We start from the raw sequence: 57671 nt of genomic DNA on the forward strand, positions 1-57671 counted from the left end.
ATCAATGGGGGTTCCATAGCGAAATCAAATCAAATCAAAATTAACCACGTGGGGAGTGAACCACGCATCCTGTTTATGAAAAATCTAAACGGCAAAAAAGCAGTCGTTATTGGCGGTAGCCGGGGCACCGGTCTGGCCATTGTCGAAGCCCTTCAATTGGAAGGTGCTGAGGTACTTGTGGTCGCGAGAAATCCCGAATCGCTTGCTGAACTTGTCAGCAAATGGCCCAACGCACGCACGCTACAGGCCGATATGACGGATGCCGCTACGATCGAAACCGTTTTTCGGGAGGCCCCCGATCTGGTGATCCTGGCGGGTGGGGCAATGCCACCTTCACAACCGGTCGTTGAACTGGATTGGGAAACCTTCAGCACGAACTGGAATACCGATGTGAAAGCGTCGTATATGCTTACACAGTATGCCCTCACCAGGCCAGCCAAAGCCGGCACCCTAATTGTGTTCCTATCCAGTGGGGCAGCCATCGGTGGGTCACCCATTTCGGGCGGATATGCGGGTTCCAAGCGGATGCAGATGTTTCTGGCCAACTACGCCCAGCTAGCCTCGAATCGACTGGGGCTTGGTCTGCGCTTCCTGACGTTGGCCCCCTGGCGACTCATGAAGAACACCGGCGTTGGCGATGTTGTGGTGCCTAAATATGCCGCCTTCCTGGGCGTTTCGGAAGACGATTTCGTGGCCGGAATGACCCAGGCACAGACGAAAGAAGACGTTGCCGACGCTGTTGTGTCAGTTGCCAAACAATGGCCAGCTGTGCAGGAAGGTAACGTGTTTGTGGTGTCAAGCGAAGGTATAGCGACTGAATCAGATATGTTAAAAGGGGCACCCTTCTGGGCAAAACGCTGACCAGCAACGAACCTGAGCATGAACGACGACCTGAAATCTGCCGAACGACCGATTGTTGTTCTGAGTGCATCTGGCCGGGTGGGTACTGTTGTGGCCCATCAGCTTCTAAGAGCCAATATCGGCATACGGGCGGTAGCCCGGCATACCCATACGCTGAAGGATCTGGCCGAGCAGGGAGCCGAACTATGGAAAGGCTCTCTGCTCGATCAGGCGTTTATGAATCGCGTATTTGCGGGTGCCAAAGCCGCCTTTGTGCTGACGCCCGGCGATACGATGACGCCCGATCTGCATGAAGAACAGCGTCATAACAACGAGCATATTGTGGAAGCAATCCGAGTGGCTGGTCTTACCCATGTGGTGTTTCTGAGCAGTTGGGGAGCTGAACTATCCGACAAGAAAGGCACCATTTACGGCTGTTATCTGATGGAGACCCTGCTTAATAGCCTACCCGACCTCAACGTGGTGCATCTGCGCGCCGTGTGGTTCATGGACAATTTTATCTACAGTATCGGTCTTATAAAAATGGCCGGTATCAACGGCCTTTCCATCGACCCGGACTTTGCCTTTCCCTGTATCGATAGCCGGGACATCTGGATGGTAGCGGCAGCGTACCTGAAGCAATTAGATTTTTCCGGGAAGACCATCCATTATCTCCAGGGGCCACGTGACTATACGATGAACGAAGTGACCACCATCCTGGGGACTTCTATTGGTAGGCCTTCTTTGCGCTACCTGAAGATTCCGAAAGTCGTTATGATCAACGGTCTGAAAAACACGGGAATCATATCGGCCAATGTGGCGCAGTTGCTTGCCGAGACAAACGAGCGTATTGATTCCGCCAGCGTTCATGGCGAGCCACGTACCCCGCATAACACAACACCAACGACGCTGGATAAATTTGCCCGCCAAAAATTTGCGCCTGCGTATATTGAGACTCCGTCAGCATCGTTGCTCCAGAAAATTCAGGGTGCTTTTCTGCGGATTTATCTGTCTATTTCCTAAGACTGCTCTGTAACTGACATGATGCATTACCACGTGGCCGAGATCAACATTGCCAAAATGAAGGGAGTAACAATAGACGACCCCGTTATAAACGAGTTTGCCGACAATCTGGACCGGGTGAATGCCCTGGCTGAAAACAGCGCGGGTTTTGTGTGGCGGCTCAAAGACGAATCGAACAATGCCACGTCAGCCCGTTTGATGATGAGCAGGTCATCATCAAACGGGCTGTCTGGGAGAACCTGGAAAGCCTTGAAACCTTTACGTACAAAACGTTTCATACTGATTTTTGAAACGTCGAAACGAGCGGTTTCACCGGTTCGGCAAGGTGTATCTGGCCATGTGGTGGGTGCCCGCCGGGCATCTGCCCACTGTGCAGGAAGCGGTTAATAAACTAGCGTATCTCCAGGAAAATGGAGCGAACGAACTGGCTTTTGATTTCAAAAAGACATATGCCCCACCTGGCCAGTAGCACCTCTATTCGTAATCCTTGCGGCTGTTCGTTTTTTTAACTTCACGTTTGCGTAGTGTACACCTTACTTTGCAACTACGTTAAATTCATAATACCGGCATTTTGGTGAGGTCATGGCCTTAAATTATTCGGAGGTTTAAATGAACGGTTTTGGCCATTTATGACGGCTCGTTCAATTGATAATGATAACTGCCCTTTTTGTGATCGTTCACAAATGAACTAGTTTATACAAATCAGTTAATGTAAGTTACATTTTATATCCACTTCCATTTGACCACGTAAAGCTCATAGGAGAGGAGGTAGTATACAGTAGGGGGTATCCCTTTTGGTTCCACCGCCCCCAAACAGCCGTGCCCCTTCGGTAGCCAATGGTTCATGGGCGTATTTTGCTTTGACGGTTCGGTAAACGGTTAACATAAACAGAGCAGGATAACTAGCCGACAATGCCATGTTCGATGCGGCCCAGCACATCCCCCACGAGTCCAAACCCAGTCGTTGTGTCGAGTAGAGCCAAAGGGGACTGGGTCCACAGTCGAGGGGATTCGTCAAGATGAAGTGCTGGAACGAGCCAAGAGGTTCGTTGTGGATAGATAGCCCTCCGACAGTGGGTGCATCATTATAAACTTACATGAATTAGACATGTGCTATATTCAACTAGGTCTAAGCTATTTTCTGATAGAAGAGCCGAAAATGCTTCTCAATAAATGCCCTATTAATGCAATAGAAATATGGATATTTCTTCGTATCAAGCTGGGAGGGTTTCATGAAATCCTCTTTTAGTTGGATTGAGGGAGTTTTTTCTAATGATGGCAAAACCTGGGAAGCCGAGTCAGCCCAGACCTTTACACGCATCAAGTAATAAAGATAGCTAATTCTGGAAGAACAGGTATCACGGGATGGACAGTCGCCAGCACGATACGTAGGGGGTGTTTGCCGTTTCGTACGGCAGCGGCCGACCGTAAAATCTGTCACTTGACCGATTTAGGGGGGTGGTCAACATTCGTACAAAATGTTCCATGATGAACGTATCATACTGATAAGTGTTCTGATAATCAGATAATTGTAAATAAATCTTGCTTTTACATTAGTTGAAAGACTGCCTAAACTTCAAGGGTGATTGTTTGGTCTTTGTTTTAAACAAAGTACTGAAGGATTGGGGATGTTCAAAACCCAATTGATAGGCTACTTCGCTGATGGATAAGTTAGTGGTGGATAATTTTTCTTTTGCTTTGTCAATTAGCTTCAGGTGGATATGCTGCTGCGCATTTAAGCCAGTCAGGGACCTAAGCATATCGCTTAAATAGTGGGGAGAGAGATGAAGCCGATCTGCCAGCAACTGTACGCTCGGAATGCCTTGATTAAAGGACACATCAGTATTGAAATATTCATCCAGTATATCTTCCAGCTTTTGTAGCAGATCATGGTTAACCGCTTTGCGGGTCAGGAACTGGCGTTTATAAAAGCGGTCGGCATAAGTTAGCAGCAATTCGATCTGTGAAATAATAACGTCTTGGCTAAGTGCATCAATCCTGCTATTCAATTCTACGTCAATAAGTTTTGCGATAGCAAGGATAGTTACCTTTTCCTGGTCGGATAAATGTAGCACCTCATTCGCCGAATAGGAAAAAAAATCATATTGCCTGATCTTTTTTGCCAAAGGATAGTTCAGTAGCAGATCGGGATGAACGAACAGGGTGAAGCCGCTAAAGTCCAGGTTTTGTTCACTCGTTCCAGTGAGTTGGTTCGGCGCCAGGAAAAACAGGCCTCCCTCGTCAAAATCATAATAATGCTGCCCGTATTTAAATTTACCTTTCAGGTTGGGTTTATAGGATATTTTGTAAAAGGACAGCGTGAATTGTTTGCAGGTTATATCAGGCGAAGTGAGTTTGCCGTCGGTGTTATAGACCAAGCTTATCAGCGGGTGCACAGGCTTAGGTAAGCCCAGCACCCGCTGAAATTCAGACAGCGATTCAAATTTATAGGGAGCCTCTGTTTCTTTTTTCATTTTTTTAATGCTAAGATAGCCATTAGGTCACCACGGTATAACTGTATTTTCCCAACGGGTAAATGTACCGCTCGGTCCGTCCGGGCCAAGTAGGGCAATGCGCACCACTTCGCGAGAACCATCTTCAACAGATTGCGTGCCCTCATAGCCATTAAGGTTTGTGCTGGTAAACTCAGGAGACACCAAATTGACCTTGATGTTGGTCGCTTCCAATTCAACCATGATAGCCAGCGTGATGGCATTGAGCGCTGTCTTGGACGCGGGATAAACAGGACTGAAAAATTTATGGTAAGGATAATTAGGATCAGCATTAGCAGTTAGAGAGCCAACACCACTCGATACGTTGACTATACGAGCATCTGATGATTCGCGCAGTAAGGGCAACATAGCCTGGTAAACGGCTAGCGGGCCGAATACGTTAGTTTCCCAGACGTCACGAATTTCATCAAGGGAGACCGTGCTTGCATTACTGATCTTGGCGTATTCCAGAAGCGATAGATCGCCTTTGCGGGTATTAGAGATAGCTGCATTATTGACAAGCAGATCAAGACGGCCAAACTCCTTTTCAATTCGTTCTGCCGCAGCTTGGATCGAAGCCTGGTTCGTTACATCGATCTGGATGGGGATTGCACCAGTCCCAATTTCTTTAGCCGCTGTTTCACCACGTCCGAAATCACGTGAGCCGAGCAGTACAGTAATTCCATTTGCCACCAATTCTTTTGCTACCTGAAGTCCTACTCCCTGGTTGGCCCCGGTGATTAGGGCAATACGTTTGTGTTGATTTTCCATAACACAAAGGTCAAGTACCCCCACTTATTATTTATAAGCTAACTGCGGATTTTCGTAGGCTATTTGGGAACGGAGATCTCCTTTAAAATATACACGTCAAAAATACCTCATTGGCTGGCAGGGCCTATTGTCACGCAACTTGAATTATTACTATGCTTACCGCTTATCCGTAAGTGGCCAAATGTCGTACGCTTATGAACCATGTCAGTCGAACTATTAGCCGCGTAAGAGCTACAGCCTACATAAAGAAAAGGACGATGGCTATTTACCCCGTTAAAGTACAACGTCTGGTTGATTTGCAGTAGATGATTAAGCGTTGTACTTTTTCAAATCGTTGTATAATGAGCTCAATAAAATGAAAAATAATCGCGAAACTATGTATAATGGTTATTATCTTATAATCTCCAAAAAATACAATTGTCTTTTCTGACAAATTTTGGAGTTTGAAATCAAGTGACGGATTTTACGGTCGGCCGCTGCCGTACGATTCGGCAAAACTACACTACATAAAAGCCTTTGCCAATCTTTATAGTGGCAAAGGCTTTTGTAAAACGGCTTACCCCTTGGGGGCTTACCGGCGGACTAAACCTGGGGGCGATCCCAGAAAGCTGGTGGTTCTACGCCCAGGGTGCGTAGGTAGACATAAGCCTGACCCCGGTGATGAATTTCATTATCGATCAGGTAGAAAACAAACCAGTAGATAGGGCCTTCATACAGGCCAAAAGCCTTGTCGACTTCTTGGAAACGAGCGAGGGGAATCTGCGGCCAATGGGCATTAATCGTCTCGGTCACCCGATCCCACTGGGCCAGTACCTGTATCTTCGTCGTTGCTTTGGGGGGTGCCTCCGAACCCTCGCCAAAGGAAGGCCACTGGCCCGAAATAACGCCCTGCATGCTCTGGTCGGCCATTTGCAGGACTTCATCAATCAGCGCCGAGAAAGGTCGCATGCCGCCCAGGGTATACGAAAAGAAGTGTTCGTCGGGGTAGGCTTCGATCAACCGGCGGGTGAGTCCCCGGTGTCCCTGCCAATGGGCAAGAAGTTGCTCGGATGAGAGAACGATCTGATCCATCGTTTGGCTAAGCTGCGCTGTGTTTTCCATGACCTGCTATTGATTGACGTTGTCGATTGATTAACCACACAAAGAAAAGCCAGGGGAGTGACAGCGGTATGTCAGTAGTGAACCCAGTCGACTGTAAATAATCAACCTCAGCAACACTATTTATAATGCTAGCTGGTTGAAGCGGTTGCAGGCCACAAACGCAGCCGGTACAAAGACGACGTACCCCCTCTTTTGCATTCCAATTAATGAAATTCACCGCATTACAAATTATCACCAGACGTAGCGGCAAAACGCCCTATTTATCGACAAGTAATTCTTACTCGTCTCATGTGGGAGCGATTTATGAGAATGAAAAATAAAGGTAATGAATCCGAAACGACTGGTACAGATTTGTAGCACGTGTAAACACTCGTATGTATGTGGACAAACAGGGCGGACGAAGTTCAACGAAGCCGTTAACAAGCAAAGTGAAAGCTAGACATGGACAGTTTTCTCTCCTTGTTTTCTGAATGTGCCCGGAGAAACGCCGATTACTTTGCTAAATAATCGGTTGAAGTAAGTCGCATCGTCAAAACCCAAAGAGTCAGCTATTTCTTTTAGGGATAGGTCGGAATAATATAACAATCGCTTAGCTTCCCGCATTAATTCCTGTTGAATCGAATAGGTAACCGGGAAACCTGTTACCGATCGGACGGTATCATTCAGGTGGCTTACCGTCATATTCATCTGGGCCGCAAATTCGGAAGGTCTTCTCAAGGATTTGAACTGGCGACGCACCAACTGCTTGAACGTTTTGGTGATCTCAATACTACGGGCGGGGTGTCTGATTAAGTGGAACCGTTCAGTAGATAGGTAAGTGGATGCAAGCTGATAGACCAATGCGGTTACCAACGATTGTAGTATCGTCTGCTGAAACAGCTGTGCCGGATCAGTATAAACGCTGTATACATGAGAAATGAACGAGAAAAAGCTCATGGATTGCTCAGGCGCTAACGGTACGAGAATGATTTCCGATAGGCACTGATCCAAGATGTTTTGAAGCGGTTCTTCCAATAGGGAGGGATTAAACGCTAAAAACCAGCCCCGCTCCAATTGAGCAGATATAATTCGATGAATCTGTCCAGGATAAGAAAGAAAAAGGGTTTGATCCATTAACTGAACATGCTCAAAATCCACCTCAAGTTCTATATTGCCTTTGTCCACCAACACACAGTAATAGAAATCATGGCGATGAGGCCGGGAAATTTCGTAGGCCAAAGGGGATGAGTTCTCTGCACCAAACGGCTTCATATAGACTCCCGCAAACCAATCATCCATTTGATGTACCGGTATTTTTCCTTTCTTGTTCATCGATGTGATTTTGATCAAACAAATAGGCTGTTGCTAAACAACAATGATCAATAAGTAGTCTATTGCACCTAAAGTAACATACAAAGATGGACAAATCGCGTTTGTCCATCTTTGTCAATAGAGCATCAATGCCTACTCGTGGGTTTCTAGTTGATCCCTCGCTGATATTCACTGTGTAACTGAGCTGCCGCCTTCGAGTTGAATAAATTTGCCAGACGAGCGCGTGCCGTCATTTGACGAAACGTACCATGCTGGGTGGCATCACCGGCATCATGCATCATGTCGGTCATCCAGACCGCAAAATCCTGGTAGTTCCAGATGTGAGGTAGGACTGTTTCAGAATAGTTCGTCAAGGCGGTTGTATCCTGGTCGCGCACCGCCTTCAGGATTGCCTGAGACAGAATATCGACATCGTAAAGAGCAAGGTTCATTCCCTTGGCACTGGTAGGCGGCACCAGGTGCGCGGCATCACCGACAAGAAACAGTTTTCGATACTGCATGGGGGCATACACCACGGATCGAAGCGGAACGAAGAATTTATCAAGGACCGTAGCATTCTGAATCGTTTCATCACAAAGCCGTAGCCGGATTTCATCCCAAAGTCGCTCATCTGGCCAGTTTTCGGGACCATCACTCAAGGCGCATTGCAAATAATAGCGACTCCGGTGGGGCCCTCGGGGAAGCTGAGCGACACAGCCGTGATCACTGACACCCATTATTGCATGACCGGTGAGAGGTGCTTCAACTAGCGCGGCCAGCCATGCATAACCAAACTCATAGCTATATTTGGTCAAGATGCCATCTGGGATCGATGCCCGGCTGACACCACGGTCAGCGTCGCACCCGGCAATGTAGTCGCAGGTAAGCTCGTGCGAACCGCTGGCATCTGAGTAGGTTACCTGTGGACGTTTACCTTCTTCATTATGGATCGCCACATCAGTAAGCTCAAAACGCACATCACCGGCCCTTTTGTCGATAAATTCACGCATCAGGTTGCCCACAAGCATCTGCTGAGTACAAAACCGACTCGGACTGCCGTCTTCTCCAACGACCTCAAAAACATGGCTAGAGCCGTTAAGACGATAATCAATCGTCTGGGCGAGTGGACCAAATAGGAGTTTGTCAGCCAAGTCCCATTGTTCAAACATGCGTACCGCCCGCGCATCGACAACACCCGCCCGCTGCCGCCTTTCGATGTAAGCTCGATCACGCCTTTCTACTACCACACAAGCCACACCGGACTTTTGTAAGAACGTCGCCAATGTTAGGCCCGACACGCCGGCTCCAATAATGACTACTGTAGTCTCTTCACCCCCATTCTTTTGATCTGCTTTCATCTTTATCAGTACCTATTGTCTATTTAATTTTTTTGACAAAGGTCACTGAAGGAAAAACGTGGATTGATTAACGAGTCACGGTAGTACTTGGACAAATCACGGATTTAGCCGGGATGTTATACAAACGCTCAATTACCATTTTGCTCTTGATACTCACTCGATTGATAACCCAGAAGATTAGACGTTTCTTTAATTTATTGATCTTTAATTACAACGGATTGTATACGTTTTGATTTACTATCTCACCAAACGCCCGTTTTAGGCTGCAACACATAAAGGTGGATTTGTCTCAAAAAGGAGGGTATTTTGAGAATCCTGAATTTTATAAGAGGCTAGGAAGATTCTATACATTGGCTAATAGATGACTTGATTATTCAACAACTTCAGAGCTAGTCTAATTGAATGAATGACGAAACATTACCGGAGAGGAATCGGTCTTAGTCTTAAACAACTTACTGAACGATTGGGGATGCTCGAAACCTAACCTATAAGCAATTTCACTAATAGATAAAGTAGTTGTAGATAGCATTTCTTTGGCTTTGCCAATGAGCTTGTTATGGATATGTTGTTGAGTGTTTTGCCCGGTCAGGGTTTTTAGTAAACTGCTTAAGTAAGTAGGGGACAAATTGAGTTGTTGGGCCATGTAGCCTACCGTTGGCAAGCCCGATTTTATCAATTCATCCCCCTCATAATAAGCCGCTAGTAAGGCCTCGAATCGGTCAAGAAATTGGTGGTTGACAATCTTGCGGGTAATAAACTGCCGCTGGTTAAACCGGTCAGAATAGTTGAGCAGTACCTCAAGCTGGGCAATGATAATGTTCTGACTGAACTTGTCGATGGGCGTCTGATACTCCAACTGAATCTGCTGGATGAGGCCAACGATCATTGATTCCTCCGTGTCCGACAAAAACAAGGCTTCACGAATGGAGTAATCAAAATAGTCATAGGCTCGAATCCCTTTGGCCAAAGGGGTACCCCATAGAAAATCGGGATGAATCATTAACAGCCAACCGGTATGCTCGTGTACTTCATCAGTCGTAATAGTAAGCACTTGACCGGGTGCCAGAAAGTGCATCACCCCTTCATCGAAGTCAATCGCCTGTTGGCCATATTTCATTCGGCCGTTGAAATTTCGTTTCAGCGCAATTGAGTAGAAGTTATTGACAAGGCTTTGGGGCTTTTCAATTCTTCCTGGTTTAATATCCTCAAACCGGACCACACTAACGAGTGGATGACATGGCTTGGGAAGATTAGCCAGTTGATGGTAAGCGGATATCGTATCAATCCGGTAAAGCAGCTTGGCGGGCATTATTCGACGGGTTTACGGCCCCTAATTTTCTTCTACGCAAAGCTAGGGAGTTTATATTACAGGGTATACAGCAATCGTAACCCTTCATGGAGTGTAGTAGGCTTTCGGCCCAGTAGCCTTTCCAGATCAGGGCTTACAAGATCTTCTTGTCCATTGGCAATGTCCTTAATAAACCCGGTAATACGCCGGGCCATTACAGCGGATAAACCGCGTCCTATTAGTTGGGTTTCAAACGTAGCTGGTTCTGAGGGTGAATAAACGACTGACTGGCCGGATAGGTTAGTCAGGGCAGCCGCTATGTCATAAAACGAGTAAGACTCACTACCTGTTAAGCGATAAGTTGTGCTGCCTTCATGGTTGGTAACCAGTGCATTCGCGATGGCTTCACCCATTTCGTTTCGTAGCGCCAGAGCAACTCTCGCTTGCCCAGCTGGCAGGTTAATACCGCGCTCAAAAACAGCGTCACCCCCTACAAACTGGGGAATAGCATCCATATACAGGATGTTCCGAAATAGAATATAGGGTAGTCCACTCGCTTTAATATAGTCCTCCGTCTGGAAGTGCCCTTTCATCAACTGGTTAACCAACGTTGCGGGATCTTTCAGCGCTCGGCTCGTGTAGGCAATTCGTTGAACATCCGCTTTCTTAGCTGTATTCACAACATTCTGATGTTGGCTCACTCGGTTCTCCTCGTCCGTACCCGCAATCAACAGGAGAGTCTTAATACCTTGCATCGCATGGTTAAGAGTATTGATGTCATCATAATGACCTATACGTATGGTTACCCCCTGTTTAATTAAATTAGCGGCTTTAGTTTCATCTCGCACAAAGGCAGCAATCTGACTAGGGGGTATTTTTTGCAGTAGGTGGTGGATAACGGTGGTACCTAGCTGGCCTGTGGCTCCGGTTACTAAAATCATTGTATTACTCTGTTTTGGTTGACACAAAGGTCTGCTTTAGCCAATACACGGACGTATCCAGATTTGTGGTTTTTGTAGCCAAGTTAACTATTTAGTGCATGGTGTGTTTGTGTTGTTCGTCTTTTGAAACGCCCATTTCTTGAAGCATATGTATGAAGACTCTGTCGTCTCCAGTAGGAGCCTTTGTTCAGCGAGTAAGCAAATGTGATTTGTATTCGGATTTGTTGGCGGGGTAATAGGCGGGAACCGCTCAGATACATAATAGTACCGTTGATCCGCCACTTTGTGCTGTCGATGGCCCCCTCATCCAGGTGAAGGGCACTGATTTGTACACCGCTGCTCAAGTCGGCCGTGGCGATGGGGGTATTCCGCAGCGTGCTGCCCTTATATAGGGTAGGATAGCGCTTGACTACAATCGTTTTCAAGGTATCGGGGCTATTGTTGACGTAGTCAATCGTTACCGTGCCGGAAAGCCGGCAGGAAACCGGGTCAAAAGAGACATCAATAGCCTAATCACCTTTGTTTTGCCAATAGTTTTTCCCCGGAATGCCCTGGATGCTTCTGGTGACTTTCTCCATACGGCGGTCGGTTGGCAAATACTGCGCCGTAGCTCAACAAGCTACGGCAACGAACAGCAGCATACGAATGAGAATGAATCGAGTCATATACGGGGTAAGAAGGGTACAAACGTAGCTGAGCCGTCCAACGGTTAGGCATAAATAGCGCTCAGGGCTTTATCAAGGGTAGGATAGGTATAGTGATAGGCTTGCAAAAGCCGTTCTGGTGGTACGGCCCTGGTGCTATTGAGCATAAAAGCACTGCGCTCCCCCATCATCAGCTTAAGCATAAAAGCGGGAATGGAAGGCATCCAAAGTGGTTTGTGAAAGTGCCGGGCCAGGGCTTCCATAAATTGCCGATTGGTGAGCAGACCCGGAGCGGTTTGGTTGACCACACCCACTAATGAACTGTCCCGAACCGCCAGGCCATACAGCCCCACCACGTCCTGCAGATGTATCCAGGGAACCCACTGGCGACCGCTGCCGATAGTTGCCCCAAAACCCGACTGGATCATCGGTACTAACGATGCCAACGCCCCACCCTCTTTAGTGAGGACGACCCCGGTGCGAAATATAACCACGCGCAGGCCCAGGGCTTTCCCTTCACCAACAGCAGCCTCCCATTCCTGGCAGACCGTACCCAGAAAATCGAGCGATGGCTGGCTTTGCTCGGTCAGGATTTCATCGAATCGGTCCCCGTAGAACGCGATACCCGAGGCCGAGATGACCGATTTGACGGCATGAGGCCGCTGGCCCATCAATCGGTAGAGGAGCCGTATCGATTCGGTACGGCTGCGGCTAATTTCCAGCTTGCGGGCGGGCGTCCAGGTCTCATCGGCGATGTCCGCCCCTGCCAGATGAATGATCGTATCGACCCCGTCCAGGCAACGCGCATCAATCTGTTGATCCACAACGTTCCAGCCGTAGGTCGTGACGTCAGGAATGATGGATGGGGTACGGCTCAGGTGGCTAACCCGGTGCCCTTCCCGGAGCAAGGCCTGCGTTAACGACTTGCCGACCAGGCCATTGCCGCCGGTAAGCAGAACGTGGTGCTTTTGTTGTTGGTGGTTGTTCTTCATGACATGTGGCCGTTCAGGCGTTCGGGGAATGGTTGGGAATGAGGATTACCTTGCCATATGCCGTTCGGGATTCGGCCAGTTCCATGGCCTGCCGAATGTGGTCAAGGGGAAAACGGGCGGCAATGCGGGGGGTAAGCACACCACTGGCCAGCAGGCTCATGATCTGGGCAAAATCGTCCTGTGAGCGGGTTTGAAACGCCTGACTACCCCGACCCGCCATGACGTCATAGAACAAAGCCTTGCGACCATTGGGCAGCAGGTTCCACCAGGTTAGATGGGCAATCAGGTTGATGAAGTTAAGTAGCATCGATTTTTTACTCAGCATTGCCGAGGCAATCGCGTAGCTGACCAGGATGCCACCCCGTTTGAGTAAGCGAAAGGAGTGCGTAATACCGGCACCACCCACATTGTCGAAAACGGCATCGACCCCATCAGGCGCCAGTTCCCGGATGTGCTGGGCCCAGTTTGAGTCGTTATAATCTATGGGCTCAACGCCCTGTTCTTTCAGGGTGGCGTGATGTCGACGCGAAGCCAGTCCGATGACCCGTACGCCAGCATGCAGGGCCAGTTGTACCAAGGTTGTGCCGACACCACCATTGGCTCCATGCACGACGATGGTTTGACCCGCGCGAATGTGGGCTTTCCGATGCAACATCTGCCAGGCCGTGAGCCCATTGACGACCAGGGCTTCGGCTTCGGCCGGATCAATCCCAGCCGGAACAAGCAACAACTCGTTGGCAGAACACAGGGAATAGCTGGCCCAGCCCCCGGTTTTGGTCAGGGCAGCCACCCGTTTGCCCATCAACGATGCATCAACGTCGGGACCAATGGCCACTACGGTGCCGACCAGATCGTAACCCGGCACAAAGGGAAACGCCGGCTGGCCCGGATAACGGTCACGGCGCATGGCCTGCTCGGCAAAGGAGATGCCACTGGCTTCCACTCGGACAATCACCTGGCCAGTCGCTGGCTTGCTGAGTTCGTTGCTTTGAATGAGGAATCCACTGGGTTCCACCGGGGCTGGTAGCACGACCTCCTGGCTAAAGAATGGGATCGAATTGGCTTGGTTTATCGTTTGCATCGCTTTGTCTGTTTGTGTGTAACAAAGCTACCGGACCACCTTGGGCCAAAACGATAACAAAAGATAAGAACGGGTCGGGCCTTGCCTCACCCGTAGTCGGATCATCCGGTAACCGGTTCGGCCATACTTTATTTAGGTATGATCCGGTTACGGATCCGACTCATGCTGACGGGGGTAATGCCCAGGTAGGTGGCTATGTAGTGCTGGGGTACTCGTTGGAGGATATGCCGCTGATCGCCTTCCAGCAGGGCCAGATAGCGTTCTTCGGGGCTGAGCATCAACAGTCCCGCCATCCGCTCTTCTAACGCCACCATCACATATTCGGCAAACAATCGGCCAAATTCCTGCCAGCCCGCATACTGACTGAACAGGGCTTTGAGGACGGGGTAAGGAAAGACCAGACAGGTAGCCTCACTGAGGGCTTCGATACTAACCGGCGATGGCCGGGCGGTGATGCAGCTCATATAAGCCGCTATCAACTGCTGGTCAAAGAAGAAATACGTGGTACGTTCTTCGCCGTCTTTGGTGTAAAACTGCCGGAATACGCCCTCCAGGACAAAGCCTACCTGACTGGCAACGACCCCCTGCGTGGCCATGAATTGGTTTTTTTTGAGGTGGACGATCGACAGGTGTGGCTCCAGGCCATGCCATTCCTCATCCGACAACGCCACAAACTGGTGAATATGCTGCCGCAGTTGTCGGGCTGCCTGGTGGAGCGAATCGTTCATAAGGTATATTGGTACTGAAAAATCCTAAAATGGGTCGTTCAACTAATTGATCAACTAGAAGAAGCTCAGTAGCATATGCATTTTGCCTTTCTTGATGGGTTGGACATCATTTAGTTAATCGGCAATGGGAATGTAGCTTGCCTATTGGCCTTCCAACGGCTACAACGACGATGGTTTCCAGGATTTACCTGATGTAATTGAGGTTGAAATGGCAAATAGCTCCATTGGTTTACTTCGGCCTTTCAGCAGGTTCTCGCCAACCGATTTTATGGCGTAGGTGGCCGGGAGCTGAAGTAGTTTAGCCAGGTCTTCTGACACCAGCAGCTCAGCATCGAACTGGTTGCAAAGTCCCTGGATCCTTGCCGAGGTATTAAGGACATCGCCAGTGAAGATAATTTCTTTTTTCAGCGATCCGATTTCCCCGGCAGTGACCATACCAGAATGCAGCCCGGCTTTGAATCCCGGTAAAATGCCGAACTTGCTTCTGTACTTTTCCGCCTGCCTCTCCAGCGCGCGTTTCATCGCGAAGAAGCACTCAATACTATTATTATTTTTTAACCCCTCTTTCAGTTTCCAGCAGACGATCATCTCATCCCCAGCATATTGATAGATTGTACCCCCATAATCAATCACAGCGACTGAGAGGTCGAAGAAATAGTCTTTTAACAGGTCGAAGTAATTGACATGGCCGAGATTTTCCGCGATTGTCGTTGAGGACTTCATGTCTAAGAACATAAATATCCTTTCTTCTTCTACGGGATGATGGTATTTCCCCAAAAAGAAATTAAGCAATGTGCCTGGTCCAATAGTGTCGCTAATTTCAGAATAGAATTGTGCGATCACAACTATGGAGGCCATGTACACCATAATACCTATCACCGCCACGTAGTCAGTGAAAAACGCCCAGGCTGGAGATGACAGATTTTTGAAAGAATGCTCCTCAGGCATAGTTAGCGCATTGATCAACACTAAGGTGATTAAGAAAGCACTAACAATGATCAGATACAGAAGGGATTTAAATACGATCTTTCTGGTGAAGCTCTTTTTTATAAACCACTTACTGAAATAACCGATCTCCAGAACTCCAGTCAGCATACCCATCATCAGACCCCCAGCCGGGATTGTTACAGTGTTTCTTACAAAATTATACGCAACGCCCGTCTTGGGATAATGGTCAAGATCTCCAAGAATACCTTTCTCCAGCAGGCAATAAATTAGGCTAAAAATAAACCACAATACTCCGAAGGGAATGACACGGGCGACATTTCTTCTGGTTTTTAGTGACAGCATAGCGTTAAGTATTGTGGACTTGTCATGAAACTAACGACAATTTTTTATAGCTGGCCCTATACTTAGGAAAACCACCACATAAAATCATGACAAGACATTAATAAGTGTCAAGTGGACCCGCACCGCTAAGCGGCCAGCGGCTGTACCGGCCACCCCGGCTCAATCCGTAGAATACGTTGCGCTTCAACCGTAGTATGTAAAGAAATTATTCCAAGAAACACGGTCATATGACCGTGTTTCTAAGTCTTGAAATTAGTCAAACACGTCTAGATCTTCTCTGAGCCAAATACATGGGCGATTTGCGTAATGATCGCTGATACGATCCTCCACAGGTTCAGCTTCTCAAACAGCAGCTCTTTCTAAACCCTTTCACTCGCTCTTCACGGCAGGCAACAGTTGGCTCTTGCCCTGTCATCATTTGGATAATGCAAAGTCAACCGCTGCCTCGGAATGAATGGCGATCGTGTCAAAAATTGGCATACTGCAATCAGTTTGAGTAAGCAATAGTGAAAATTCAGCGCTGCCAAATACAACTCCCCTCTGCTCCGTAACTTTTCAATTTATCAATAATGTCGATGTATTTATTTTTTGTTTCGTCTTTAAAAAGTCCTTTTGTCAACTCGTTAGAAATAGAAGCATGAATATACTCCTTATCCGCTTCGTCGGGAATAATTGTCTCAATGCCCAACTGGGAAAGACGATCTTTAAAGAAAGGATGTTCCATTGTAAATTTTGTTCCAAGAAGCGTAACCTTATTAATTTTTTGGCTAGCGATTTCCTTGGCTGTTTCCGCTGCACTATGCAGCAACGGAAATTTTATTTTTTGCCGAATAGTGTCAGCAACAAGGTGAACGGTGTTGGTACACATCACAATGCAGTCTGCTCCCGCATTCTCAAGTTGTATCGCAATGCCTGATAACATATTTTCAACTGTATTCCAGTCGCCTACATTTTGTAGTAAACTTAATTCGTCAAAATCCACCGAAAAGAGAAGGAGTTTAGACGAATGAGCGCTGCCAAGCCGTTGATTTGTGCGTTGATTAAGCGTCTTATAATAAACGGATGTAGCATACCAGCTGACCCCACCAATTAGTCCTAACGTCTTCATAAATAAGTTATTAGTTTGTCAAACCATAAGTTGTTTTTAAGTAGCAGCCAACGTCCGAGGCTTAGGGGGTGGCCATCCGATCGTACGAATGTTGGAGACTCCCCAGTGACGGTCGCCACAGACGGTACACTGGAGCGGAACCATTGGTAGCCAAAAAATTAATTGGGCATCTTAAGAGCAGTAAAGTATGCAGTAATAATTATTTCACAGAAAAGCCTTGTCCGTTGAATCGGGATGTGGCTTTAACTCGCTGAAAAGCGAACTAGTGTAATCGCCCGATTTTTAACTTAAATAAGTCTCAAGCGTAATCTGTCGCGTATAGGATGTTGCCACCTGGCTACCGTCCTCCTCACTGAAGCTGTATCGGACAAGCTCCCCCTGCATTTTCCTATACAGCTTCCCGATTTGCATCGACCCAGTAGCCAAGGGCCACGACCAGCCATAATATCTGAGCGCTCCAGGCTAGGGCTGCTACACTGGCAGGGGCCGGGCCGAGGGCACCGCCCACATAAACGAGCACTAAAAAGGCGATCATACCCCAGAGTGCGAAGCGACCGGTGCGGTTACGCGCCCGCGTGTGGCGCATATACACCCATAGACCGACCGCCAGCGAGCCCAGTTCGAGTACCAGCGTTGCGGGCAGATTTTGCCACAGACCCAGTCCTGCTTTAGGGGATTGGCCGAAGTAAAGGGGCAGATCAGGACGGTGCATGATCAGGTCGAGCAGCCAGTGACTGGGCACCAGCAGGCCCACCAGCAGGGCTTCACGCCAGTTACGCCGGAACAGGCCGTAGGCAAGGCCCAGTGCTATGCCTAATACCACTTCCGCCAGCAGACTGTGCGAAAAAGGATAGTACACGAAGTCAAGGGGCGAGGCCGCCAATAGACCGGGACGGATTTCGACTCGCTCTACGCCCAGCAATAATAAGGTAGGCCAAAGTAAATCAGCCAGCTGTGTCGCCAGAAACAAGGTGCCCAGTGACACGCGCGGTTGCAGGGGCTTGGTCGCCAGACCGACCCCAAAATGGCCTAAAAACATAGTAGTAACCCATCGGGCGTTAGTATGTCGTAAAGGTATTGTGTGCCGATGGCTGGCTTGTTGACCAATTCCGAAAATTGGATTGACTTTTCGCGCAAGGCGTTAAAAAGGCACCGAAATGAATGTCATTCAGTAGCTTGTTGCCCCAATGCCTCCCACATCGCGATCCGCTACTAGTCCCCACGTACCTTCGCCAATACGACGTAGTGCTGCTGGAAAGATGCTCCTTCTCCGCTTCGGGGTGGGCTAGCCAAGCGGTCCGATGGCAGCCCAGGCGTTTAATACGACTATTACGACGCCCGGCGGAACGTACCAGGCGTTTGGCCGGTCCAGCGACGAAACGCCCGGATAAACACGCTCGGCTCGGCGAAACCCAGCAGTAACGCGATGTCTTTGATGCTGGGGATATGGTCGCCCAGGTGGCGTTCAGCCAGCTCACGGCGTACCTCATCGAGCAGTTGCTGGTAGGTGTGGCCGTCCTGACGCAGTTGCCCTTGGAGGATGCGGGGGCTAAGGCTCAGAGCCTCGGCCACGGCTTCCAGACTGGGTTCGGATTGGACCAACAAGCGCAACAACTCGTGGCGTACGCGGTCGGCAAGTGCGGGTAGCTCGTTTAAGCGAGCCAGCAAGGCAGCGGCATGCGGCTCCAGCAGCGCCAGTAGTTGCGGGTCGGCGGTGGGGATGGGTAGAGCCAACACGGTAGCTGGCAGGCGCAGGGCCGAATAGGGAGTACCAAATTGCACCAGGGCAGGCGCAAAAATACGAACGTGCTCGCGAGTATCAGCCGGAGCGGGGTAGGCCAGGGATACCGCTTGGGGTTATATCTGAGCCAGTGATAGCGATTTTACTGGGCAAGTGGGTTACATAGGATGCTGAGAAACGAGTGTATAAAAATTAGAGTTGTTTGTAGGTACTAGAGAAGTGTATTGCACGACTGGATCTGGCGGTCGTTGAGTGAGCCACACAGTAGGGGAGATGTGATCATTACTCCTTTGCCTGATCCTTTCACACCCTAAGTTGCTTTTATACATCGTCCTGATCCACTGTCTCCTGAAAGGCCCGTTTTAGCGAGACTTCGATATATCTTTTTCAGGAACCGTAGTCTACCCCGTTCAATAATCTCAAATTGCCATCCGCATGGGCGATCCCATCACATATCAACGTCTCATATTCGCAGTAGGGATTGAGTTTGCGTGACAATCATTGAAGATTTTTTGATGTAAATCGTTGGAGCATATGGATCGCAAAGACGATCCATATATGGTTGTATATAGGTGGATTAATAGGTAGGCTACTCCAATAGAATTATAGATTTTTGCTCAGGCAATGTTTTAGAATATGGAAGTTTATTAAAATTATACTATTTTAGTTGCCTCACTTTTTAGCCGGAAATTATAAGTAACATCAGCGATAAGTTTAATTTTAGGATTCTTCTATTTCGTTCAGCTAATCGCTTGGCCAAATGAACACTTATCCCGACTAACGGCAATAGCCTAACCCTTGTCTTTAAAGCCTGAAACCGTTCACGAAAAGGTTGCCTTTTCTGAACGACTACAATGAAAAGTACAAAATCCTAAAATAGGAGTTAAAAATATTTGTTGTGCCTTCTATATCGGTAAAATACTATTTTGAAAAGTTATAAGATTGAGCAAAAGCTGCAACCGTAATTTACCGTGTTAATGAGTGAACGGAGGTACGCTTGTGAACAGATTGATCTTTCCTTTTTAGTCATTTACTGCTCAGTGTACGAAAGCCCAATACGGTTGAATACCCAAATTATCCCAAGACGCGGGTTAATATATAGCATAATACACTATATTTAATAGGTCAGGTCACTCTAAAGGCATCCGGAAGATAAATGAGGCATATACGTTTTCTAGAGCTTAGACGATATACTCAAATGAACTTTCCAGGTAAAGTTGGGCTGCTTTTCGTTTTGTTGGTCAGTCAGTGGATAAAGGGCTGGACCCAGCCTATTACCGCTCGCCAACTCGACCAATTAGTGCAGCGCAACCGGACCTTATGTCACATTCCCGGAATCGCCGTGGCGATCATTAAAGACGGGAAATTAATTCACTGCAAAGGTTATGGCCTGCGCTCACTGCGTACCAAACAGCCGGTTACCCCACAAACCTTGTTTGGTATCGCATCCAACAGCAAAGCGTTTACGGCCGCAGCCATCGCCTTGCTCATGGAAGAAGGTAAACTACAGTGGGATGACCGAGTCAACAAGTACTTGCCCAATTTTCGGCTATATGATACCTTAGCCAGCCAGCAACTCACGATTCGTGATTTAGTAAGCCATCGCAGTGGACTGCCCACGCAAGCCGGCGATTTGATGCATGACCCCGATTCGACGAACTTCACCCTAGAGGACATTCTCTACAATCAGCGCTTTATTAGACCGGCTTCCTCCTTTCGCAGTCAATTTGCTTATTCCAACAATGGGTATCTGGTCGCGGGTGCTATTGTCGCCAGGGTAAGCGGCATGAGTTGGGAAAACTTCGTGGAGCAACGCATTCTTGGTCCACTAGGTATGACCCAAAGTGCAGCCTCCTTTCAGGGTTGTCAGACGAATCCCAATCTGATTGATGCTCATAAACGAATTGGCGACTCGGTCCGGGTAGTCGCTCGCTATGGGTCCACCCTGGATGATGCGGCTGGGGGAATCTATTCGAGTATTGAGGAAATGAGTCGATGGGTGCTTTTATTTCTCAACCAGGGTCGGTATGGCCCTGCCTTGAGCAAGCGCTTCCTACCTGAACCACTATTAGCCGACCTGGTGGCCCCTCAGACCATTATTCCCGTCCAGCAGCCGGGCAGTTATCGGACCCATTTTGCCGCTTACGGACTCGGGTGGTTCTTGAGTGATGTGAAAGGCTATAAGGAGATTGCCCATTCGGGGCAGGATGTGGGGATGGTCTCGGCCGTAACCATGGTACCGGAACTAGGTTTGGGGGTGATTGTGCTGACGAACTCGGAAAGTGGAGCCGCTAGTGCCATTAATGACCAGATTGTGGACAGCTATATCGGCATCGTTGGCCAAGACCGTACGGGTATTATGTATCAACGGGAGCAAGCTCAGCAACGAGCGACTCAGACTATCCTGGATTCAATTCAGCAGCAGGTTGCCCGGCAAGCTTCCGTATCACAAGCTGATTTAGCGTCTTACGTGGGGGTCTATCGAGATAGGTGGTTTGGTAAGATAGACATCACTTTACGGGATCATCAGTTGTGGTTCGCCAGTGAGCGCTCTCCTCAACTGCGAGGTTACATGCGTCCGTTTGGTGCTGCTCAATTTGTAATAAAGTGGCAAAATCCCGAACTAGACAGTGGTGTGCTAGTCAGGTTTGGTTCTTCACTAAGGTCAACGACGAGTAGTTTTGTGCTGCGAGAGCTGACTTCAACGACTGGTCATGCATACGATGATCTTCGGTTTGAACGCATACCGAAGTAAGCTTGGTGTAACGTTTTCCATGAGACGGATTGCTAGCAAAAATTACCTCTTTCTAGTTTCATTTAATGTACATCGGTATACATCCAGTAGTATAAGTGGGTGTATGTTTAGCGATTAAAACAAGATGGAGCACCCAACGAAGTACGACTTTAGCCGCCTAGAAAACGCCATTCGCCGACTTTACCCCCAATGCACCCAGGCCGAATGGGATTTTTTCCAAAGCAGCTTTCGGGTAGAAAGCCTAGAAGCCCATGAATTTTTCGTGCAGGTTCGCCAGGAACATCGATTAAGCTTTGTGGATCAAGGGCTTATGCGCGTTTATTACGTTAACCAACAAGGGCAGGAGGTCACTATTCGCTTTGCAACTGAAGGCTATTACTCTACCGATTATTATGCCTTTCTGACCCAGACACCTAGTCTATTTCATCTGCAAAGTCTGGAACCGACTACCCTCCTGACGGCCCCCTATGAGCATATTCAACAATGTTATCAACGCCATCCCGGCCTGGAACGCTACGGGCGGGCCATTGCCGAACGACTCTTTAAAGAACAACATCAACGAATTTTCAGCTTCCAAATGGACCACGCTGAGCAACGCTACATACAATTCGTTCAAGAGTATCCCGCCCTCTTCAACCGCATTTCACTCACGCATCTATCCTCCTATCTGGGGATTGAGCGGCAGTCGTTGAGCCGGATTCGAAAAAAAATGGCCCGTCCGTGACGATTGTCACATTTGTGTCAGGAGCAACCCTTGAGCGTGTATGACCTTTGTCGCAACGAAAACCAAACCAACACGCGACGATGGCAACTACCCTGCAAATAACCCCCCGCTTATGGCAACTTAAACTAGGCGTGGTTAATAGTTTCCTATTAGAAACCGAGGATGGCTTATTCCTGATTGATACGGGCTATCCCAACAGTGCCGACAAATTGTTTGCCGCCGTGCGTGAAACCGGCCACGACCCGGCCCACATTCGCCATCTGCTGCTGACCCATTGCCACATTGATCACGCGGGTAGTGCGGCCGAGGTACACCGGCGCACGGGTGCCCGCACGTATGCCCATACCCTAGACGCCACCCTGATTAGTCAAGGAATAGGCGAGCGGCCTAATACGGCTGTGGCACCGGGACTGATTCCCGCCTTAGTCTACAAGTTCTTTATCAAGAACGGCGGGACGAGTTACGAGCCCTTACCCATTGATCAGACGCTCCATCATGGCGAGTTGTTACCCTTGGCGGGTGGTATCGAAATCATCCATACCCCTGGCCATAGTGCGGGTCATATAGCCCTGTTGCTCCGGCAAGAGGGCGTGCTGGTGGCGGCTGACTTATGTTCGCATGTGTTGGGACTGGGCTACAGCACCGTCAATGAAGACATAGCTGTAGCCCGGCAGAGTATTCTACGCGCAGCTGATTATCCCTTCGAGCAAGCCGTCTTTGGTCATGGCAATCCGCTCCTTAAACAGGCCAATCAACAATTACGAACTAAATTCTCGGGTACCCAGGCGTGAATAAGGTTTCTACTGAAACGTCAACTTACGGCTATATACCCTCTTAATCCCTCTTTTCTATGACGACTGCCGTACAGCTAAGTTCCCGACTCTGGCAATTGAAAATGAACCTGGTGAACTGCTATCTGCTGAACACCAAGGATGGGCTGCTGCTGTTGGACACAGTAACCCCCAACTCTATCTTCCGATCTGGCTGGCCCATGCAGCCCTGATGGTAATCGCCGTCTGGGGCATGGGAAAGAATTGCTTCACCAATCTCGATCCTGGGCAAAGGCAACTCGGTATCATTGCGCTGTTGGTGATCATTCCTTAGATTAGTTTTACCGTTTTCGCTGGCATGGGACCTCCGCCCACTTCCATACCCGAATGGGTGAACACCGCTACCGAACAACAGATTCGCTATGCACTGCTGATAGCGGGGGAATTCTGATCACAGTTGGGTTCACCTTGCTGGCTAACGAACTCCGCCTAAGCGGTGAGAAGCAATATTGGTTACTTGGTTTACTGGCGTTGGGCATTACTCTGCCTTTATTTATTGCCAACATGGCCTATTGGGGTAGCTTTTTAGTTGAATAGTTCACCAACTTTTCGGCCCCTTCGATGGTGAAAAGGCCCGATTGGTACTTATCCATGCGCGCCCTTTTCAGTTGGATTAGCGGAGTGGAGGTAGCCCTTTTGTATTTGACTACGGCTGCTTTTGGGTTAGCCCTACAATCAGCAAGCTGGTTCAAGTCCAAGGCTTGTCGTCTCTATGTGTTCTTCAGTCTAGTCGGTGCTTTACTGAGTGTGCTACCATCGTTTTCTTTTGAACCGATGGTGATTGCTACTTATTTAGTGTCCATCCCTGCTATCCCCTTCATTATGCCCTACCTCATGGCGCTTAATTTGTTAAATCTAGCCAACCGCATTCCGAACAGGTCTAGATAAAGTGAAACTATGAACGCTCTTTTGTCTCAAGTAGCAGCGTTTTTGTGAGACTGTTGGGCATAACTAAACCAAGAGATGGCTTGCCTCTGTCGGATCTTAACGAATTATTTGCATCGATAGTAAGGGTCTTTACTTAAAACATGTTGGTTTGCTACAAACGTGACTGCGGTACGCCGGAGAAAGGCTGCCCTAAAGAATGTTTTATAAGCCAATAAATTCATGACTATTATTAAATGGTAGATTTTCTAGATTTGTCTTAAAGTACCCTTTATATAATGTCTATACAGCTCCTGATTGATCATTTTGAAAGCTATATCCCGTTAAAAGAAGCAGAAGAACAGTTGCTGGAGGGCCGGGTAACTCGTCGACAAATCAAACGAAAACAGTCCATCTTACAGGAAGGTTTCCCCTGCAAACACTATACATTCATCCTTCAGGGCTGCTTTCGCATGTATGCCGTTGACAGGAAAGGAGCCGAGCATAATCTGCAATTTGCCGCTGAACAGGACTGGATCACCGACATCGGGAGCTTTCATGCCGGAAGGCCCAGCGCATTATTCATTGAAGCCATTGAGCCAGCCGTCGTACTACAGATCGAAAAGCAAGATCTCTACTTTCTATACACCAATATTCCCAAGCTGGACCGTATCTTCAAAGTCATCGTTGAGAACAAATACGTAGAGCTGCAAAACAGGGTATTACAGGCAATTAGCTCAACGGCTCAGGAACGCTATCTAACGTTTTTAGAACAATATCCCAAGCTGGCTTTACGGCTACCTAATACCCAGATCGCTTCTTACCTGGGTATTACCCCTGAGTTCCTTAGCAAAATCAGGAAAGACCTCGCTTCCTGACCCCCTTAACCGGAACGCCAGTTCGATCTTAATCTAGTTTAAGCCTATTTCTTAAGAAAGCTTATTCCTCAACAAGCCTATGAATCCCAACTTTGCCTGGCTTTCAATACCAAAAATGAAACACCTATTTTTCTTTTTATTGTTGATTATCAACGCAGCCGCGTTTAGCCAAAACAAAAGGGCAATGCGTGCTTTTATGCAGCAGACTCCTTCATCGGTAAATGCGATTCCGTACGGGAACAATCCAAAAGCGGGCCATCATGTGCAGGCGAATGATGCCAAAATCTATTATGAAGTCTATGGGAAAGGAAAACCCCTGCTGGTCCTGCATGGCGGTATTGTGGGGTCTACCTACGAGATGGCTCAATTTATTGACAGTCTGGCCAAAACTTATCAGGTCATCGCCATATCCACCCGCGGACATGGCAAATCGGAAATGGGTTCCGGGATACCTTCTTACGAACGTAAAGCGGAGGATGTCAATACCATTATCCAGGCGGTAACCAAAGACAGCGTGCTTGTTTTAGGCTTCAGTGATGGCGCCTACACGGCCTATTTTCTTGCCGCGTCGCACCCGGATAAAGTCAAAAAGCTGATTGCCATTGGTGCCGGCGAGTGGAAACAGGGTTGGAGAACGTTCGACAATTCCCGCAAATCGCTTTTCAGGCTGGACAGCCTCTACTTCAACCAGCAATTGGCCCTGATGCCCCAGCCTGAGCGCTTTGATGAGTGGCTCCTGTCGGTTAACCAGTACTACAATGCAATCAATATCGGGAAGCAGATACTGGGCAGGATTCAATGCCCAGTGTTGGTGATGGCGGGCGAAAAAGACCAAAACGCCCCTTTAAAGACGGTCATAGCGGCCTATGAGATGATGCCAAAGGCGCAGCTAAGCATTATTCCCAATGCCCCTCATCCGGTATTCCTGACGAATTTCCCCGCGGTCTGGGCCAGTATGCTGCCTTTTCTGGAGCAATAGCTTCCTCAGCAGATTAGTAAACGCTTATTCACCCTAAATTTTCCACAGTGAACACAAACGAAGCCCTAACAAACGAAGTACTTATCCATCACCTCACGGCCTTTGGCAACAACGACTTGGAGGAGATCCTGAAAGACTATACCGAAGAATCCCAGGTATGGACACCAAACGGACCCTTGAAAGGGTTAGCGGCTATCAGCCAGTTTTTTGCTGATTACTTTGTGGCTATACCAACGGGTTCAGCCTTTACCATGAAGCAATTGACGGTTAGCCATCATGTCGGTTATGTTGCCTGGGCTAGTGATTCAGCCATTGCTCAAATTCCGATGGGAACCGATACCTTCTTTTTGGAGGGAGATAAAATAAAATTTCACACCGTCGCTGACTACCGGATAACTAAATAATGGTCATCGGCAGAAAGGCTTCTTCTATTGCAAGAAAGCCGACCAGGTCTTATGAAGAAAACCATCTCGTTTAAACACGCACTAGCCGTCGTCATGGTGCTGCTTGGCATCCAGGTGACTGCCTATTCACAAGAGTATATCTCGCCCACGCAACCCGTTGAAGTGGGCAAAGCACCCGGCGTAAAAATCAAGTTATTGAGTACTAATGGGCCTATCAAAAACTATGTTTTGATATTCGCCCTAGGTGATGAAGTACGGTCGGGCTTGACGGAATTTGCTCAACAGTACCAGGTGAAGACTGCTCACTTTACCGCTATCGGCGATGCTACCTCCGTCACGTTTGGCTTCTTTGATTACGGTCGTAAACTGTTCAAAAGCATACCCATTAGCGAGCCCTGTGAAGTATCCTCGTTGACGGGCAACATTGCCGTACTCAATGGCAAACCCATCGTTCATATTCATGCGAATGTGGCCGCCGAGGATGGCACCGTTCGCGGTGGGCATCTGCTTAAACTGATTACTGGCCCTACCCTGGAAGTGTTTCTTACCGTTGAGCCAACAACGCTGTACAAAAAAGTAAACCCTCAGTTTGGGGCCGGCCTGATTGACCCCTCGCTAACGAAGTAACTGTTATTGGTAGAAATCATAGTGAGACTAAACTAACCTGCCAGTGCATTGTTGATTTACAGGCAGATCAACTGGCCTAAAAATAGACCGCTAGCTGTTTGCCAACGTGAAGCATTCATAGCCCTTTCTGTAGCACAAAACTACCAGTTATGAAAGTAGTCGTATTATACCAAGCCGGAGGTCTTGAGAACTTTGTTCTAGAGGAACGCCCCCTGCCCACGCCAACTGGTGAATGGGTACTGATAAAAGTGAAAGCGTTTGGCCTGAACCGCTCGGAACTGATGACGCGCAAAGGCTATTCACCCACGGTGCAATTCCCCCGGGTACTCGGCATTGAATGTGTCGGCGAAGTGGAAGAGGACCCCACGGGAGAATACGCTAAAGGGCAGCAAGTCATGGCACTAATGGGCGGTATGGGTCGGGACTTTGACGGCAGTTATACCCAGTACACCCTGTTGCCCAAAAGCCTTATCCATCCGTTTGAGAGCACGCTTCCCTGGGAAACGTTGGGAGCTATCCCCGAAATGTTTCAAACGGCCTATGGCTCGCTGTATCCAGCCTTAGGTATTCAGCCAGGAGAAACGCTGTTGATCCGGGGAGGTACGTCATCGGTGGGTATGCTAGCGGCACAACTCGCTAACCAGGCGGGCCTGACGATACTAGCGACCACTCGAAATCCCCAAAAAGAAAAAGCAATGCTGGAAAATGGCGCTACGCATGTGCTGATCGATTCGGGCAAGGTAACCGAATCGGTCCGGGCTATTTTTCCGCAGGGTATCGATAAGGTGTTGGAACTGGTTGGCACGGCCACGCTGCACGACTCATTAGGTTGTCTCAAACCCGGCGGCACCGCTTGCATGAGCGGTATGCTGGCCGAAAGCTGGACAATTCCTGATTTTGCTCCAATGGAGTTTATACCCGCTACAGTTCGGCTGACAACTTATGACAGCGGTCAGATTACCAGTCCGACCATCGTGTTTCAGGACTTCATCCGTCAGGTCGAAGCAGGTCAGGTGAAACTTCCCATTAGCCGAACCTTTTCGCTGGAGCAGATCGTAGAGGCCCATCAATTTATGGATAGTAATCAGGGAGCGGGTAAGCTTGTCATACTGACCTAACCAAATCTAAATCAGCCAACAAGCATACATTTTAAAACATGAAACGTATCTTTTCTACGCTCGTAATCGGTCTACTGCTTGACTCAATGAACGCAAACGCCCAGACCATTAAGCTGGATAAAGACAGACTTTCGCCCAATCAGGTGTCGATGTCGTTTGGAAGTCAAGGTGCTGAGCCGACTCCTGAAGAACGCACCAGAAACGGCCCGTGGCTTTATTGGGATTACGTTTCGAATCAACGAAGCCAATTCCAGCTACGAGAGCATCTATATCCGACCCACAAATGGTTGGGCTGACGATCAGGTGCGACGCAACCATTCCATTCAATACTACTCGTACCCCGATTATAAATTTGATCGCCTGCGGAAAGAAGCTCCGGAGCGTTACGAGTCGTATGCCGATATGAGCCTGAACGAATGGATTACGATGAAAATAGTCGTAAATGGGTCGGAAGCTAAACTCTACCTGAACGATATGAAACAACCCGCCCTGCTGGTCAAGGATTTAAAACATGGCGCGGGTACCGCAACGGCGGACCGGTCAGGGGGCATTGGCTTGTGGGTTGAAGTGGGTACCGAAGGGTATTTTTCGGATCTGATCATAACCAAACAATAAAAGACCCTTCCCAGCGACAACTGGTGACTAGTCACGTTTAGAATACTACCCGTTTACGACTTTTAATACCTCTTTCGTAATGGCGCTTCTTTGGGTGCTTTTGCCATTTCGGTGCGATTTCAGTCACAATCGACAATTTAGTGAACAATAGGGTAAATGAGCGTTTGTTACTAAACGACAAATACCTACTATCAACCAAATTTAGCAGGCAGACCTTATCTGCCTGCTCATCCTATTATATCATCGACAAAAATGGATCTACACATAAGTGAAAAACTGCATTAGTCACTGGTTCGACGGCTGGAATTGGTCTTGCGATTGCCAAAACACTGGCCCAAGAAGGGGTTAACGTACTACTGAATGGCCGAAGTAAGGAACGGGTCGAAGCAATAGCAATGGCCCGTCAACTGATGAATGAATTGCCCGGCACTCAATTTCGGGGCATTGCGGCTGACTTCAGCAAGGTTGAAGATATAAACGCCTTATTGACGGAACTGCCTCAAGTAGACATATTGATCAATAATGTTGTCATCTTTGAGCCTAAGGAGTTTACAGAGATACCTGATGTAAATTCAGTTCCCTGTTCCTCTGGTGCGCTTCCCCATTACGCCCGTGAGTATTTCGGAGTAAACTGGTTCTGATTCAATCTCGGTGAGACCATTGTACTTTACGAATACACAGATTGACCCGTTGCACTGTTCACCGAGATTGAATCAGAACCGGTTTGGCTCAATGTAGACCGGCGTATTCAGTATAGATAAGCACGCAGTAAAGAGCGTGCTTAAATAGAAATCCTCATCCCCCTCTTGTAAATCAACCAGTTGCCTTAAGCTGATTGTTCATAATATGCAGTACGCAGAGGTGGGGCAGAGTAATAAGGGAGAGAAATACAAAGAACAACCGCAGCGGATCTTCTACCAGCGTTGAATACGGCCACCACCAGGCCAGGGCGCTACAGAATGCCAGAGCGATTGCCGTGAGGGGCAACGAATTCATCCAGATTTGACCAGCCGTGACCACCGGTTGCTTGGGTCGCCTGCTATGTTGAAGGTAGCCGTAGGTCATCTGAAACGAGTTCAGCGCGTGCCAGCCGCTGAAATACAATCCAAAGGCGAGTAACAGCGGCAACGCAAAGCCAAGTGCGAGTATAATGGCTAGACGGGCTAGTCGAAGCCAGTCAACGATAACAGGACTTTGTTGAAAGGCGATCCTGAATAAACAAACCGTCAATAAACCCCAGCCCCATAATAGCAACCATGAGTGCGATAGGGCCGTTTGCCACAAGGATACGATCAACAAGTGGTTAAGGGTCATGTGCTTGAGAACGGGCGTCACCTCGGTTGGATGCGTTAGCAGTATAAACGCCAAGACAAAACCGCCCACCATAAGCCGAACCACACTCCAGATTAGTGTGGAGGGCACACGCTCAATATCAGTTTCACCAAAATGCCAGATTGACATCAACAGAAATAAACCCAGGCTTAGCCCAGGAAATAAAAACCATGTCGTACCGTATACGATCATTATCAGTAGATACCGAACCACAAACCAACTCAGCGAAAATGTTTTCCCCGCCCGGGAAGCGGTTTCACGGGCAATAAGGTGGTCCAGCGCCCCGTGCGGGATACCGACGCTAACCAGCAAACTAGCGAACACAATCCATTGGACTGTTACGGACAATGTACCTACTTCAGCCTGCCAGCCGACTAAAACCATCCCAAGTGCAATAGATAGATACGTTGGTGTTATCTGACCGAAGACAGGATGGTACGTTCGCTTGTTCATGCTTTGGTGAGTTAGGATAAATGAGGCCTGTGCAAAGACAACCGATTGACCGTTGCCTATTGGCATACTACCGACGAAAGAATGCGCCTTGGATCAATTGCTTTCACCTTATAACAAGTACCCAACCGCAGGCCCCCTCCTGCGGTTGGGTACTTGTTATAAGGTGAAAGCTTCCCTGCTGCGCTGGTCGACCCGCTGGACGGGCGCGTCCTGATGAGCCTGAGAGTTGGCGACTGCGGCTGAATAGACGACCAAACCAAAACCAATCTTGTTGATTGCATCCCCAACGTTATAGACTAAGTCAATGTTCAGCTTTATCCCACTTAATAGTCCCCCTGGAATGAGCATGTAGCCAATTGGATAAATGGCCCATCCTACCAGTACGAACCAGCGTAGCAGGGAGACCGCCTTCAGCGTTGAAGCGTCCTGAGAGGCTTCCGCTATTTTTTTTACATCGCCTAAGTAGATTTCATAAAGAATGCCGAGGTAGCCAAGGGTGGAAACGGCACCCCAGATAGCACTGTTTGAGCGGTCAAGCGATTCGCCGACGTAGCCGAAGACCAACATCCAGACCGAGAAAGCGATCAGTTTCCACATGGTGCTGATCTTGCCCCCGAAGGGCTTGATAATCATGTAGAACTCGACACACATCAACGGTACGGTTAAGGTCCAGTCAATGTAGCGGAATTCCGTAGGCGACTGGTGGGTCATCAGATACTGATCACGCATGTAATAATAGTGAACAGCAGCGATCATGGTGATCAGTCCAGAAATGGTAAGCGAGGTTTTCCAGTGCCCTTCCACCTGCGAGCGCTCCAAGAAGAAGAACACAGATGCCGCGAACATGGCCATGTAACCAGTAAAAAATGTAAATCCGACCACATCACCGGGCTGGAGCTGGCCGACTAATAATAAGGCATTGAGCTGTACTGTTTCCATTGATTATGGGAATAATAGATGAGTTGCAGGCCGGTAAATCCGACCTGCAAAAAAAACGTATTGTATAATTTTGTTGTTTAACTTTCTTTTGAAAAGATTAAACAAAATAGCGTGCCCAGAAGTAGCCAAATTAAACAATAAAGAATATTTGATCAGGGCCGTCCGTCTGAGTCGCACCATATGGGCGGTATCGGTCCGTCCTTACCAGTACACCTACGGTAATTAAAGCACTAGAAGCCAAGGGATTACGCGCACATTTTCAGTTTAACGCGGGGCCGCTCGGCGGCCGATTGAAAAGCACAGGTGATTAAATAATATGGCTTTTATGGCCATTGAAAACGTTTTCTCTTGTCATTTGCGAAATCAAAAATTACGCTACCTCATTAGTTGTCAAGTTTTTTTGAAAGCACCTAAACATTGGTCTTTAGAGCCAAACGGGGCCGAAATGAAAATAGGCAAATAAAGGGCTGATGTTGAAGAGTGGTAATGAAAACGGTCTTGTACTTTACCCGCGACAAGCAAGCTAAAACTAGCGGGAAGTAGCCTAGTAGTAGGGTTATTAACTTAGTAAATCAATCAAGGTAAAATTTTTATTCCTCTTGGTGAGTTAACTGCTTACTGACAAATCCCCTATTTTCATTCTGGCCCCGTTTGGCAGAAAAGACCATAGTTGGACAGCAGCATCCTGCATCGCATCGGCGCACCACCGGGCGAAGCAGTTACTAATAAAACCCCACTAAGATCTGACACTGGGCTATTAATGGGGCGACGAATTTTGTGAGAGCAAGAAACAAACATGCCTGATTTCACAAATTAAAAAAGCGAAAGACAGGGAAATGCGACCAGTTGAGCCTTGGAAATGGGGTAAGTATACCAACTCGGCGCAGGCCGTTGAGATCAAGCAGCCCGACGGCACCCTCTATTGGTCGGGTCAGGTAGCCATTGATGCGAATGGACAAGCCAGTAAGGCCAACATGAGAACCCCGTTGATCCAGACCATCCTGCATTTGGACCAACTGATCAGCGAGGCCAGGTACGAATGCGGGGGTATGGTGAGGCTAACTATTTTTTCAATGGACCGATTGACGCAACAAACAATCCTGATCTAAAAACAAGAAGGCTTAACCCGGGAGGATTGAGCCTTCTTTGGGGTCATGCATCCGGCCAATTATGCGGGCATCAGTACCGCATTGATGGCGTGAACAACACCATTGTCAGTAGCCACATCGGCAATAATCACTTCGGCACCGTTGACCATCACTTTACCCTCCCTCAGGTGGATGGTCAGCGGTTGCCCATTGACCGTCGTGGCTGTCATGCCATCCGTCAAATCCGACGACATCACCTTACCAGCTACCACGTGGTAGGTCAGGATAGCCGTCAACGTTTCCTTGCTTTCGGGCAGCACCAGTGTATCGACCGTACCGGCGGGCAATGCCGCAAAGGCGGCATCAATGGGGGCAAACACCGTGAATGGACCCGTGCCACTCAGCGTATCGATCAGACCAGCGGCCTTTACGGCAGCAACCAGGGTGTTAAATGAGCCGTTTGAAACGGCAGTTTCGACAATATTCATGAAAAGTGATTTTGTTTTACGGAAGGAAGACATGGTGTTGAAGGCCTTTGTTCAATTTATAGGAAGACTTCACTATTTGTTCATAGTGACCACCGACCGCTGGTAGTGCGAAGTAGGAGAGGAGACGATGAGGGACTGAAATTAGGAGTTCAGGACAGGGTAAGAGGCCCAACAAAAGGGGCACTCAGCCCAAGTTAGTGCTCTGGGGCTACAGTCCAGTCGTTGAATTCTGCCTATCGATAGGCTCTGTCAACGCTCATCCATCCTTGCTCAACTAGTAAATCAACTACTTTATGGTCGACTCGCTGGTCTGACTCTGAGCTCCTTCAGTAAACTGGCTCTTGCACACGTTGTGTGGTTACACGGTAAGACTTCTTTCCCTATAGACAAGAGTCAATAATTCTTCTCCCTAATAAAACACCAAGCTGCATAAAGTGCGTATAAACCAGTAATTGGAGGACCTCAAGAACGTCCAATCCTCAATCTTTGACCGGTACGCTTTTCGGGAGGGCCTCACTGACTATCTACGATGAAAAGACTATTACTAATGATTTGACCGCAACGGCATAAATGTCAAACGCCCTTATCTTGATAGATAGTGGCGTTTGTTTTGGGCAGTTTCAAACAGTTTCAGGCACTTACTCATACCTTAACTTGGTGGCGTAGGCGAAGCAAATTGGAATACTACCGTCGGTTTCGGACGGCACTAGGCAGATTTATTTGTGCCGGACCTGGATTGACGAGGTTAAATCGGGTGGGCGGCTGCGTTTTTCGGTAGCCTGTCACGTATTCGGTGATCTCCCGCACTACGTGAAGTTGCTTATCCAGCAAGTCTGGATGGCGAATATCAGGCTTGCCGTTTACAAGCCTGCCTATTCGTGGATCGGCTAGGGCGTACGTGTAAAAACTGCTGAGAATAGCTTTGTTTATATCGATCATCCTGTCGTATGCCAGCATTGACTGCATTACCAGATTGCGGCTTGTCGAGTCGGTTGGGTACAGATTAATCATATACCAGAAGGCTTGCTTTAATTCCATTCGTTGCAGTAGTCCAACGGCGGCTGGCCAGGTATAGGTTGCGGGATAAGCCACTTGCCGAAGTAACGAATCTGTGAAAAGTTGCTTAACGATAGGGTTTATACGTAAAGAATCATGCTGCACCGATACGCCCATTTCGTAGAGATCTTTTTGCCAGGCTACCCAGTGAGCCTCTTGAACGGCAAGGCTACTGTCAGGTGCTACGTTGCCCGGTCCGGCGGTTTTATCCTGACCAAAACCTGTCAGGGTAAAACCGCTCAGTAGTAGGATGAATAGTAGGCGGCTCATTTGATCGTTGGTGATAAGGTTTTGAGTAACGCATCAGTCTTGGCTTCCAGGGTATTTAACCGGGCTTCAACCTGCTCTACCTGCTGCTGACTCTTTTTAAGAATTTTCAGGAAGTCACCATTATGCACACCAATCAGCGTATTGACCATTTTTGGGCCCGATTTAGCATTAGCTTCCCACGACCGACCGACGGCTAGTTTATAATCGTCAATCGTCATGGCGGTCGGATGGACCGCTACAGCATAGCCAGGTATGGTACTTTTAGCCACGATATAGTCACCGGTATTCACGGGTCCCTGTACTTTCACCGGAATCTGACCCATGAAGGCAACCTTGTTTCCCAGATGATCTTTACCAGCCGGGGGCATGTTCCCCAGCACGATTGGCCGGTAGGAAATTGCCATAATTTGTTCAGCATCCCGTAGATCTTTGGTGATTTTTCCTCCCCGTACACCCACTACGTCACCAGTCCCGATTACTTCAGCTGGATCGAAACGTTCCAACCACTCGGCGTAATCACCGTGGCCTGATGTGTATTCGACACCAAGACTATTATAGGCATCGGCCAGGTTGGCAAACTCAGATAATACGCTCAGGCCATCCTTCAAAAAATCAAGTCCAACCAGAGCAGAAAGTAGATTAGTCAGATACAAGCCATCAATGTAATCCGTAGAAAAGTCGTTCAGCGACTGCGCCCGGATAGAACCTAGGTTCCGATCATTGTTATCCGTAAACGCAATGAATTCATTGCGCTTAGTTAGCGAATTTGTTACGCTGGTTGCACTGAAACGAGGCAATGTAAAGGCTGGAAACAAGCTGTTGTTCAGGTTGACAGGCAGCGCTGGAAGCAGCACCTGATTTGAGGGGACTATCGTTGTGCTGGGAAATGTTATAGCGGGAATATCCAGTTCAGGAATACTACCCAAGGAGCCAAAACTTACACCAGGAAATATTTTCGTTTTATTTAATATCGTTGTTTCAGGAATGTTGAGGGCTGGAAACCCCTTTGGCAAATCAAATGCATCGTTTATTTTTTCAGTAACCAGCGAAGTCAGTTGCAGGGCGCTACCAGCATATAGAGTTCCCGGAAATAATCCAAGCAGATCACTGGTTTCAAAGTGCTTCCCTTCATACAGCCAACCTTTGATCGTATTTAATTCTAAATCCAGCACCTGGGTGCCAGGTGCTACGGCATTGAGGTATGCGCTACCATCCCAGCCAGGGTGTGTTTTGCCCAGCTTAATTTTGATTCCGTCACCGTCGCCAGTACTTGTATTCTGGAAAGTAGCCACATACCCATCGTCGGACCGGCCGACCGTTAAGCCCCCGTTGAACGTAGCAGTGTTCACTACTGATAGACTATTTACTTTGGTTAAGCCACCCACCGTAAAGTCCATGTTGACATAAGCACCATTTTTGACATTCATATTTCCAGCGACAGCTAAGTTCTGAGTGGAGAAATTATCACTTCTAACATTGATAGAATTGCCATTAAGGGAATACATATCCTTGACCTCCAACTTAGTAACCTTTGTGTTGCTGGTGGTTAACACGTCGAGATTGGCCGTAGAGCCTGTCAATTCTTTGCGAAGTATCAAGTTTCCCATCAGCTCAGTGTTGCCACCGACCACCAGCGCATCGCCAACTCGCAGAGCGTTACGTAATACGGTACTACCCGAGGCTGAAATACGGATACGTTCTGTATTATTGGTGACAATTACCAAATCATTCGCATCAGTAGTGCCCAGTTTATTCGCCGTTGCGTTAGTCCCCGCGTTACCACTCAGCAACCAGCCAGCGTCGGTGGCAACGGCGGCTTCACGGGCGTTGCTGCTGCCGGTTAATTTCCCGGCAGTACCCGCATGAAACGCGTAGGGAACGGCCAGTAGTTTACTGCTGCTGATGGTTGTAAAAGTGTTCTCGGAAGCCGACCGGATCGCCACTTCCATCCATACTTCGTCTGTGCTCCATGGTACATTCTTAAACTGGCCCGTATTGGGTTTACCCTCGCCAATTACGACTGAAAATAAACCGAGCAAGTTGGTGGTTACCAAGTGCGTTTCGGCATAGTGCGTCACCGCAGCTGAACCCTGCCGGTTGGTTAGGGTAATTTTCAGGTCGATGGCTTCGTTGGCCAGTACATTCCCGGACAGATCGCGGGCAACTGCCTGGTAGTTCATACCCGAAGGCACGGACTGAGCATTGAGGCAGGTAAAGGTAGCAGCCCCAATAAGTACTGCACTTAGCAGCGAGTAGAAGAATTGTTTCATGGCAATTTGGAAGGTTACTTATTGTTTAATGATTTTATAGGTTTTAACCGGCCGCCCTGTCGACTGACTGATACGTAGCAGATATGTACCAGCGGGTAAATGTGCCATCTCAATTGGCCATGGTGCCGTGCTACCCGTTACCGTTTTGGCTAGTTGCTGATGACCGTTCATATCCATCAGGGAGAGGGCCAGTGAATTTTCGTCGGGCGCGCTGATGGATACGTTCAGTACCGACACGACTGGGTTAGGTGCTACCGAAATGCGGTAGGCAGCATCCTGTCCACTTAGTTCTACGCGCGTCGCGAGCTCTTCTACTCGGAGTGTTGGTTGATGAAAGCCCTGAGTGTACAGACGACCGCCGGTCTGGGCGGTCGTGACGACGAGTTCACCGAGGGTCCACTCCAGAGCGAGTGTTTTCGTGCGGGCAGAACTACCCGCAGCCGCCACAACACTGGGGCTAAAAAGCTGAGCAAAGCTGGTTTGGCTCATGGCCAAAAAGCAGGTTAAACTAAGGAGTATATGTTTCATGGTTAAAAAGTTTGTCTGATACCAAGAAGATGAGCGAGCAAACCAGAAATATTGTTGTAACGCCCGGCTAGTCACCTTTTAGTTTTTTGACTACAGGACAAACCTAACTGGCTATCAGAATCTTCGTAAACAGAAGTTGTGAGTAGCCCGAATAAGGATGTCAGTACCTGAAGTTGGGCTGTGATGAACTTGCGTACCGGGATGAAAGCGGCCAAATACATTAAGTTGACTACGTAAGTAGTAGCCCATAGAATCTGGAATGAGCAATGGGGGATTGCCAATCGACGGTGAAACCGTCAGCAGTAAGGAAAGTTTTCCAGAAAGGCAGTACGGTAGATACGGCCCAATGGCAGTATGTGGCCGCCTGCCCATATCTGCCATTCGCTGAACGATTCAACCTGATCTAAGTTGACCGCAAACGTTCGGTGAGTCTGTGTTAATCGATTATTAGCTAGCTGACTTAGGACTGTACTTAAGGGTAAGGGGACCGGGTAGCGTTGGCTAGCCGTAACAATGATTGTAACCGTGTCGTTGGCTTCCAGATAGAGTATATCACCTAGGCACAGGCCGATGAATTGACCGTCTTGCCGGATAAATACTTTATCGTTATTTGTGGTCTTGTACTTGCGCAGAGTTGTTACGCGGGGTAGCCTATGACCCTCAAGTAACGTAGTAACTTCCGGCTCATCAACCAGTAATCTAGGTTTTAAAAATCGTAGCGAATAGTTACTTAACGCGTTTTCGATCGCTCGGCGCAACGCATCATGTTCGTAAGGTTTCGCTAGAAAAGCAACCGGATTGGTCGCCTGGGCACGTATAAACGTGGTGCTATCAGTGTGTCCGGTTAAATAAACAATGGGAACTGGCCGACGTAGCATTAGTTCATTCATCGTTTGAATTCCGTCACCGTCGCCTGGCAGGCCAATATCGCACAGCACTAGGTCGACCGGGTAATCGTCAAATAAGCTCAACGCCTGGCGACCTGTACGTGCGGCTCCAACTACATGATATCCATAAGAAATCAACTGTTCTTCCAAATCCATGGACAACACGACTTGATCTTCGATAATCAGAATATTAGTGCGTGGAGTCATGTTCGTAACATAGTGGAAGTTGACATGGTGATTTACGCAACCGTCCGCAACCGCGTCTTTGGAATACGCAACCGAAAGAGCGCTCCGTTTTGCTGCTGAAGCTCAACCTCGCCTTCTAGTTGTTCGCTTAGTGAAGCAATCAGGCGCTTACCGAATGAATCTCGACTACTACGTTCCTGCCAACGGGCAAGATCAATGCCGGGTCCGTTATCCTGCACTTCTAGAGTGAGTCCATTTTGAGTTTGTAATTCGATACGTAACAGTGGTCGTTGCCCATTTGTATAGGCGTATTTAAATGCATTTGTGATCAGTTCGTTGGCAATAAGTCCCAGTGGCATCGCTACGTCGACGTCCAGTTCCTGATTCTCAACATCGATAATCAAATCAAAATCACTCGGGTCGTAGTCGTACGCCTGCATTAAGCTCTCCGCCAAATCCGTCAGATACTCACGAATATTGACCGTTGTGATCTGGTCAGTCTGGTAGAGACGTTGATGAATCAGCGACATGGCTTCGACCCGCTGCTGACCCGTACGAACGGCTTGTACAGCTTTTTCGTCATCCAGCCGACTAGACTGTAACCGGAGCAGGCTGGATACAATCGCTAAATTGTTTTTTACGCGGTGATGTAATTCCTTCATCATCAAGCTTAATTGATTCGATTGTTGCTGAATTTTAGCTCGACTGCGTTGAATGCGTCGATTTTGCCAAACCGTCGTTCCTAATAGTAGAGAAAGAACAAACAAGCCACTTACGCCCGCCCAAAGCTGTCGGTTCTTCAACGCATTCGCTTCATCCAGTAATTTAATTTTCGCCACTTGCTCCTTTGTCTGATAGCGGGTTTCAAGTTCAGCGAATTTTTGGGTACGGGCCTGGTTTTGCGTACTATCGCGGTAGGTTGCCCACTGTCTGTGGGCTTCCAGTGCTTTTTCATAATCTCCTTTTTTCTCGTAAAGCAGGGTCATGGCATCATAAATCCACATCAAGTGAGTTATCTTCCCGGCATCCTGTCGGGCATACTGCAAAGCCAGCATAGTATACTTCTCCGCTTCGTCGAACCGCTTCAAGGCAATCAGTGGATAGGGCAGATTAACGTAGGCATGCGTTCGGAATGAAAGGGAACTATGCTCATTCGAACCAGGCTGATTTTCAATGCGATCGGCGTACTGCAAACACGTTTTAAAAAGAGCGACTGATTTGGTATATTGTTTTAGATCACTGTACGATATGGCACTATTTAGTACAGCCGCATAATAGTTGTTCCATAGCTTTAACTCCTTGTACATAGTCATAGCCTTCTGGTAATAAACCACCGCTTCTTTTGCTAAATGCCTCTGGTCGGCGACTCCACCCATATTCAGATTGGCGAATGCAATTTCCTTCAAACTGGCTGCTGGTGCTTGTGCCTGTAACACCTGATTAAAATACCCTTCTGCCCGATTATAATCCAGCGCGTTCATGTAGATAATGCCTATGTTTATAAATACGGCAAAGCGTTGCGCTGGCTGGCTGAACGTAAGCGCTTTATGGTATACTGTTATGGCTTCAGGAAATTTATTTTCGGCAAACTTTAGATTGCCTAATAAACGGAATACCTTTCTCAACGACTCGCGGTCTTTGCTAGTTTGAGCAATAACAAGGGCATCATCGAGTACCTGCTGAGTTCGTATAAAGTCAGCTTTCCCCAGGGTCTCCGACGCAAAATCGCACAACTTGCGGACCTGTGTGGTATCGGCCAATCCACTAATAGACGCCTTAAATTGATCGTACTCTGGAGCCACCTTTGGGTTTTCCGCAAATACCAAATTCGATAGTAGTATACTTATAACCAGTATAAATCGTGTGTTCATTACGTAGAAAAGAGGAAGGCCGCCGTACTAATTCGCACGATGAGATACGTTTGTAATCCTAAAAGTAAAAACTATTTCCTGACACTGTTGCTAAAGAGTAGTGAGTAGCGGGAGTTGGTTGGTGTATCACGTAAATTGATCTGTGAACAACCCGTGGGCTAGGTAATTCAGCGCAACTTAAACTGTTGGAGAAAATCGTCTTTATAGCTTCGACTCAGTGGCAAAACTTGGGAACCAATAGACAATTCGGTGTCATTGAACGAATCTATTTTATGAACATTGACGGCGTAAGACCGGTGAGTGCGAACCAGGCCTGGTTGATTGATGCGTTCCAAAATACTACCCAGAGCTAACCGAAGAATATATTTACGGGTTGAGGTCACCAATGTTGTATACACATTATCGGCTTCCAAATAGAGCAAATCAGCCAGATCAACTTTAATAAACTGATAGTTTTGCTTTATAAATAAGTGGTTTCCGATTTGTAATAATGTTTCGCGACTGATTGGCTCCCGGTCGGTAGTTGGAAGAGTAGCCGTGAGTGGTACTGTTTCTACAGGGGCGTTTCGACTTTTGAAATTATGAATAGCTATTTCAATCGCCATTCGAAGTCCTTTTAGCTGGTAGGGCTTATTTAGGTAGGCTGCTGGGTAAGTTTGCTTAGCCCGTTCCAATGTATCATGGTCAGATAAGGCCGTCAGGTAAATGACTGGAACGGGACGTAATGTCATTAGTCGCCGGACGGTTTCAATGCCGTCCCATTCCCCTTTAATTGTTATGTCGCAGAGCAACAAGTCGACCCGTTGGTGCTGAAATACATCGAGTGCTTTTTGTCCATTGCTGGCAATACCGATAACTCGGTAACCATTTTCTTCGAGTATGTCCCCCAAATCCATCGCCAGAACGGGCTCATCTTCTACAATCAGAATATGGATACGCTCGTCAGTACTCATTATTATTCAGGAAAAAAAGTAAAGTCGTTTGTCGTAAGTAAGTAATTCAGAATAACTAGCTAGTCTCATTGCAAAAGACCAAAACTGCCTATACAAAACACGCTCTTTTTCTGGTCATTCCTGTGGTAGAATGAATGAATCTGGTAAAATAGCAGTCATTGTAGGCTTTACTGCAACTGAAGTAAGATCTTATCAATCAACTGGAGTTAAAAGTAATAAAAACGGTCTTACTCATGTAGTATTCTGATTAAAGAGTGCTTGACTTATTTTGGAATTGTAAGCGATTAAATTTTACAGCTTCATCAAGCGTGACAGGGTTGGTTCCAGACTATCTACCTCCTGAATTTACCACAGTTCATTTAAACTCTCAAATCATTTCAGGATAGTACTGATATTAGGCTTTATATTAGGGTTGATATTAAGCCTAATATTTACTATTAAAATGAACTTTCTTTTCAAACTTGATATCTATTTTTATCTTTCGATTGATATTAATGCAAAATTCCTTTAACCATATAACAATCAATGGTTTATACAACAGGTGGTATTAAAGGGGGAAGTGGCAAAAGCACTGTTGCAACTAACCTTGTTATTCTGTTAGCTAGTAGGGGTAGAGATGTTTTGCTAGTTGATGCTGATGATCAAGAAACAAGTACAGATTTCACCGCTTTGCGTGAGGAGCGTACAGACAATAAAGCTGGCTACACAGCTATCCAGCTTGCGGGTATGTCGGTACTCAAACAAATACCAAAGCTAGCAGAACGTTACCAAGATATAGTCATCGACACAGGTGGTAGAGATACCGATAGCCAACGGGCCGCTTTGACCATATCAGACGTATATCTTGTGCCATTTAAGCCTCGAAGTTTTGATGTTTGGACAATTGAAAAGGTGCAAAGCCTAGTTGAACAAGCGCAAGTCATTAATCCCCGACTTAAAGCATTTGTATTTCTCAACATGGCTGATCCAAGAGGGGAGGAAAATTTTGAAGCGGCAGAACTTCTCAAACAATCCGAAGCCTTAGAATTTATCAACGTGAGTCTAGGACATCGCAAAGCTTTTGCAAATGCAGCAGCCAATGGCTTAGGTGTTTTAGAACTAAAAGGTGACGAAAAAGCAGCCACTGAGTTCAAGGCACTTTATAACTATATCGAAGAACGACTAAACGGAAAATAGATATGCCAATAGCACCTAAGCCCAAAAGCCGTAAAACAGAGACTGGGTTCGATAATGAGAAGGCTTTAGATTTTATTCGTCAAGGTGGAAGCCAGTCCCAGGGAGATGAGACCGTAGAACAACAGCCTCAAACAGTAATTACCGGTAAAGGCCGACACACTACAAAAACAGATCCAAACGACCAGGTTTCAATATCGATCAAACTCCTTGTTAGTGAACGGAACCAGATCAATGATCATAGAGCTAAACTGTCAGGAAGGGATAAAAAATCATTAGAAGGATGGATAATTGAAGCAATCACTGAAAAGCTGGAGCGTGAAAATAGGCGTAGAAATTAGGGCTAATATCAAGTTTGATATTAGCCCTAATTTCTACGCCTAAAATAAAGTTATCCGTGATTCTGCTTAGAGTTGGTCTTAGGTAACCTTTCATTATGTGAGACGTATCTATGCAAGTCGTAATAACTCTTACACTACTTGTTGATACATCTAAATTCCGTCCCAAACCTCCCTTTTCTCTGATACAAATCTTGTCTCATTGAGTGATTTTTTATCCATGATTCCTATCTAATCGCTTTAAGCAAGGCCTTTTATTAAATTAAATCTGTCTTATTACTTATCTACTAATAAGATTATCTAATTTAAGACTAACACCTTAATGAATAGTAAAAACGTACCTTCTAGTGCCACTCCTGAACGTTTGCTCCGCCGAAAATCATTGCTTTGAGTCCTGGAGTAAAAAACAGGTTAGGCATGGATACCTCATTTAGCGCTTTTTGCTGTTCAGCCGTGAACTGGATCAATAAAGACCCTAGATTGGCCTGGAGTTGTTCAAGGTGGCGAGCACCCATTATGGGAGCCGTTACGCCGGGCTGCGCCAGGAGCCAGGCCAAGGCGACTGATGACAGAGGGGAGTCGAGCTGGCCAGCCACGCTACGGAGCATGTCGAGAATCTGCCAGTTTCGTTCGGTAAATTTTGAGTTGCCGAATGGATTGGGGCCGTTGAGTCGTCCCTGACCACGGGCACCCACACTAGTTCGCTCATACTTACCAGCCAGAAATCCAGCTGCCAGCGGACTCCAGGGGGTCAGGCTAAGCCCACACTCCCGGCTTGCGGGTAGGTGCTCCTGTTCCACCATTCGCTCGACCAGCGAGTATTCCATCTGCATGGCAATAGGACCGGGTACATGATGGACGGCGGCTAGTGTAGCGGCTTTGGCCGTATACCAAGCGGGCATGTCCGAGAAACCGAAGTACCGAATCTTACCGGCCTGTACGAGCCCTCCCAGCGTTTGCAGGACCTCCTCCACGGGTGTCACCATATCCCAGACATGAAGCCAATAGAGGTCGATGTAGTCGGTCTTCAACCGACGTAGTGAGCTGTCAAGGGCCTGATGAATATGCTTGCGTCCATTGCCACCCGCGTGGGGATTGCCCCGTTGGGTATTGAATCCAAACTTAGTAGCCAATACCACCTGGTCACGCAACTGTCGATCAGCGATGTAGTGCCCGATGAGTTCTTCGCTGCGGCCACCGGAATAGACATCAGCGGTGTCAATAAAGTTGCCCCCATTGTCAATGTATTGATTGAAGATCAGGTGGGAGGTACTGTCAGATGAACCCCAAGCCGTGTTGCCAAATGTCATTGTGCCAAGGGCTAGTGGGCTGACAATAAGGCCAGAACGGCCTAGCGTATGATAATCAGTCAGTGTCATTTGAGGTATTGTTAGTTGATTGACGAGTTGATCAGATTCATTACTGCGCCGAGAAGCGGAAAGCTACCGGACTTAGGCCCGTCTTACTTTTGAACAACCGGCTAAAATACTGTGGGTACTCGAAGCCAAGCTGGAAGGCCGTTTCATTGATCGACAGGGACGTCGTTAGCAGCAGCCGTTTCGCCTTTTCGATCAGGGCATGGTGAATATGCTGCTGGGTGTTTTGGCCCGTTAGTATCCGTAACATATCACTTAGGTAAGCCGGTGATACGTTCAGCGCATCGGCAAAAAACTGCACCGTCGGTAAGGGGAGTTCGGCATCCTGCGCGAAGTAGCCCGTCAATGCGGTCTCGAACCGGCTCAATAATGATCCGTCGTCGTGTTCAACCGTACGCCGGGTGATAAACTGCCGGTTGTAAAACCGATCGGCGTAGGTTAGCAGCAGATCAATCTGCCCAACAAATACATCCTGACTGAAGGCGTCGATAGGCCGTTCACATTCTGCCCGTAGGTTGTCGAGTAACCGGTCGAGCAGGGTTTCCTCCACCTCCGAAAGGTGGAGGGCCTCATATACCGCATAGGCGAAAAAGCCATACTTATCTATCTTTTTGCCCAGCGGGTATTTTCTTAGCAAGTCTGGGTGAAAGACCAGCATCCACCCAGTTACGTTAGTCGTGTCCAGCGATTCATCGACGGCAAATACCTGACCAGGGGTTGAAAAGCCCATGACCCCCTCACTGAAGTCATAGGGTCGATGACCATAATAAAGCAAGCCTTTCAGATTTCGTTTGAGAAAAACGGTGTACAACTGCAGCACGATCGGCTTGTTTACAACCTGACTGGCATTCGCAACAGCCAGGCGATTAGCTGCTCCCAAGTCTATCAGGGTAAGCAACGGATGCGCTGGCGCGGGTAGGCCGTAAAATCGGGTATACTCCGTGATGGTATGCAGCGTCTGAATTTCGTTCGGCATATTTTTATTGCAATACAGTAAACCGAGACCTTACCCTTAATGCCGGATTGTTGACTAGCCCTGTCAGGTTAGCCGACAACCCGGCGTATGGGTTGGTTGTTCAGCTGAAAACAGGATAGGCATCCCCCGCTACACTGCCCACGGGCAGCATCGAATCGAGTGCGGCAAGCTCCGAGGGGCTTAGCGGGATGTCGGCGGCTGCCACGTTCGCTTCCAGATAGGACCGGCGTTTCGTGCCGGGTATGGCCACTACGTCCTGGGCCAGTACCCAGGCCAACGCTAGTTGCGAGGCCGTGACCCCTTTGATTTCTGCCATCGTTTTAAGTTTCTGAACTAACTCCAGGTTCTTGTAAAAGTTGTCGCCCTGGTATCGGGGAAACATACGGCGCGAATCATTCGGCTCAAAATCGTCGGGTGATTTGATGGCACCTGACAGAAATCCCCGGCCCAATGGCGAGTAGCCCACAAAGCCGATGCCCAGTTCCCGCGTCGTTTCCAGCACACCCGTTAACTCCACGCCCCGGTCGAAGAGCGAATACTCGCTCTCGATGGCTGTGATGGGATGCACTGCGTGCGCCCGGCGAATGATGTCGGATGACACTTCTGACAAGCCCAGGTACCGCACCTTGCCTTCTTTGACCAAGTCGGCCATGGCCCCTATCGTGTCTTCAATGGGTGTGTTGGGGTCTACCCGGTGCAGATAATAGAGATCGATGTAATCCGTTTTGAGGTTTTTCAACGATCGCTCAATTGATTTGCGTACGTAAGCGGGCTGTCCATTGTAGGCGAACGTAATTGTGTCCGTGTCGTCAATCTCGAAACCAAACTTGGAGGCAATCGTAACCTGATCGCGCTTGCCCGCAATCGCTTTGCCAATGAGTTGTTCATTAGTAAAGGGGCCATAGAGATCGGCCGTGTCGAGCATCGTGACCCCGAGTTCGAGTGCCCGGTGAATGGTAGCAATACTTTCGCGTTCGTCGGACGTACCGTAGACGGTGCCGCCGGGAAAGTCGGTCATCCCCATGCATCCCAGTCCCTCAATCGACACAGTTAACCCCTGGCTACCCAGTACTACTTTTTTTAACCTGTCCATATCGTATTGTGATTAACGTTGTTTTACGAGGCAAAGGTCGGGGTAAGGGGCTTGACAGCCGCTAAACGAATTGGGGGTTCTGCAACACAAAACGAAGCGTAATGGGGAGTGAGCTGGAAACGAAACCACTTTACACGAAATTAAATGCTCCAGAGGAACCGCTACGTTGACAACGGTCAACACAAATTAGGACGGGTCAATACTGGGCTGTGGGGTACACGTTGCTTACAAAATAATAAGGAGTCTACGGCTAATTAACAAACAATCCATTGGTGATTTACGTGCTCACCGCCACCACTAGCGTCAGTACACCAATGAGCAAACACAAGGGTGAATAATACCTAGTGTCATTTTTGCCAAATGGTGTGTGCGTAATTTTCTTGAAAAAACTAACATACGTGAAGTTGCCAATTAACTGCAATACGAAAAGCCCCGCAATGAACCATACCCCATACTGGTCAAGTCACACCGAAAGAGACCACTTAGTTGGGGCTGTTTTCAACAGGATAAATAGGCCGATAGCTGGTAATCTAACCGCCACCACTAAAGTGGAGCCAGCGCAGGACCTACTTGCTTTCGGCTTCTCATCTTGGGTGGGGAAAACGGCTTGACAGGCCCAGCGTCCGCCAAACCCCCAGTAGACGTGGAGACTTCCTAAGAAAAGGAAGACCATGAAAAGCAACAGGCCAATTACCAGGTTCATTTTATTTTTTTTGAGCAAAAAATAGATCCAGTCGCTGAAAGCCTACTTCAGAGGAATAACTAGCCGAAATATAGTACCTGGATCGTTCCTTACTTCATACTGGCCTTGTAACTGATCACTTAGTAATTGAATAAGTTGCTTGCCAAAGGAGGATCGGTCAGTACTGGGTTGCCAGCTAGCCTGGTCGATACCAGGACCATTATCCTCAATTTCTAGCGTAAGTTCATGCGTTGTGAAAAGGGCTACACGCAGCTGGGGACATTGGTTATTTATATAAGCATACTTAAGCGCGTTCGTTATCACTTCGTTGGCAATCAATCCCAGCGGTATGGCGGTATCAGCCTCTAATTCCTGCTGCTCGATAGCGAGGGTCAAGTTGAAGGGTGGACTGTCGTATCCATAGGCGAGTAACAAGCTCTGGGTTAGATCAACCAGATACTGGTGCATATTTACCCGGGTGATGCGGTCAGTCAGGTAAAGTCGCTGATGAATAAGCGACATCGCATTTACCCGTTGCTGACTAGCCAGCATCGCCTGTTTAGCCGCTGGATCTTTTAAACGGACTAGCTGCAGATTAAGTAAACCATGTACAATGGCCAGATTGTTCTTGACCCGATGGTGGAGTTCTTTCATCATTACCCCTAATTCATCCGATTGTTGCTGAATCTTAGTCCGACTCCGCTGGATGCGCTGGTATTGCCAGACCATTACACTTAGTAGCCCCGCCAAAACTAGTAATCCGCCCATACCGGCCCATAACTGGCGAACTTGGTGCGCGTTGACCGCGTCCAATCGGCGAATCTGAGCTTCTTTTTCGTTCGTCTGATAGCGGGTTTCCAGTTCGGCAAACTTTTGGCTACGGGCTTGATTCTGGATCGTATCCCGGTAAATAGCCCACTGCTTGTGGGCCACAAGTGCTTGACGATACTTGCCTTGCTTCTCGTAGAGTATAGTCAAGGCATCATACACCCACATCTGATGAAGGGTCTGATAGCCATTGTCCTGACGGCCGTACACCAACGCCAGCTTTGCAAAGTGCTCGGCTTGTTTGAAGCGCTTTAGTTTTATGAGTGGGTAGGGAATTCCGTCATAAATGGCCGTTATAAAATGGCGCTCAAAGGAGGGGTCAGTCCTGTTTTGTTTTTTAATGGATTTGACATACTGCATACACTGTTTATAGAGGTGAACGGAAAGCTGGGGACGATTCAAATCACTATAATTAAAGGCGATATTAACAAGCTTATTATAGTAATCGTCCCAACGACCTAACTGCCTGAGAATCGCCTGCGCTTTCTGGTTATAGTTTAAGGCCTGTTGGGCATCGTTACGCTGATCAGCCAGATTGGCCAGCCCCCCATAAGCCTGCGACTGATTAAACAAACTGGCCCTTGGCGCTCTAGCATCAATAATTTTAGTATAGTAAAATTTAGCATGATTAACGTCCAGCGTATGCTGGTAGGCATTGCCGATGTAGGCGTAAAGCTGATGAATACGATCCGAGTGGCTAGCTCCTTTTAAGTACGAAAGTGCCTGTTGATAATGCAGCAATGCCTGAGGATAGTTATTTTGTTTATTGGCCAGCTGCCCCATTGTTTTATACACACGGGCAATTCGGCTGCTGTCATGCAGTTGTTGGGCTAATCGGAGTGCTTGGAGAAGGGCCAGTTTGGCCTCTTTGAATTGATGCAGGGTCGTTTGGCGCTCTTGAAAACGAATTAACCTAGCGATCCGAGTGGTATCTTCCCGTCTATTGATAGGGTGCGTAAAGTGCTCGTAACTTGCCGTTGTGGCGGGTGATTGAGCTCGGCTCAAATTAAGCGCAAAAAAATAAAAAATTAACCAGTATTGTGATTTCATGAAGCATGGGCGTAAAGAACTCGAAAGATTGACCCGTGCACTGAAACTCGCAATTGATAGGCCCATGATTTGGTGAAATAGAGGTTGAATTAAAATAGGTCTATCTATAAATCAGTTCATTAAATCCTTGTCTTTTGTGGACGCTTACCAGGAAAAGTGCAAATTTTACAAAGAGGGAGGGGAGTAATTAATGCCGAAACATAACTAGTAAAATACTATTTCCTGATCGATATCTACAGGGGCTAATACACTTTGTTGGTCTGCGCTGCAAATCGGCGGGGCCGTCCGTGCGGGCCATCTAGTCGGACCACAGCCGCGGACGATTGCCGATGCGGCTGGGCCAAAATGAAAATAGAGATATCGGTCGCCAGGGAAGTATCTGGTCAACGACCTAACAAAGCTTACTTTGATTATTTAACTGCTCCGGCAGCCCCGCGGGTTTCTTGCCCAATATTTAGCGTAAAAGCCTACGTTTCGCGACGATCAAAACTAGTAAAAGAGACGTTCATTTACGCAACCGGCTATCTAGTGATATGGGCGATTGACTGACGACTTCCACCTCCGCAAAGGAAGCATGTTGGGGGTGCAACAACAGATTGTAAGCTATCTCTAAGATGACCGAAGGCACCGCTATGGCTAAGCAAAAAGGCGCTTGCAACCAGTCGGTCAGTATCGTTTGGGTTTCCCCTAAGGTGCCCCTCTTCCAATAAGCGGGTAGCTTGGTAGGATCAAGCCAAAAGATGTTGTCAGCTTCGTCAGGCAAACGAAGCGTAGTTAACCACAGTTGAGGGAGTTCAGCTAAGGTTAAGGCAGGCAAATGGACCAACGTTTCCAGCAACGCCAGTTCTGGTGTACGACTGGTGTAGAGGATACCAATCCCTTTTGGATTCCAACGGCCACCATGTCGATGGCTTCCCACCACGGATAAAGGCTCCCGATAATAGGGCTCTTTATGGATTCGATATACGTCCATTCACTTACCCTGCTATACCCCATTCAATGCGGCCCAGTACATCTTCGGCCAGTGAGAAACCCGATACCGTATCCAATACAGCTAAGGGTGATTGGGCTACCACCGAGAGCTCATCATTCGACAAACTAGGGGTCGTTGTTTTAGAAGCTGGCTGAACTGGTTGAGTAAAGCTACCCATACCTCGAAGAGAGCCAGGGGTGATTACCTGAAGGCTTAGGTCTGTCTCTGGTCGGTAGGCCAATTCAGCCAGTGGCGTGCGTAGCCAACGAGCCAACAACTCAACTCGCCCGTCAAAAACGGCAAGTCCTCGTTGAACGAGTCGCTCCAGCAACAACAGTCGTTCGCTCGCGGCCAGACTCAATCGTGCCACCGTAGCTTTCCCATGCAGTCCCCTGATGGACATATTCAATATACGAGCCATTTCTTTATCGGTGAGACCCACCAAGCGAGCGACTTCATCAACACGTCGGCGCAGAACCCCTTGTCGGGCTTGACTGATAATGCTAGTAAGTGGCAGAACTGCTTGCATAAGCTAGAAATGAATATATAGTGCAAAACTACAAATTATAAATGGCAAATTTGCACTAAAAGTTTCTTCTCCTGCGCACCAGCCAAACATAATAAGCTATCTGTTTCAATCATCTTTTTTTTACCGTTAAAACGTCGGTTTTTGAATACCCAGCTGAAAGGCAGCACTTCGTTGCTGCGTAAGTGGAGATTGAAATATTTAAGCAGAGGTAAAGAAGGCCTGAAAGATTCCTATGCACGCGTCAATCCCCAACTGCGAGCACTCGAACCGGTCCGATTTCTATGGTTCATGTAAGCGCGAGCGTATAATTTTTGTCATATTTTTTGCCCCACCTGACCACTGCATATACCCGATAGATAAGTTTGTTTCTTAGTGCAATTATAACCAACATTTTGTTCTTGCCTTCTGCCACTTTTCGCTGATAATAATTTGGAGTTCCCTTTTTCGCTGGAGAGCCGACATAGCCGCTATGGTGGTCCTGCCTATCAAACTGGGAGGGTTTTTTAAGGCTCTAATTTTTGGAGAACTAAGTGAGCCTGCACGTTTCGACTTTTGATAATACTGACAGCTGGTTAGCCTAGGTGGCTAGAAGCGGCCCCGATGATCCGCTCTTTATGCCTTTTGTCCTTTTCAACAACTCTAGGCTGATCGAATGGCTAGTTTTGGCCGTAAATTAATCAAGTATTCGAGGGCTACTTTCTTTTTCCCCTGCTTGGTTGATCAATCTGCTTTACCGGATTTATTAGCACTACTGGTGTCCTGAACCTAATTGATAAGCATTGTATCTGGTTGAATGACGTTTGGCTTAGCTCTTTTTAGTGCGTTGCTTCTGCTAACAGGCATTAGTTACTTTGGCTGGCGTAAGCCCGCCTACTCCCATTGGCATGATACCATTAGCGAGCTAGGCGAAGTAGGTAGTCCGCGGTCACGCGCTGTCAGTTATGGGTTGTTTTTACCCGTTGGCTTGTTGTTGGGGCTGGTCGCAACGCTCGCGGATACAACCGCCCTAGCCGGGTTAGCAGGGTGTGTCGGAACTGGATACGTCATGGCGGCCTTCTTTCCCTGTGATGTGGGCTCTCCCGTGTCAGGTAGCGTTCGGCAACAGATTCATAATGTAGGGGGAGCCGTTGAGTACCTGGGTAGTGCTTATTGGCTTACTCAACTGAGTCCTCAACCGTTGGGGATTGACTATACTCTGTATTCTATAGTGGCCGGTAGTCTGATCGCAGGCAGTATCCTCTTGTCGATTCCGGGCTTGCTTCTTCGAGGCCTTATTCAACGGATGATGGAAGGGATTGTGTTCAGCTTTTTACTGCTAACCATCTAAAGGGTATTGATTTACGTGTTTGGTCAACACTATCAGGGTTACATTTTTTACAGAATACCAGATACAGCTCATTAATTGAGCCTATTACGAGAATAAGTAGATTGGAGGTAACGGGTAATTTTTGCCTTTCGTACCATAGCCCGCCGTCGTGCTAGTGCAGATAGGCTCGCACCCTACATGAGTATAGATAATTAGATGAAATGATTATACTCACAGGAATGAATAACTTTCCTTGATACACTTATTAGCCTGATTATTAGCAGGAAAACGTGATTCGATTGGCCATGATTAATTTAAGTCAGCTCTGGTTTGTCCTATTTCTGCTCCCAGTGGCAGGTTACGCCCAGTCACAAACTAAAATCCAGTCACAACAAAAATTACTTCAGCAACTAGACACCTATTTACAAACGCAGATTGACACGGCTAAACAAAGCCCTGTACCGGGCATCGCTATTGCCATTGTGAAGGGGAAATAACTTGTTCATATGGCTTCGTTTGGTGTGGTCAATCTCCAAACAAAGCAAGCCTTAAAGCCCGATCATACCTTTCATGTGGCATCCGTCTCGAAAACCTTTGCTGCTACAGCCATTCTCCAGTTAGCTGAACGGAAAAAACTGCGATTGCATGAAAAATTGATCCACTATCTCCCCTATTTCTCAATGGCCGATGAGCGATACAAGGCCATCACACTACGCCAAATTTTGAATCATACATCGGGCATGCCTGATGTAGAAGACTACGAATGGGAGCAGGCGGCAGCGGATGAAGGAGCTGCCGAGCGATGGACCCGCAGCCTAAGCACAGAGAAATTACTCAATACACCTGGCACAGCCTACCACTATAGCAATATGGCCTATGATATACTAGCCGACGTGGTAGCCAAAGTAAGCGGACAATCATTCGAGCAATATGTGAAAGAAACTATTTTACAGCCCCTGCAAATGTCCAGAAGTAGTTTTTTGCTGTCGGATATAAACCCTGTTTGGCGCACCAGTCCGCACACGGGCGTTCCGCTACAAGTCGGCTCTGTATACCCTTATAACCGAATGCACGCGCCAAGCTCAACCCTAAACACGAACGTGATTGACCTATCCCACTGGCTAATCGCTAACCTAAATCAGGGTGTCTATAAAACAAAGCGTATTCTTTCTGAGGCCAGCGTAGCCCAGATGCAAACGGCTACGTTCTCAATCGACCCCCCTTCAGGTCGGGCTGTGGGTTTGAGCTGGTTTACTTACCCGTATCGTGGGATTACTCTTATTCATCATGATGGGGCCGACGATGGCTATGTGTCAACGTTATATCTGATTCCTTCTCGTCAGCTTGGTTTTGTAATTCTATTTAATTCGGATGAGGTCGATTCGTACCATATTAAACAAAGAGTACTTGATCTGTTGCTCACCTCAGCGCTATGAGACCAGAAGAAAACCGACGTACCCAAAGGAGCGATTAATGAGATTAGGTAAATTGATGACTACATAGGATGATAACCCATAACCTTGCAAATTGATAAGATAGGCTTACTAGTAGGCTAGGATCGTAAACCAGCGCGATAATTTCAGCCAAGTGATACCAGAAAGTAGCGGCTCATTACCTGAAATACGTATCAAATTATAATCTGAGTCCAACTGACAAACGCTGACCATTGATCTGGGAGAAGCCTTTCATCACTTTTGTCAGGGCTACTAAATCAATAAAAAGTAGCGCTGATCAATGGTCATACTACGTGTCTATCTTTCTTTTCTTCTGCTCATCAATCCCTATTTTTCGTCTGCTCAAACTCAGCTACGAGCAGCCGATTTGCAACAGGACTACGCTATTTTACGACAGGCTTATCAGCAGTTGCATCCTGGTCTCTACCAATACACCCCTAAAGAGCAGATGGACCGCCAGTTTGACACTTGCCAACAGGCGCTTGATCACGACCAAACCTTAGGGCAAGCTTTTTTAGCCATCGCCAAACTGACAGCTTCGATTCGATGCGGTCATAGCCAGCTCAATTTCTGGAATCAAGATTCGACAGTTCAGCGTGCGTTATTTGGTGGCCCAACCTGTTTGCCAGCTTATGCGCGTCTAATCGGTCAACGTTTTCTAGTTACCCACAGTGTTGATCCGCAGTTACCTGCCAGTTGGGAGATTCAACAGATTAACGGCCAATCCATTCAACACATTATTCAGCGACTCTTGCCTTATTTGCGGGCTGATGGAGCGAACAACGGAAAACGATTCGCCTTGCTGGCCATCACAGGCAAATCATTTGAATGCTTCGACATCTTTTACGCCCTCCGGTTTCCGCTTCATCAACCGGCCTTCTGGTTAAGGATTCACAATCCTAAGACTGGCCAGACCAAACATGTCCAAGTTACCGCCCTGACGCATCAACAGCGGAAACGGCTCATGGACCAGCAACAGCCGCAAACCAGCATGCCTATGGCGCAACTGACTTGGCTGCCCGGTCAAATTCCGCTCTTACGCATTAACTCGATGGTTGATTATACTACGGCTTTTGATTTAAAAGGCTTTATCGATAGTACCTTTCAGCTCATTAACCAAAAGAAGTCGCCCTACCTACTGATTGACGCGCGCGAGTTAGAAGGCGGAAACGATCAGTATGCGAAGCAGATTGCTGCGCACTTGCTGACTAAATCGATCACGATTCGACCGCTTCAAAATACATGGGCTTATGTGCGACTTGATTCCGGGTTGAATCGCTATATCATTAATAGCTCCTGGGCCGATGGGTGGAAATACCGTTCGTTCGCCGATTATGAAGTAACCTCGGCGGGCCAGTACCGGAGCAAAAGCGATCAAAAGCCGGACACCATTCACCCCGTTGATCATCCCTTTGCGGGAAAAACCTTTTTGTTAACTAGTTCCATGAACAGCTCGGCTGGCTTTATTCTGGCTCGACTGCTCCAACAGCATCGACTGGCTACCTTAGTGGGTCAAACGACGGGTGGCAATCAGAAAGGCATTACGGCGGGGGCGGTGTTCTTTGTGCGGCTACCTCATTCCGGCATTGAAGTGGATGTTCCGCTAATTGGTACGGGCTATGATGTCGCTAAACACTTACCGGACGCGGGCATTCAACCGGATTGGCCGGTTGAGCCAACCGTGCAGGATTGGGTGAGCGGCAAGGATACCCCGGTGAAGACCATCTTAGAACGAATTCAACACGAATAGCTAAAGGCAAATACGCATGGCAGGTTGGCACACTTTCTCTATTTTTGTCTTACTCACTGGGCAAATCGGCAAGCAAAGCCCCAGGCCCGAACGAATTGCGTTCGTTCTGAAAAACCCAGTTGATCGCTATCAATCGTTTTACGTACTGAGCGGAGGGGATAAACAGTACTTTTCGATGCATCCGTTCGAAAAGAAGCCGCAGAATTGGCCGGTGGGGGCCCAGGTATACCGTCTTCAGGGTTCCCCTGCTCAAAATGAACTGCTTTTTGTGTTGCAGGCCCGGCAAGCTGGGACGACCGTTCTAGCCCAATCGATGGGCAGTTTGGCTGCTCACCTGTCGGTAGTGGCTCCCGCGCTCATGACAATCCGAGTACTCAATCGGTCGGCTCTCTCAAAGCACGTTGTCCTGATTAGCTATTCCCCCAATGAGCCCCAAAATGGGACCTATATTTTTGAGTTGGCCCCTGGCATGAGCAGCCAGCGTCAGTTTAGGGTAGGGACTACGCTTTTTCTAGCGACTTCTTTACAGGAGCAGCAGATTATGCGTGGTGAACCAATGGATAACCAATCACCTTTTTGGCTTGTAGGCCCGACCGACAATGGGAAAACGATTCCTTTGCCGGACTAATTCATTTAACTAGCCTCAACTCTTGGTCTCCCGATGACGTTTCAGTTCAATGCGTATTCAACCCCGTTGGTGTTTGGCTTTGTTCAAGGCTGGTTGTATGCGATTCTATTCTGGATTCGAGGCTGGCGACAAGAGCGTTTGTCCGATTGGTTGTTAGGCTGGATCTTGGTGGGCAGTAGTTTCGGTATCTGGGAATACATGTTAGGCTTTGGTGGGGTAGAGATACTCTGGCAGGAACTCGAATTTTTCCCTCGTTCGTTAGGGTTATTGTTTCCGCCCCTTTGCTACTTTTACTTACGCAGTCAGTTAGATGTGGAGTTTCGCTGGCGGGGTAAAGACGGGCTCCATGCCTTGCCCTTTATCCTTGATACCAGTTACCATCTGCTGGTTTACAGTCAGGGGTCACAATTTGTCGAGCATTGGGAGAAGGCCATTCACTACCCCTATCAGGTGGGCGAGGTTGTTTTCTGGTTGTATAATCTCTCCTTCTCGTATTATTTCTACCGCTCGTTTGAGCTCTATTCAACTTATCGTCAATGGTCAACGCACCAGTTTTCTGATATCGACAGGGTCAGCTTCCGGTGGTTTCGTAATTTTATGCTAGCGCTCAGCGTAAGCCAGTTCGTGAGTCTACTGATGACCAGCCTGGGTCATTGGCTACTCTTGTCTTTCTGGCAAGACTGGTGGGACAAACTGTTCGATGTATGCCTGATTTATTATTTAAGTATTGCGGGCTACGCGCAGGCGCAACTAAGCGATCATTTACATTTTCGTCCCTCCCTCACCCCGTCCCTTCCGCTTCCTAGTTCTACGAGGTCATCGACTAGCCCACCTCCCGATTTGCGAGCCGTATTGGTCGCCTTCATGGAGCGGGAAAAGCCTTATTTAGAGCCTGATTTGACCCTGATTAGTCTGGCCCGACGGTTACAGACCAACTCCTCAATTCTGTCACAGGTTATCAATACGGAATTGGATAAAAATTTCAATGACTTTATCAACGCGTATCGGATTGCTGAATTTAACCAGGCCCTACTGGACCCTCAAAATGCCTATCTGAGTCAATTCGGCATCGCTCAAAACTGTGGCTTCAACTCAAAAGCTACCTTCAACCGGGCTTATCGCAAACTCATGCATCAGACTCCTACCCAATTCGCCAAGCAGGTTATGGGTGGTAGTTGGGATAGACCTATTGACTAAGAGGGCGGCCGGATGAGTAGACAGCCGCAATCTGATCCGCTATTCATCTTTTAGCTAATCGCCTATGCCGTTGAACGAGCGTCTCGTAATAAGCCCGAATTAAGAAGCAGATATACGACAGTTTTTTGTCTCATGTAGGAGCGTTTTCTTAAAATTAGGTGGAAGGCAATCACTTGAGAATAAATAGTTTATTCAATATATCCATTGTGAAATGTAGTTTTGCTCAATGGTGAATCCGTAAGTTTAAGCGTGTAGATAAGCCCTACAGCACTAAATGAAGTATTTTTTACAAATCGTTTTTATTGGGCTATCCCTGGTCATGAGTGTCAACGTTAATGCTCAACTCCTCGACACAATCGTTGATGCTCGTCCTTATAAACTTCATTTTAGAATAGTAAAAGGCAAGAAGCCGCCTATCCTCTTCGAATCAGGGGGCGGACAAGATGCTTCCCAATGGGACTCGATTGCCACAGCAGTGCACCAACGTCTGCAAGCAACCGTCATTACCTATGATCGGGCAGGCTTTGGCCGAAGTAGTTTTGATACGGCGGGCTACACGATTCTCCAGGAAATCAAAAGCTTAGAGTCGGCTTTGCATCAGTTCGGATACAGTAACACCAATCTGTTACTGGTTGGTCAGTCATTAGGCGCTTTTTACAACCGAGTTTATGCCGCTCGGCATCCGGCTCAGGTGAAAGGCATTATTCTAGTCGATCCTAGAATACCTTCCTACGCCGATATGCGATTCGCCAGAACCTATTTTCAGGGGCTTAATCGGAAAGACTATGAAGCGGAATATATGAGCTTGTACTATTTGCTGGCCCGCATGGAGCGGACCAGTGACTATGTGAGACAGGTGGATCTACCAGCTAGCATTCCTTTGCTCGATATTATGGCGGAGCGGGGTCCTTTCTCAGAAGCCAAGGAGAACGAACGATTTAAAGCGGGCCAGCGCCACTTGGTTAAGGGTCATGGTAATCGGCGTCTGGTTTATGTAGAAGGCACTTCTCACAACATCCCTCACGATAAGCCAATCTTACTGATTGAACAGATTGTAAGCTTCTACCAGCAACATCTGTAATCTACTGGGCAAAATGGGCTATTCAGCTCAAAATCAGTTATACAGTAGGAAACCCATTTTCATTAGACGGGTAGTTCTGCGGAAAAGATGCGACTCGTTCATCCTAAATGAGAAACAAACTCAGGGACGGATGGCAAGGTGGTAATACCTTGACAACTTGATAAGCGTGAGGGTGAAAGTCCCTCTCCCCAGTGCAGGGGTAACAGCAGCATCCCTACGGTAGCGACTGGTCATCAATCCGTAAAGCGGGATGAAAAGGCGGTAACGGCGAACCTAACGTCGAATCCCGTCGAGCATGAGTTTATGGATAGCGAAACGAGAGTGGATGCGAAGATACGATTGACCTGTCGTCACAGAAAACTTGCCAACGTAGGTTAATAGGCAAGACCAAAAGGGTAAAGGATCGAGCCTGACCAGTTGTAGGGTCAGGAATA

General features: G+C 47.8%; 59 protein-coding genes and 2 pseudogenes. 28 read left to right on the forward strand and 33 right to left on the reverse strand.

The genetic code is table 11. From position 1 onward, the window contains the following. The first annotated feature begins 75 nt into the window (after positions 1–75). Genes ACFS25_RS27940 through ACFS25_RS31910 form a run of 4 tightly spaced genes read left to right on the forward strand, consistent with a single transcriptional unit; the run spans position 76 to position 2332 of the window. A complete protein-coding gene (locus ACFS25_RS27940) occupies positions 76–861 on the forward strand; it encodes an SDR family NAD(P)-dependent oxidoreductase (protein ID WP_381507913.1) in 786 nt (261 codons plus the stop codon). 18 nt (positions 862–879) lie between these two features. Then, positions 880–1863, forward strand: a complete 984-nt coding sequence (locus ACFS25_RS27945; RefSeq protein WP_381507915.1) for an NmrA family NAD(P)-binding protein — start codon at positions 880–882, stop codon at positions 1861–1863. 18 nt (positions 1864–1881) lie between these two features. Then, positions 1882–2250 (forward strand): DUF3291 domain-containing protein, encoded by a 369-nt coding sequence (locus tag ACFS25_RS27950; protein WP_456243005.1) that lies wholly within the window; start codon positions 1882–1884, stop codon positions 2248–2250. After that, positions 2201–2332, forward strand: coding sequence for a DUF3291 domain-containing protein (locus ACFS25_RS31910; RefSeq protein ID WP_456243006.1), 132 nt, complete (start codon positions 2201–2203; stop codon positions 2330–2332). The genes ACFS25_RS27950 and ACFS25_RS31910 overlap by 50 nt, the downstream gene beginning before the upstream one ends. Positions 2333–2765: 433 nt before the next feature. Here the strand turns inward: ACFS25_RS31910 and ACFS25_RS27955 are convergent, their stop codons facing one another. The 9 genes from ACFS25_RS27955 to ACFS25_RS27995 form a co-directional block, all read right to left on the reverse strand. Continuing rightward, positions 2766–2846: a hypothetical protein gene (locus ACFS25_RS27955; RefSeq protein WP_381508019.1), complete on the reverse strand. Its 81-nt coding sequence runs from the start codon at positions 2844–2846 to the stop codon at positions 2766–2768. Positions 2847–3416: 570 nt separating this feature from the next. Continuing rightward, positions 3417–4337, reverse strand: a complete 921-nt coding sequence (locus ACFS25_RS27960; RefSeq protein WP_381507917.1) for a helix-turn-helix domain-containing protein — start codon at positions 4335–4337, stop codon at positions 3417–3419. A gap of 27 nt (positions 4338–4364) precedes the next feature. Further along, positions 4365–5126 (reverse strand): SDR family NAD(P)-dependent oxidoreductase, encoded by a 762-nt coding sequence (locus ACFS25_RS27965; RefSeq protein WP_381507918.1) that lies wholly within the window; start codon positions 5124–5126, stop codon positions 4365–4367. 582 nt (positions 5127–5708) lie between these two features. Continuing rightward, positions 5709–6227 (reverse strand): DinB family protein, encoded by a 519-nt coding sequence (locus tag ACFS25_RS27970; protein ID WP_381507920.1) that lies wholly within the window; start codon positions 6225–6227, stop codon positions 5709–5711. A 435-nt stretch (positions 6228–6662) separates the two neighbouring features. Next, a complete protein-coding gene (locus tag ACFS25_RS27975) occupies positions 6663–7538 on the reverse strand; it encodes a helix-turn-helix domain-containing protein (RefSeq protein ID WP_381507922.1) in 876 nt (291 codons plus the stop codon). 146 nt (positions 7539–7684) lie between these two features. Then, positions 7685–8875 (reverse strand): 4-hydroxybenzoate 3-monooxygenase, encoded by a 1191-nt coding sequence (locus tag ACFS25_RS27980; protein WP_381507924.1) that lies wholly within the window; start codon positions 8873–8875, stop codon positions 7685–7687. 394 nt (positions 8876–9269) lie between these two features. Further along, positions 9270–10184, reverse strand: a complete 915-nt coding sequence (locus ACFS25_RS27985) for a helix-turn-helix domain-containing protein (protein WP_381507926.1) — start codon at positions 10182–10184, stop codon at positions 9270–9272. A gap of 56 nt (positions 10185–10240) precedes the next feature. After that, positions 10241–11104, reverse strand: coding sequence for an SDR family oxidoreductase (locus tag ACFS25_RS27990; RefSeq protein WP_381507928.1), 864 nt, complete (start codon positions 11102–11104; stop codon positions 10241–10243). A gap of 83 nt (positions 11105–11187) precedes the next feature. After that, positions 11188–11529: a hypothetical protein gene (locus ACFS25_RS27995; RefSeq protein ID WP_381507930.1), complete on the reverse strand. Its 342-nt coding sequence runs from the start codon at positions 11527–11529 to the stop codon at positions 11188–11190. Positions 11530–11628: 99 nt separating this feature from the next. Here ACFS25_RS27995 and ACFS25_RS28000 point away from each other — a divergent pair, with 99 nt between their 5' ends. Next, positions 11629–11817, forward strand: a complete 189-nt coding sequence (locus ACFS25_RS28000) for a hypothetical protein (protein WP_381507931.1) — start codon at positions 11629–11631, stop codon at positions 11815–11817. On the opposite strand, the gene ACFS25_RS28005 is transcribed toward ACFS25_RS28000, so the two are convergent. The 8 genes and pseudogenes from ACFS25_RS28005 to ACFS25_RS28040 all read right to left on the reverse strand — a co-directional run. Further along, positions 11814–12740: a TIGR01777 family oxidoreductase gene (locus ACFS25_RS28005; RefSeq protein ID WP_381507933.1), complete on the reverse strand. Its 927-nt coding sequence runs from the start codon at positions 12738–12740 to the stop codon at positions 11814–11816. The genes ACFS25_RS28000 and ACFS25_RS28005 overlap by 4 nt on opposite strands. A 13-nt stretch (positions 12741–12753) precedes the next feature. Continuing rightward, positions 12754–13821, reverse strand: a complete 1068-nt coding sequence (locus tag ACFS25_RS28010; RefSeq protein ID WP_381507935.1) for a medium chain dehydrogenase/reductase family protein — start codon at positions 13819–13821, stop codon at positions 12754–12756. 128 nt (positions 13822–13949) lie between these two features. Next, positions 13950–14549, reverse strand: coding sequence for a Crp/Fnr family transcriptional regulator (locus ACFS25_RS28015; RefSeq protein WP_381507937.1), 600 nt, complete (start codon positions 14547–14549; stop codon positions 13950–13952). A 159-nt stretch (positions 14550–14708) separates the two neighbouring features. Further along, positions 14709–15839 (reverse strand): adenylate/guanylate cyclase domain-containing protein, encoded by a 1131-nt coding sequence (locus ACFS25_RS28020; protein WP_381507939.1) that lies wholly within the window; start codon positions 15837–15839, stop codon positions 14709–14711. Positions 15840–16353: 514 nt separating this feature from the next. Beyond that, positions 16354–16947 (reverse strand): aspartate/glutamate racemase family protein, encoded by a 594-nt coding sequence (locus ACFS25_RS28025; RefSeq protein WP_381507941.1) that lies wholly within the window; start codon positions 16945–16947, stop codon positions 16354–16356. 388 nt (positions 16948–17335) lie between these two features. Further along, entirely contained in the window at positions 17336–17986 is a 651-nt protein-coding gene (locus tag ACFS25_RS28030; protein WP_381507942.1) for a hypothetical protein, read from the reverse strand. Between the two features lie 290 nt (positions 17987–18276). Continuing rightward, positions 18277–18684: a helix-turn-helix transcriptional regulator gene (locus ACFS25_RS28035; RefSeq protein ID WP_381508021.1), complete on the reverse strand. Its 408-nt coding sequence runs from the start codon at positions 18682–18684 to the stop codon at positions 18277–18279. Beyond that, positions 18682–18792, reverse strand: a pseudogene (locus ACFS25_RS28040) (AraC family transcriptional regulator); the annotation flags it as partial. The pseudogene ACFS25_RS28040 and the gene ACFS25_RS28035, both read right to left, overlap by 3 nt. Before the next feature lie 1094 nt (positions 18793–19886). On the opposite strand from ACFS25_RS28040, the gene ACFS25_RS28045 reads away from it, so the two are divergent. The 13 genes from ACFS25_RS28045 to ACFS25_RS28105 all read left to right on the forward strand — a co-directional run bounded on the left by ACFS25_RS28045 (position 19887) and on the right by ACFS25_RS28105 (position 29123). Further along, a complete protein-coding gene (locus ACFS25_RS28045) occupies positions 19887–21443 on the forward strand; it encodes a serine hydrolase (RefSeq protein ID WP_381507943.1) in 1557 nt (518 codons plus the stop codon). A gap of 124 nt (positions 21444–21567) precedes the next feature. Then, positions 21568–22167, forward strand: coding sequence for a Crp/Fnr family transcriptional regulator (locus ACFS25_RS28050; protein WP_381507944.1), 600 nt, complete (start codon positions 21568–21570; stop codon positions 22165–22167). A gap of 80 nt (positions 22168–22247) precedes the next feature. After that, positions 22248–22958: an MBL fold metallo-hydrolase gene (locus ACFS25_RS28055; protein ID WP_381507946.1), complete on the forward strand. Its 711-nt coding sequence runs from the start codon at positions 22248–22250 to the stop codon at positions 22956–22958. Between the two features lie 59 nt (positions 22959–23017). Beyond that, entirely contained in the window at positions 23018–23170 is a 153-nt protein-coding gene (locus ACFS25_RS28060; RefSeq protein WP_381507948.1) for a hypothetical protein, read from the forward strand. Positions 23171–23324: 154 nt separating this feature from the next. Continuing rightward, positions 23325–23534, forward strand: a complete 210-nt coding sequence (locus ACFS25_RS28065) for a hypothetical protein (RefSeq protein ID WP_381507950.1) — start codon at positions 23325–23327, stop codon at positions 23532–23534. 54 nt (positions 23535–23588) lie between these two features. Continuing rightward, the gene (locus tag ACFS25_RS28070) at positions 23589–23885 is read left to right on the forward strand and encodes a hypothetical protein (RefSeq protein ID WP_381507952.1); all 297 of its coding nucleotides are present in this window, start codon (positions 23589–23591) and stop codon (positions 23883–23885) included. 275 nt (positions 23886–24160) lie between these two features. Then, a complete protein-coding gene (locus ACFS25_RS28075) occupies positions 24161–24739 on the forward strand; it encodes a Crp/Fnr family transcriptional regulator (protein ID WP_381507954.1) in 579 nt (192 codons plus the stop codon). 115 nt (positions 24740–24854) lie between these two features. Next, positions 24855–25718, forward strand: a complete 864-nt coding sequence (locus ACFS25_RS28080) for an alpha/beta fold hydrolase (RefSeq protein ID WP_381507956.1) — start codon at positions 24855–24857, stop codon at positions 25716–25718. A 47-nt stretch (positions 25719–25765) separates the two neighbouring features. Continuing rightward, entirely contained in the window at positions 25766–26122 is a 357-nt protein-coding gene (locus tag ACFS25_RS28085; RefSeq protein ID WP_381507958.1) for a nuclear transport factor 2 family protein, read from the forward strand. 51 nt (positions 26123–26173) lie between these two features. Next, positions 26174–26749, forward strand: a complete 576-nt coding sequence (locus tag ACFS25_RS28090; protein WP_381507960.1) for a PPC domain-containing DNA-binding protein — start codon at positions 26174–26176, stop codon at positions 26747–26749. 149 nt (positions 26750–26898) lie between these two features. Next, a complete protein-coding gene (locus ACFS25_RS28095) occupies positions 26899–27867 on the forward strand; it encodes a zinc-binding alcohol dehydrogenase family protein (protein ID WP_381507961.1) in 969 nt (322 codons plus the stop codon). Positions 27868–28023: 156 nt separating this feature from the next. Further along, positions 28024–28482 carry a hypothetical protein gene (locus ACFS25_RS28100; RefSeq protein WP_381507963.1) on the forward strand — a complete coding sequence of 153 codons (459 nt, stop codon included), beginning with the start codon at positions 28024–28026 and terminating at the stop codon, positions 28480–28482. 329 nt (positions 28483–28811) lie between these two features. Then, a complete protein-coding gene (locus tag ACFS25_RS28105; RefSeq protein ID WP_381508023.1) occupies positions 28812–29123 on the forward strand; it encodes an SDR family NAD(P)-dependent oxidoreductase in 312 nt (103 codons plus the stop codon). A 172-nt stretch (positions 29124–29295) separates the two neighbouring features. On the opposite strand, the gene ACFS25_RS28110 is transcribed toward ACFS25_RS28105, so the two are convergent. Then, entirely contained in the window at positions 29296–30267 is a 972-nt protein-coding gene (locus ACFS25_RS28110) for a Brp/Blh family beta-carotene 15,15'-dioxygenase (protein ID WP_381507965.1), read from the reverse strand. A gap of 156 nt (positions 30268–30423) precedes the next feature. Then, positions 30424–31206 (reverse strand): bacteriorhodopsin-like, encoded by a 783-nt coding sequence (locus ACFS25_RS28115; RefSeq protein WP_381507967.1) that lies wholly within the window; start codon positions 31204–31206, stop codon positions 30424–30426. Between the two features lie 836 nt (positions 31207–32042). Here ACFS25_RS28115 and ACFS25_RS28120 point away from each other — a divergent pair. After that, complete coding sequence (locus tag ACFS25_RS28120) at positions 32043–32315, forward strand: hypothetical protein (RefSeq protein ID WP_381507969.1); 273 nt, start codon at positions 32043–32045, stop codon at positions 32313–32315. Between the two features lie 59 nt (positions 32316–32374). Here ACFS25_RS28120 and ACFS25_RS28125 read toward each other — a convergent pair whose 3' ends face one another. The 7 genes from ACFS25_RS28125 to ACFS25_RS28155 form a co-directional block, all read right to left on the reverse strand. After that, the gene (locus ACFS25_RS28125; RefSeq protein WP_381507971.1) at positions 32375–32782 is read right to left on the reverse strand and encodes a fasciclin domain-containing protein; all 408 of its coding nucleotides are present in this window, start codon (positions 32780–32782) and stop codon (positions 32375–32377) included. A gap of 684 nt (positions 32783–33466) precedes the next feature. Further along, a complete protein-coding gene (locus ACFS25_RS28130; RefSeq protein WP_381507972.1) occupies positions 33467–34108 on the reverse strand; it encodes a hypothetical protein in 642 nt (213 codons plus the stop codon). Further along, on the reverse strand, positions 34105–36378 hold the full coding sequence (locus tag ACFS25_RS28135) for a hypothetical protein (RefSeq protein WP_381507973.1): 2274 nt from the start codon (positions 36376–36378) through the stop codon (positions 34105–34107). Before ACFS25_RS28135 ends, ACFS25_RS28130 begins: the two co-directional genes overlap by 4 nt. An 18-nt stretch (positions 36379–36396) precedes the next feature. After that, positions 36397–36906, reverse strand: coding sequence for a T9SS type A sorting domain-containing protein (locus tag ACFS25_RS28140; RefSeq protein WP_381507975.1), 510 nt, complete (start codon positions 36904–36906; stop codon positions 36397–36399). A 296-nt stretch (positions 36907–37202) separates the two neighbouring features. Further along, positions 37203–38000, reverse strand: a complete 798-nt coding sequence (locus ACFS25_RS28145) for a response regulator (protein WP_381507977.1) — start codon at positions 37998–38000, stop codon at positions 37203–37205. Positions 38001–38032: 32 nt separating this feature from the next. Beyond that, complete coding sequence (locus ACFS25_RS28150; protein ID WP_381507979.1) at positions 38033–39850, reverse strand: tetratricopeptide repeat-containing sensor histidine kinase; 1818 nt, start codon at positions 39848–39850, stop codon at positions 38033–38035. Positions 39851–40017: 167 nt separating this feature from the next. After that, entirely contained in the window at positions 40018–40803 is a 786-nt protein-coding gene (locus tag ACFS25_RS28155; protein WP_381507981.1) for a response regulator, read from the reverse strand. Between the two features lie 525 nt (positions 40804–41328). Between ACFS25_RS28155 and ACFS25_RS28160 the strand changes: the two genes are divergently transcribed. Next, on the forward strand, positions 41329–41979 hold the full coding sequence (locus ACFS25_RS28160) for a nucleotide-binding protein (RefSeq protein ID WP_381507983.1): 651 nt from the start codon (positions 41329–41331) through the stop codon (positions 41977–41979). A 2-nt stretch (positions 41980–41981) separates the two neighbouring features. Further along, positions 41982–42317 (forward strand): hypothetical protein, encoded by a 336-nt coding sequence (locus tag ACFS25_RS28165; RefSeq protein WP_381507985.1) that lies wholly within the window; start codon positions 41982–41984, stop codon positions 42315–42317. Between the two features lie 341 nt (positions 42318–42658). On the opposite strand, the gene ACFS25_RS28170 is transcribed toward ACFS25_RS28165, so the two are convergent. The 7 genes and pseudogenes from ACFS25_RS28170 to ACFS25_RS28200 all read right to left on the reverse strand — a co-directional run bounded on the left by ACFS25_RS28170 (position 42659) and on the right by ACFS25_RS28200 (position 49821). Then, on the reverse strand, positions 42659–43693 hold the full coding sequence (locus ACFS25_RS28170; RefSeq protein ID WP_381507987.1) for an aldo/keto reductase: 1035 nt from the start codon (positions 43691–43693) through the stop codon (positions 42659–42661). Positions 43694–43733: 40 nt separating this feature from the next. Continuing rightward, positions 43734–44666 (reverse strand): helix-turn-helix domain-containing protein, encoded by a 933-nt coding sequence (locus ACFS25_RS28175; RefSeq protein ID WP_381507989.1) that lies wholly within the window; start codon positions 44664–44666, stop codon positions 43734–43736. A 100-nt stretch (positions 44667–44766) separates the two neighbouring features. Next, positions 44767–45759 carry an aldo/keto reductase gene (locus ACFS25_RS28180; RefSeq protein ID WP_381507991.1) on the reverse strand — a complete coding sequence of 331 codons (993 nt, stop codon included), beginning with the start codon at positions 45757–45759 and terminating at the stop codon, positions 44767–44769. Positions 45760–46036: 277 nt separating this feature from the next. Then, positions 46037–46462 (reverse strand): annotated as a pseudogene (locus ACFS25_RS28185) (DUF3995 domain-containing protein). Between the two features lie 42 nt (positions 46463–46504). Continuing rightward, positions 46505–48319 carry a sensor histidine kinase gene (locus tag ACFS25_RS28190; protein WP_381507993.1) on the reverse strand — a complete coding sequence of 605 codons (1815 nt, stop codon included), beginning with the start codon at positions 48317–48319 and terminating at the stop codon, positions 46505–46507. Positions 48320–48824: 505 nt separating this feature from the next. Then, positions 48825–49292, reverse strand: coding sequence for an RES family NAD+ phosphorylase (locus tag ACFS25_RS28195; protein WP_381507995.1), 468 nt, complete (start codon positions 49290–49292; stop codon positions 48825–48827). Positions 49293–49296: 4 nt separating this feature from the next. After that, positions 49297–49821, reverse strand: a complete 525-nt coding sequence (locus ACFS25_RS28200; RefSeq protein WP_381507997.1) for an antitoxin Xre-like helix-turn-helix domain-containing protein — start codon at positions 49819–49821, stop codon at positions 49297–49299. A 793-nt stretch (positions 49822–50614) separates the two neighbouring features. On the opposite strand from ACFS25_RS28200, the gene ACFS25_RS28205 reads away from it, so the two are divergent. The 7 genes from ACFS25_RS28205 (at position 50615) to ACFS25_RS28235 (ending at position 57237) form a co-directional block, all read left to right on the forward strand. Further along, on the forward strand, positions 50615–51148 hold the full coding sequence (locus ACFS25_RS28205) for a DUF998 domain-containing protein (RefSeq protein ID WP_381507999.1): 534 nt from the start codon (positions 50615–50617) through the stop codon (positions 51146–51148). Between the two features lie 284 nt (positions 51149–51432). Further along, a complete protein-coding gene (locus tag ACFS25_RS28210) occupies positions 51433–51624 on the forward strand; it encodes a hypothetical protein (protein WP_381508000.1) in 192 nt (63 codons plus the stop codon). Positions 51625–51633: 9 nt separating this feature from the next. Beyond that, complete coding sequence (locus ACFS25_RS28215; RefSeq protein WP_381508002.1) at positions 51634–52563, forward strand: serine hydrolase domain-containing protein; 930 nt, start codon at positions 51634–51636, stop codon at positions 52561–52563. A 298-nt stretch (positions 52564–52861) separates the two neighbouring features. Then, positions 52862–54331, forward strand: coding sequence for a S41 family peptidase (locus tag ACFS25_RS28220; RefSeq protein WP_381508004.1), 1470 nt, complete (start codon positions 52862–52864; stop codon positions 54329–54331). Positions 54332–54347: 16 nt separating this feature from the next. Next, a complete protein-coding gene (locus ACFS25_RS28225; RefSeq protein WP_381508006.1) occupies positions 54348–54959 on the forward strand; it encodes a hypothetical protein in 612 nt (203 codons plus the stop codon). A gap of 33 nt (positions 54960–54992) precedes the next feature. After that, on the forward strand, positions 54993–56156 hold the full coding sequence (locus ACFS25_RS28230) for an AraC family transcriptional regulator (RefSeq protein ID WP_381508008.1): 1164 nt from the start codon (positions 54993–54995) through the stop codon (positions 56154–56156). A gap of 274 nt (positions 56157–56430) precedes the next feature. Then, positions 56431–57237 carry an alpha/beta fold hydrolase gene (locus ACFS25_RS28235; RefSeq protein WP_381508010.1) on the forward strand — a complete coding sequence of 269 codons (807 nt, stop codon included), beginning with the start codon at positions 56431–56433 and terminating at the stop codon, positions 57235–57237. The last annotated feature ends 434 nt before the right edge of the window (positions 57238–57671 follow it).

Origin of the sequence: Spirosoma flavum (assembly GCF_042686045.1) — a bacterium.
Taxonomy (GTDB): Bacteria; Bacteroidota; Bacteroidia; order Cytophagales; family Spirosomataceae; genus Spirosoma; species Spirosoma flavum.

What these genes read in the sequence shown, in the direction of transcription:
- ACFS25_RS27940 (WP_381507913.1), top strand. Translation starts at nt 76, where the DNA reads ATGAAAAATCTAAACGGCAAAAAAGCAGTCGTTATTGGCGGTAGCCGG.
- ACFS25_RS27945 (WP_381507915.1), top strand. Translation starts at nt 880, where the DNA reads ATGAACGACGACCTGAAATCTGCCGAACGACCGATTGTTGTTCTGAGT.
- ACFS25_RS27950 (WP_456243005.1), top strand. Translation starts at nt 1,882, where the DNA reads ATGATGCATTACCACGTGGCCGAGATCAACATTGCCAAAATGAAGGGA.
- ACFS25_RS31910 (WP_456243006.1), top strand. Translation starts at nt 2,201, where the DNA reads ATGTGGTGGGTGCCCGCCGGGCATCTGCCCACTGTGCAGGAAGCGGTT.
- ACFS25_RS27960 (WP_381507917.1), bottom strand. Translation starts at nt 4,337, where the DNA reads ATGAAAAAAGAAACAGAGGCTCCCTATAAATTTGAATCGCTGTCTGAA.
- ACFS25_RS27965 (WP_381507918.1), bottom strand. Translation starts at nt 5,126, where the DNA reads ATGGAAAATCAACACAAACGTATTGCCCTAATCACCGGGGCCAACCAG.
- ACFS25_RS27970 (WP_381507920.1), bottom strand. Translation starts at nt 6,227, where the DNA reads ATGGAAAACACAGCGCAGCTTAGCCAAACGATGGATCAGATCGTTCTC.
- ACFS25_RS27975 (WP_381507922.1), bottom strand. Translation starts at nt 7,538, where the DNA reads ATGAACAAGAAAGGAAAAATACCGGTACATCAAATGGATGATTGGTTT.
- ACFS25_RS27980 (WP_381507924.1), bottom strand. Translation starts at nt 8,875, where the DNA reads ATGAAAGCAGATCAAAAGAATGGGGGTGAAGAGACTACAGTAGTCATT.
- ACFS25_RS27985 (WP_381507926.1), bottom strand. Translation starts at nt 10,184, where the DNA reads ATGCCCGCCAAGCTGCTTTACCGGATTGATACGATATCCGCTTACCAT.
- ACFS25_RS27990 (WP_381507928.1), bottom strand. Translation starts at nt 11,104, where the DNA reads ATGATTTTAGTAACCGGAGCCACAGGCCAGCTAGGTACCACCGTTATC.
- ACFS25_RS28005 (WP_381507933.1), bottom strand. Translation starts at nt 12,740, where the DNA reads ATGAAGAACAACCACCAACAACAAAAGCACCACGTTCTGCTTACCGGC.
- ACFS25_RS28010 (WP_381507935.1), bottom strand. Translation starts at nt 13,821, where the DNA reads ATGCAAACGATAAACCAAGCCAATTCGATCCCATTCTTTAGCCAGGAG.
- ACFS25_RS28015 (WP_381507937.1), bottom strand. Translation starts at nt 14,549, where the DNA reads ATGAACGATTCGCTCCACCAGGCAGCCCGACAACTGCGGCAGCATATT.
- ACFS25_RS28020 (WP_381507939.1), bottom strand. Translation starts at nt 15,839, where the DNA reads ATGCTGTCACTAAAAACCAGAAGAAATGTCGCCCGTGTCATTCCCTTC.
- ACFS25_RS28025 (WP_381507941.1), bottom strand. Translation starts at nt 16,947, where the DNA reads ATGAAGACGTTAGGACTAATTGGTGGGGTCAGCTGGTATGCTACATCC.
- ACFS25_RS28030 (WP_381507942.1), bottom strand. Translation starts at nt 17,986, where the DNA reads ATGTTTTTAGGCCATTTTGGGGTCGGTCTGGCGACCAAGCCCCTGCAA.
- ACFS25_RS28045 (WP_381507943.1), top strand. Translation starts at nt 19,887, where the DNA reads ATGAACTTTCCAGGTAAAGTTGGGCTGCTTTTCGTTTTGTTGGTCAGT.
- ACFS25_RS28050 (WP_381507944.1), top strand. Translation starts at nt 21,568, where the DNA reads ATGGAGCACCCAACGAAGTACGACTTTAGCCGCCTAGAAAACGCCATT.
- ACFS25_RS28055 (WP_381507946.1), top strand. Translation starts at nt 22,248, where the DNA reads ATGGCAACTACCCTGCAAATAACCCCCCGCTTATGGCAACTTAAACTA.
- ACFS25_RS28060 (WP_381507948.1), top strand. Translation starts at nt 23,018, where the DNA reads ATGACGACTGCCGTACAGCTAAGTTCCCGACTCTGGCAATTGAAAATG.
- ACFS25_RS28065 (WP_381507950.1), top strand. Translation starts at nt 23,325, where the DNA reads ATGGGTGAACACCGCTACCGAACAACAGATTCGCTATGCACTGCTGAT.
- ACFS25_RS28070 (WP_381507952.1), top strand. Translation starts at nt 23,589, where the DNA reads ATGCGCGCCCTTTTCAGTTGGATTAGCGGAGTGGAGGTAGCCCTTTTG.
- ACFS25_RS28075 (WP_381507954.1), top strand. Translation starts at nt 24,161, where the DNA reads ATGTCTATACAGCTCCTGATTGATCATTTTGAAAGCTATATCCCGTTA.
- ACFS25_RS28080 (WP_381507956.1), top strand. Translation starts at nt 24,855, where the DNA reads ATGAAACACCTATTTTTCTTTTTATTGTTGATTATCAACGCAGCCGCG.
- ACFS25_RS28090 (WP_381507960.1), top strand. Translation starts at nt 26,174, where the DNA reads ATGAAGAAAACCATCTCGTTTAAACACGCACTAGCCGTCGTCATGGTG.
- ACFS25_RS28095 (WP_381507961.1), top strand. Translation starts at nt 26,899, where the DNA reads ATGAAAGTAGTCGTATTATACCAAGCCGGAGGTCTTGAGAACTTTGTT.
- ACFS25_RS28110 (WP_381507965.1), bottom strand. Translation starts at nt 30,267, where the DNA reads ATGAACAAGCGAACGTACCATCCTGTCTTCGGTCAGATAACACCAACG.
- ACFS25_RS28115 (WP_381507967.1), bottom strand. Translation starts at nt 31,206, where the DNA reads ATGGAAACAGTACAGCTCAATGCCTTATTATTAGTCGGCCAGCTCCAG.
- ACFS25_RS28120 (WP_381507969.1), top strand. Translation starts at nt 32,043, where the DNA reads ATGCGACCAGTTGAGCCTTGGAAATGGGGTAAGTATACCAACTCGGCG.
- ACFS25_RS28125 (WP_381507971.1), bottom strand. Translation starts at nt 32,782, where the DNA reads ATGAATATTGTCGAAACTGCCGTTTCAAACGGCTCATTTAACACCCTG.
- ACFS25_RS28130 (WP_381507972.1), bottom strand. Translation starts at nt 34,108, where the DNA reads ATGAGCCGCCTACTATTCATCCTACTACTGAGCGGTTTTACCCTGACA.
- ACFS25_RS28135 (WP_381507973.1), bottom strand. Translation starts at nt 36,378, where the DNA reads ATGAAACAATTCTTCTACTCGCTGCTAAGTGCAGTACTTATTGGGGCT.
- ACFS25_RS28140 (WP_381507975.1), bottom strand. Translation starts at nt 36,906, where the DNA reads ATGAAACATATACTCCTTAGTTTAACCTGCTTTTTGGCCATGAGCCAA.
- ACFS25_RS28145 (WP_381507977.1), bottom strand. Translation starts at nt 38,000, where the DNA reads ATGACTCCACGCACTAATATTCTGATTATCGAAGATCAAGTCGTGTTG.
- ACFS25_RS28150 (WP_381507979.1), bottom strand. Translation starts at nt 39,850, where the DNA reads ATGAACACACGATTTATACTGGTTATAAGTATACTACTATCGAATTTG.
- ACFS25_RS28155 (WP_381507981.1), bottom strand. Translation starts at nt 40,803, where the DNA reads ATGAGTACTGACGAGCGTATCCATATTCTGATTGTAGAAGATGAGCCC.
- ACFS25_RS28160 (WP_381507983.1), top strand. Translation starts at nt 41,329, where the DNA reads ATGGTTTATACAACAGGTGGTATTAAAGGGGGAAGTGGCAAAAGCACT.
- ACFS25_RS28165 (WP_381507985.1), top strand. Translation starts at nt 41,982, where the DNA reads ATGCCAATAGCACCTAAGCCCAAAAGCCGTAAAACAGAGACTGGGTTC.
- ACFS25_RS28170 (WP_381507987.1), bottom strand. Translation starts at nt 43,693, where the DNA reads ATGACACTGACTGATTATCATACGCTAGGCCGTTCTGGCCTTATTGTC.
- ACFS25_RS28175 (WP_381507989.1), bottom strand. Translation starts at nt 44,666, where the DNA reads ATGCCGAACGAAATTCAGACGCTGCATACCATCACGGAGTATACCCGA.
- ACFS25_RS28180 (WP_381507991.1), bottom strand. Translation starts at nt 45,759, where the DNA reads ATGGACAGGTTAAAAAAAGTAGTACTGGGTAGCCAGGGGTTAACTGTG.
- ACFS25_RS28190 (WP_381507993.1), bottom strand. Translation starts at nt 48,319, where the DNA reads ATGAAATCACAATACTGGTTAATTTTTTATTTTTTTGCGCTTAATTTG.
- ACFS25_RS28195 (WP_381507995.1), bottom strand. Translation starts at nt 49,292, where the DNA reads ATGGACGTATATCGAATCCATAAAGAGCCCTATTATCGGGAGCCTTTA.
- ACFS25_RS28200 (WP_381507997.1), bottom strand. Translation starts at nt 49,821, where the DNA reads ATGCAAGCAGTTCTGCCACTTACTAGCATTATCAGTCAAGCCCGACAA.
- ACFS25_RS28205 (WP_381507999.1), top strand. Translation starts at nt 50,615, where the DNA reads ATGACGTTTGGCTTAGCTCTTTTTAGTGCGTTGCTTCTGCTAACAGGC.
- ACFS25_RS28210 (WP_381508000.1), top strand. Translation starts at nt 51,433, where the DNA reads ATGATTAATTTAAGTCAGCTCTGGTTTGTCCTATTTCTGCTCCCAGTG.
- ACFS25_RS28215 (WP_381508002.1), top strand. Translation starts at nt 51,634, where the DNA reads ATGGCTTCGTTTGGTGTGGTCAATCTCCAAACAAAGCAAGCCTTAAAG.
- ACFS25_RS28220 (WP_381508004.1), top strand. Translation starts at nt 52,862, where the DNA reads ATGGTCATACTACGTGTCTATCTTTCTTTTCTTCTGCTCATCAATCCC.
- ACFS25_RS28225 (WP_381508006.1), top strand. Translation starts at nt 54,348, where the DNA reads ATGGCAGGTTGGCACACTTTCTCTATTTTTGTCTTACTCACTGGGCAA.
- ACFS25_RS28230 (WP_381508008.1), top strand. Translation starts at nt 54,993, where the DNA reads ATGACGTTTCAGTTCAATGCGTATTCAACCCCGTTGGTGTTTGGCTTT.
- ACFS25_RS28235 (WP_381508010.1), top strand. Translation starts at nt 56,431, where the DNA reads ATGAAGTATTTTTTACAAATCGTTTTTATTGGGCTATCCCTGGTCATG.